General features: G+C 61.2%; 54 protein-coding genes, 1 pseudogene and 1 riboswitch (2 of these 56 running past the window's edge). Of the genes and pseudogenes, 30 read left to right on the top strand and 25 right to left on the bottom strand.

Translation table 11 applies throughout. From position 1 onward, the window contains the following. Both msrA and PH551_RS07200 read left to right on the top strand, forming a co-directional pair. Window positions 1-421, top strand: the 3' portion of a protein-coding gene (gene msrA / locus PH551_RS07205) for a peptide-methionine (S)-S-oxide reductase MsrA (RefSeq protein WP_285192438.1). It extends 89 nt beyond the left edge of the window; only the last 421 of its 510 coding nucleotides appear in the window; its start codon lies beyond the left edge, outside the window; the stop codon is at window positions 419-421. A gap of 81 nt (window positions 422-502) precedes the next feature. Next, window positions 503-1,293 (top strand): annotated as a pseudogene (locus PH551_RS07200) (class I SAM-dependent methyltransferase). On the opposite strand, the gene PH551_RS07195 reads toward PH551_RS07200, so the two are convergent. From PH551_RS07195 to PH551_RS07170, 6 genes are read right to left on the bottom strand one after another with little or no spacing between them, the layout of a single operon-like run. After that, entirely contained in the window at window positions 1,287-2,576 is a 1,290-nt protein-coding gene (locus PH551_RS07195; protein WP_285192437.1) for an amidohydrolase family protein, read from the bottom strand. The pseudogene PH551_RS07200 and the gene PH551_RS07195 sit on opposite strands and share 7 nt — an antisense overlap. Window positions 2,577-2,601: 25 nt before the next feature. Beyond that, the gene (locus PH551_RS07190) at window positions 2,602-3,546 is read right to left on the bottom strand and encodes an ABC transporter permease (protein WP_285192436.1); all 945 of its coding nucleotides are present in this window, start codon (window positions 3,544-3,546) and stop codon (window positions 2,602-2,604) included. Beyond that, a complete protein-coding gene (locus tag PH551_RS07185) occupies window positions 3,543-4,592 on the bottom strand; it encodes an ABC transporter permease (RefSeq protein ID WP_285192435.1) in 1,050 nt (349 codons plus the stop codon). Before PH551_RS07185 ends, PH551_RS07190 begins: the two co-directional genes overlap by 4 nt. After that, a complete protein-coding gene (locus PH551_RS07180; RefSeq protein ID WP_285192434.1) occupies window positions 4,582-6,114 on the bottom strand; it encodes an ABC transporter ATP-binding protein in 1,533 nt (510 codons plus the stop codon). The genes PH551_RS07185 and PH551_RS07180 overlap by 11 nt, the downstream gene beginning before the upstream one ends. Continuing rightward, a complete protein-coding gene (locus PH551_RS07175; protein WP_285192466.1) occupies window positions 6,111-7,523 on the bottom strand; it encodes an amidase in 1,413 nt (470 codons plus the stop codon). The genes PH551_RS07180 and PH551_RS07175 overlap by 4 nt, the downstream gene beginning before the upstream one ends. 7 nt (window positions 7,524-7,530) lie before the next feature. Beyond that, window positions 7,531-8,517 (bottom strand): BMP family protein, encoded by a 987-nt coding sequence (locus tag PH551_RS07170; protein ID WP_285192433.1) that lies wholly within the window; start codon window positions 8,515-8,517, stop codon window positions 7,531-7,533. Between the two features lie 236 nt (window positions 8,518-8,753). On the opposite strand from PH551_RS07170, the gene PH551_RS07165 reads away from it, so the two are divergent. After that, window positions 8,754-9,431 (top strand): lysophospholipid acyltransferase family protein, encoded by a 678-nt coding sequence (locus tag PH551_RS07165; RefSeq protein ID WP_245362255.1) that lies wholly within the window; start codon window positions 8,754-8,756, stop codon window positions 9,429-9,431. Beyond that, on the top strand, window positions 9,428-10,357 hold the full coding sequence (locus PH551_RS07160; RefSeq protein ID WP_085781531.1) for a phosphatidate cytidylyltransferase: 930 nt from the start codon (window positions 9,428-9,430) through the stop codon (window positions 10,355-10,357). The genes PH551_RS07165 and PH551_RS07160 overlap by 4 nt, the downstream gene beginning before the upstream one ends. 18 nt (window positions 10,358-10,375) lie before the next feature. Here PH551_RS07160 and PH551_RS07155 read toward each other — a convergent pair whose 3' ends face one another. From PH551_RS07155 to PH551_RS07135, 5 genes are all read right to left on the bottom strand, one after another. Further along, window positions 10,376-10,699, bottom strand: a complete 324-nt coding sequence (locus PH551_RS07155) for a chaperone modulator CbpM (protein ID WP_085781530.1) — start codon at window positions 10,697-10,699, stop codon at window positions 10,376-10,378. 2 nt (window positions 10,700-10,701) lie between these two features. Then, entirely contained in the window at window positions 10,702-11,616 is a 915-nt protein-coding gene (locus PH551_RS07150) for a DnaJ C-terminal domain-containing protein (RefSeq protein ID WP_085781529.1), read from the bottom strand. Between the two features lie 90 nt (window positions 11,617-11,706). Continuing rightward, on the bottom strand, window positions 11,707-12,153 hold the full coding sequence (locus PH551_RS07145; protein WP_285192432.1) for a universal stress protein: 447 nt from the start codon (window positions 12,151-12,153) through the stop codon (window positions 11,707-11,709). A 264-nt stretch (window positions 12,154-12,417) separates the two neighbouring features. Continuing rightward, window positions 12,418-13,242, bottom strand: coding sequence for a phosphoenolpyruvate hydrolase family protein (locus PH551_RS07140; RefSeq protein WP_285192431.1), 825 nt, complete (start codon window positions 13,240-13,242; stop codon window positions 12,418-12,420). 10 nt (window positions 13,243-13,252) lie between these two features. Further along, complete coding sequence (locus tag PH551_RS07135; RefSeq protein ID WP_285192430.1) at window positions 13,253-14,449, bottom strand: Tm-1-like ATP-binding domain-containing protein; 1,197 nt, start codon at window positions 14,447-14,449, stop codon at window positions 13,253-13,255. A gap of 132 nt (window positions 14,450-14,581) precedes the next feature. On the opposite strand from PH551_RS07135, the gene PH551_RS07130 reads away from it, so the two are divergent. The 7 genes from PH551_RS07130 (at window position 14,582) to yghU (ending at window position 20,915) form a co-directional block, all read left to right on the top strand. Beyond that, window positions 14,582-15,253: a GntR family transcriptional regulator gene (locus PH551_RS07130; protein ID WP_183698255.1), complete on the top strand. Its 672-nt coding sequence runs from the start codon at window positions 14,582-14,584 to the stop codon at window positions 15,251-15,253. 70 nt (window positions 15,254-15,323) lie between these two features. Then, window positions 15,324-16,577, top strand: a complete 1,254-nt coding sequence (locus tag PH551_RS07125) for an ABC transporter substrate-binding protein (protein ID WP_285192429.1) — start codon at window positions 15,324-15,326, stop codon at window positions 16,575-16,577. 59 nt (window positions 16,578-16,636) lie between these two features. Then, complete coding sequence (locus PH551_RS07120; RefSeq protein ID WP_285192465.1) at window positions 16,637-17,572, top strand: carbohydrate ABC transporter permease; 936 nt, start codon at window positions 16,637-16,639, stop codon at window positions 17,570-17,572. Continuing rightward, on the top strand, window positions 17,569-18,396 hold the full coding sequence (locus tag PH551_RS07115) for a carbohydrate ABC transporter permease (protein WP_285192428.1): 828 nt from the start codon (window positions 17,569-17,571) through the stop codon (window positions 18,394-18,396). The genes PH551_RS07120 and PH551_RS07115 overlap by 4 nt, the downstream gene beginning before the upstream one ends. A gap of 2 nt (window positions 18,397-18,398) precedes the next feature. Then, entirely contained in the window at window positions 18,399-19,490 is a 1,092-nt protein-coding gene (locus tag PH551_RS07110; protein WP_285192427.1) for a Gfo/Idh/MocA family protein, read from the top strand. A gap of 14 nt (window positions 19,491-19,504) precedes the next feature. Next, window positions 19,505-19,885 carry a cupin domain-containing protein gene (locus PH551_RS07105; protein WP_285192426.1) on the top strand — a complete coding sequence of 127 codons (381 nt, stop codon included), beginning with the start codon at window positions 19,505-19,507 and terminating at the stop codon, window positions 19,883-19,885. Window positions 19,886-20,039: 154 nt separating this feature from the next. After that, a complete protein-coding gene (gene yghU, locus PH551_RS07100; RefSeq protein WP_285192425.1) occupies window positions 20,040-20,915 on the top strand; it encodes a glutathione-dependent disulfide-bond oxidoreductase in 876 nt (291 codons plus the stop codon). Window positions 20,916-20,998: 83 nt separating this feature from the next. On the opposite strand, the gene PH551_RS07095 is transcribed toward yghU, so the two are convergent. From PH551_RS07095 to PH551_RS07075, 5 genes are read right to left on the bottom strand one after another with little or no spacing between them, the layout of a single operon-like run. Continuing rightward, complete coding sequence (locus PH551_RS07095) at window positions 20,999-22,513, bottom strand: ABC transporter substrate-binding protein (protein ID WP_285192424.1); 1,515 nt, start codon at window positions 22,511-22,513, stop codon at window positions 20,999-21,001. 19 nt (window positions 22,514-22,532) lie between these two features. Next, the gene (locus PH551_RS07090; protein ID WP_285192423.1) at window positions 22,533-24,233 is read right to left on the bottom strand and encodes a dipeptide ABC transporter ATP-binding protein; all 1,701 of its coding nucleotides are present in this window, start codon (window positions 24,231-24,233) and stop codon (window positions 22,533-22,535) included. Then, a complete protein-coding gene (locus PH551_RS07085) occupies window positions 24,230-25,081 on the bottom strand; it encodes an ABC transporter permease (protein WP_285192422.1) in 852 nt (283 codons plus the stop codon). Before PH551_RS07085 ends, PH551_RS07090 begins: the two co-directional genes overlap by 4 nt. Further along, on the bottom strand, window positions 25,078-26,016 hold the full coding sequence (locus tag PH551_RS07080) for an ABC transporter permease (protein ID WP_285192421.1): 939 nt from the start codon (window positions 26,014-26,016) through the stop codon (window positions 25,078-25,080). Before PH551_RS07080 ends, PH551_RS07085 begins: the two co-directional genes overlap by 4 nt. 51 nt (window positions 26,017-26,067) lie before the next feature. Beyond that, complete coding sequence (locus PH551_RS07075) at window positions 26,068-26,958, bottom strand: proline iminopeptidase-family hydrolase (RefSeq protein WP_285192420.1); 891 nt, start codon at window positions 26,956-26,958, stop codon at window positions 26,068-26,070. Between the two features lie 128 nt (window positions 26,959-27,086). Between PH551_RS07075 and PH551_RS07070 the strand changes: the two genes are divergently transcribed. Together PH551_RS07070 and PH551_RS07065 are read left to right on the top strand one after the other, a co-directional pair. Beyond that, window positions 27,087-27,881, top strand: a complete 795-nt coding sequence (locus PH551_RS07070) for a helix-turn-helix transcriptional regulator (RefSeq protein WP_285192419.1) — start codon at window positions 27,087-27,089, stop codon at window positions 27,879-27,881. A gap of 62 nt (window positions 27,882-27,943) precedes the next feature. Beyond that, window positions 27,944-28,846: a proline iminopeptidase-family hydrolase gene (locus PH551_RS07065; RefSeq protein WP_285192418.1), complete on the top strand. Its 903-nt coding sequence runs from the start codon at window positions 27,944-27,946 to the stop codon at window positions 28,844-28,846. A 16-nt stretch (window positions 28,847-28,862) separates the two neighbouring features. On the opposite strand, the gene PH551_RS07060 is transcribed toward PH551_RS07065, so the two are convergent. After that, the gene (locus PH551_RS07060; protein WP_285192464.1) at window positions 28,863-29,777 is read right to left on the bottom strand and encodes an acetamidase/formamidase family protein; all 915 of its coding nucleotides are present in this window, start codon (window positions 29,775-29,777) and stop codon (window positions 28,863-28,865) included. Between the two features lie 235 nt (window positions 29,778-30,012). Here PH551_RS07060 and PH551_RS07055 point away from each other — a divergent pair, with 235 nt between their 5' ends. Together PH551_RS07055 and PH551_RS07050 are read left to right on the top strand one after the other, a co-directional pair. Further along, the gene (locus PH551_RS07055; RefSeq protein WP_285192417.1) at window positions 30,013-30,267 is read left to right on the top strand and encodes a type II toxin-antitoxin system Phd/YefM family antitoxin; all 255 of its coding nucleotides are present in this window, start codon (window positions 30,013-30,015) and stop codon (window positions 30,265-30,267) included. Next, window positions 30,264-30,686 (top strand): type II toxin-antitoxin system VapC family toxin, encoded by a 423-nt coding sequence (locus PH551_RS07050; RefSeq protein WP_285192416.1) that lies wholly within the window; start codon window positions 30,264-30,266, stop codon window positions 30,684-30,686. The genes PH551_RS07055 and PH551_RS07050 overlap by 4 nt, the downstream gene beginning before the upstream one ends. Window positions 30,687-30,732: 46 nt before the next feature. Here the strand turns inward: PH551_RS07050 and PH551_RS07045 are convergent, their stop codons facing one another. Together PH551_RS07045 and PH551_RS07040 are read right to left on the bottom strand one after the other, a co-directional pair. Next, window positions 30,733-34,206 carry an ATP-binding protein gene (locus tag PH551_RS07045; protein ID WP_285192415.1) on the bottom strand — a complete coding sequence of 1,158 codons (3,474 nt, stop codon included), beginning with the start codon at window positions 34,204-34,206 and terminating at the stop codon, window positions 30,733-30,735. Further along, complete coding sequence (locus tag PH551_RS07040) at window positions 34,206-35,474, bottom strand: metallophosphoesterase family protein (protein WP_285192414.1); 1,269 nt, start codon at window positions 35,472-35,474, stop codon at window positions 34,206-34,208. The genes PH551_RS07045 and PH551_RS07040 overlap by 1 nt, the downstream gene beginning before the upstream one ends. Before the next feature lie 266 nt (window positions 35,475-35,740). Beyond that, window positions 35,741-35,872, top strand: a riboswitch (TPP riboswitch). Between the two features lie 94 nt (window positions 35,873-35,966). Between PH551_RS07040 and thiC the strand changes: the two genes are divergently transcribed. The 6 genes from thiC (at window position 35,967) to PH551_RS07010 (ending at window position 42,500) form a co-directional block, all read left to right on the top strand. Continuing rightward, a complete protein-coding gene (gene thiC / locus PH551_RS07035) occupies window positions 35,967-37,799 on the top strand; it encodes a phosphomethylpyrimidine synthase ThiC (protein ID WP_285192413.1) in 1,833 nt (610 codons plus the stop codon). Between the two features lie 2 nt (window positions 37,800-37,801). Next, window positions 37,802-38,788, top strand: a complete 987-nt coding sequence (gene thiO / locus PH551_RS07030; protein ID WP_285192412.1) for a glycine oxidase ThiO — start codon at window positions 37,802-37,804, stop codon at window positions 38,786-38,788. Then, entirely contained in the window at window positions 38,785-38,982 is a 198-nt protein-coding gene (gene thiS / locus PH551_RS07025) for a sulfur carrier protein ThiS (protein WP_210633790.1), read from the top strand. The genes thiO and thiS overlap by 4 nt, the downstream gene beginning before the upstream one ends. 1 nt (window position 38,983) lies before the next feature. After that, entirely contained in the window at window positions 38,984-39,757 is a 774-nt protein-coding gene (locus PH551_RS07020; protein WP_285192411.1) for a thiazole synthase, read from the top strand. Further along, window positions 39,754-40,389, top strand: coding sequence for a thiamine phosphate synthase (locus tag PH551_RS07015; RefSeq protein ID WP_285192410.1), 636 nt, complete (start codon window positions 39,754-39,756; stop codon window positions 40,387-40,389). Before PH551_RS07020 ends, PH551_RS07015 begins: the two co-directional genes overlap by 4 nt. Window positions 40,390-40,664: 275 nt before the next feature. Beyond that, the gene (locus PH551_RS07010) at window positions 40,665-42,500 is read left to right on the top strand and encodes a HAMP domain-containing methyl-accepting chemotaxis protein (protein WP_285192409.1); all 1,836 of its coding nucleotides are present in this window, start codon (window positions 40,665-40,667) and stop codon (window positions 42,498-42,500) included. A 264-nt stretch (window positions 42,501-42,764) separates the two neighbouring features. On the opposite strand, the gene PH551_RS07005 is transcribed toward PH551_RS07010, so the two are convergent. The 4 genes from PH551_RS07005 to PH551_RS06990 are packed head-to-tail and all read right to left on the bottom strand — an operon-like array spanning window position 42,765 to window position 45,736. Next, a complete protein-coding gene (locus PH551_RS07005; protein WP_285192408.1) occupies window positions 42,765-43,571 on the bottom strand; it encodes an ABC transporter ATP-binding protein in 807 nt (268 codons plus the stop codon). A gap of 12 nt (window positions 43,572-43,583) precedes the next feature. After that, window positions 43,584-44,285: an ABC transporter permease gene (locus PH551_RS07000; protein ID WP_285192407.1), complete on the bottom strand. Its 702-nt coding sequence runs from the start codon at window positions 44,283-44,285 to the stop codon at window positions 43,584-43,586. Next, window positions 44,282-45,007, bottom strand: a complete 726-nt coding sequence (locus PH551_RS06995; RefSeq protein ID WP_285192406.1) for an ABC transporter permease — start codon at window positions 45,005-45,007, stop codon at window positions 44,282-44,284. The genes PH551_RS07000 and PH551_RS06995 overlap by 4 nt, the downstream gene beginning before the upstream one ends. A 33-nt stretch (window positions 45,008-45,040) precedes the next feature. Continuing rightward, on the bottom strand, window positions 45,041-45,736 hold the full coding sequence (locus tag PH551_RS06990; RefSeq protein WP_285192405.1) for a GntR family transcriptional regulator: 696 nt from the start codon (window positions 45,734-45,736) through the stop codon (window positions 45,041-45,043). A 176-nt stretch (window positions 45,737-45,912) separates the two neighbouring features. Here PH551_RS06990 and speB point away from each other — a divergent pair, with 176 nt between their 5' ends. The 7 genes from speB to PH551_RS06955 all read left to right on the top strand — a co-directional run bounded on the left by speB (window position 45,913) and on the right by PH551_RS06955 (window position 54,928). Next, on the top strand, window positions 45,913-46,959 hold the full coding sequence (gene speB, locus PH551_RS06985; RefSeq protein WP_285192404.1) for an agmatinase: 1,047 nt from the start codon (window positions 45,913-45,915) through the stop codon (window positions 46,957-46,959). A 78-nt stretch (window positions 46,960-47,037) separates the two neighbouring features. Then, window positions 47,038-47,880, top strand: coding sequence for a transporter substrate-binding domain-containing protein (locus tag PH551_RS06980; RefSeq protein ID WP_285192403.1), 843 nt, complete (start codon window positions 47,038-47,040; stop codon window positions 47,878-47,880). A 112-nt stretch (window positions 47,881-47,992) separates the two neighbouring features. Continuing rightward, entirely contained in the window at window positions 47,993-49,375 is a 1,383-nt protein-coding gene (locus tag PH551_RS06975; protein ID WP_285192402.1) for an aspartate aminotransferase family protein, read from the top strand. Between the two features lie 17 nt (window positions 49,376-49,392). Next, the gene (gene ggt / locus PH551_RS06970; protein WP_285192401.1) at window positions 49,393-50,985 is read left to right on the top strand and encodes a gamma-glutamyltransferase; all 1,593 of its coding nucleotides are present in this window, start codon (window positions 49,393-49,395) and stop codon (window positions 50,983-50,985) included. A 17-nt stretch (window positions 50,986-51,002) separates the two neighbouring features. After that, complete coding sequence (locus PH551_RS06965; protein ID WP_285192400.1) at window positions 51,003-52,436, top strand: NAD-dependent succinate-semialdehyde dehydrogenase; 1,434 nt, start codon at window positions 51,003-51,005, stop codon at window positions 52,434-52,436. Window positions 52,437-52,496: 60 nt separating this feature from the next. Beyond that, window positions 52,497-53,561 carry a phosphotransferase gene (locus PH551_RS06960; protein WP_285192399.1) on the top strand — a complete coding sequence of 355 codons (1,065 nt, stop codon included), beginning with the start codon at window positions 52,497-52,499 and terminating at the stop codon, window positions 53,559-53,561. A gap of 44 nt (window positions 53,562-53,605) precedes the next feature. Next, window positions 53,606-54,928, top strand: a complete 1,323-nt coding sequence (locus tag PH551_RS06955) for an aspartate aminotransferase family protein (RefSeq protein WP_285192463.1) — start codon at window positions 53,606-53,608, stop codon at window positions 54,926-54,928. A gap of 348 nt (window positions 54,929-55,276) precedes the next feature. On the opposite strand, the gene PH551_RS06950 is transcribed toward PH551_RS06955, so the two are convergent. Next, window positions 55,277-55,552, bottom strand: coding sequence for a PIN domain-containing protein (locus tag PH551_RS06950; protein WP_285192398.1), 276 nt, complete (start codon window positions 55,550-55,552; stop codon window positions 55,277-55,279). Beyond that, window positions 55,552-55,830 (bottom strand): antitoxin, encoded by a 279-nt coding sequence (locus tag PH551_RS06945; protein ID WP_285192397.1) that lies wholly within the window; start codon window positions 55,828-55,830, stop codon window positions 55,552-55,554. The genes PH551_RS06950 and PH551_RS06945 overlap by 1 nt, the downstream gene beginning before the upstream one ends. A 176-nt stretch (window positions 55,831-56,006) precedes the next feature. Here PH551_RS06945 and PH551_RS06940 point away from each other — a divergent pair, with 176 nt between their 5' ends. Next, complete coding sequence (locus PH551_RS06940; protein ID WP_285192396.1) at window positions 56,007-56,258, top strand: hypothetical protein; 252 nt, start codon at window positions 56,007-56,009, stop codon at window positions 56,256-56,258. Window positions 56,259-56,425: 167 nt separating this feature from the next. Then, window positions 56,426-56,912 carry the 5' end (the start) of an FdhF/YdeP family oxidoreductase gene (locus PH551_RS06935; RefSeq protein WP_285192395.1) on the top strand. It continues 1,916 nt past the right edge of the window, so the window shows 487 of its 2,403 coding nt (coding positions 1-487); the start codon lies at window positions 56,426-56,428; its stop codon lies off the right edge, out of view.

Here is a 56,912-nt window from a genome sequence, read left to right as displayed (position 1 = left end):
CGTCGGTTATACCGGCGGCGATGTGCCGAATGCCACTTACCGCAACCACGGGACCCATGCCGAGGCGATCGAGATCATCTTCGACCCCGCCCGGATCAACTACCGCGAAATCCTCGAATTCTTCTTCCAGATCCACGATCCGACCACACGCAACCGCCAGGGCAACGACGTCGGGACGAGCTATCGCTCGGCGATTTTCTACACCAGTCCTGAGCAGGAGCGTGTCGCCCGCGATACGATCGCCGACGTCGATGCTTCGGGCCTGTGGCCCGGCAAGGTCGTCACCGAAATTGTGCCGGCCGGCGATTTCTGGGAGGCCGAACCCGAGCACCAGGATTATCTGGAGCGGATCCCGAACGGCTATACCTGCCACTTCGTCCGGCCCGGCTGGAAACTGCCGACCCGCCAGAAGATCGCCTGATACCGCTCATGGATGCCGGGAGGAACTCCGGCATTCTCATCAAACCGATGATCGAAGCTCACGCGAAGCAGAGTCAGTGTCATGGCGTTCGATCGTGCCGATTTTTACGATGCAGAATTGGCGCGCCATAACCGGCACCTTCGGGATGCTGCCGATGTCGGCGCGGATGACCGGGTGCTCGATATCGGCTGCGGTGCGGGCAGACGACGCGTGAAGCCGCCCGCGCCGCGTCTCAAGGAGAAGCGGTCGGTGTGGATATTTCCGTAGAAATGCTCCAGATCGCAAGGCGACGGAGCGCTGCGGAGGGTTTGCGAAATGTGATGTTCGAGCAGGCAGACGCGCAATTCCACGCCTTTCCGGCTGCCAGTTTCGACCTCTGCATCAGCCGGTTCGGCGTGATGTTTTTTGCCGATCCGGCAGCCGCCTTTGCCAACATCGGTCGGGCGATGCGTCCGGGCGCGCGCCTTGTGTGGATGGTGTGGCAAAGCGCGGAGCGCAACGAGTGGTCCGGCGCCATCCGCCGAGCCTTGGCGGCCCCGATTGCGGTTTCTACGGATACTCCGGATCCCTTTTCGCTCAGTGATCCCGCTGTTGCTACCGACCTTATGCGCGCAGCAGGCTTTGCCTCGATTGACTTTATCGACGTGCGAGAGCCGGTCTTCTATGGACCAGATGTCAATGCGGCGTCTGATGCGCTCGCCGGCCTTTATCTTGTGAAGGACGCGCTTGCGCATACCGGTGAACCGCCTGGCAAAGCGCTGCAGCGACTGCGCGATTTGCTCGAGGCGCATATGACGCCGGAGGGGGTGTTCTTCGACTCCCGCGCCTGGATCATCACAGCTCGCCGAGCAGGCGTCGATACGTCTCAATAGCGCGGTGCGTAATCCAGGCCGCCGTCGATCCGGGCCGGGCGCCCATCCAGGAAAAGCTCGCCGATGCGCGGCGCCGAGCGGGCGACGACCTTGCCGCGGCGGATCACCGTCAGCCGGTTCGGCTTCAGTCGCAGCGCTTCCAGCGGGTCGCTCGCCTGCAGGATGACGAGGTCGGCGTTGCATCCCGTCTCCAGACCGTAACCTTCCAAGCCCATCGTCTTCGCCGAGTTGACGGTCAACGCGTCGAAGATCTTCCTCTTGTCGTCGATGCCGGCCATCTGCGCGACATGGATCGCCATGTGGCCAACCTCGAGCATGTCGCCCGATCCCATCGAATACCACGGGTCCATAACGCAATCGTGCCCGAAGGAGACGTTGAGCCCGGCATCCATCAACTCACGCACGCGGGTCATGCCGCGGCGTTTCGGATAAGTATCGTGCCGGCCCTGCAGCATGATGTTGATCAGTGGATTGGGGATGACGTTGATTTCAGCCTCCGCCATCAGCGGGATAAGCTTGGAGACATAGTAATTGTCCATCGAATGCATCGAGGTCAGATGCGAGCCGGCGACACGTCCCTGCAGGCCGAAGCGGATGGTTTCAGCCGCCAGCGTTTCGATATGGCGCGACAGCGGATCGTCGGTTTCGTCGCAATGCATGTCGACGGGCAGGCCGCGATCGGCGGCGATGCGGCAGAGCGCCTCGACCGAGGTCGTCCCTTCGCCCATCGTCCGTTCGAAGTGCGGTATGCCGCCGACGATGTCGACGCCCATGTCGAGGGCGCGGTTGAGTGCGTCGATTGCACCCGGCGAGCGGTAATAGCCGTCCTGCGGAAAGGCGACCAGTTGCAGGTCGATATAGGGCGCGACCCTTTCGCGGACCTCGATCATCGCCTCGACGGTCACCAGCCTGGGATCGCTGGTATCGACATGGCTGCGGATGAAGAGCAGGCCTTGCGTCACGGCCAGATCGCAATAGCGCAGGGCACGATCGACCAGCTCTTCCCTCGTCACGATCGGACGCAGCTCGCCCCACAGCGCGATGCCTTCGAGCAGGGTACCGGAGACGTTCATGCGCGGCAGGCCGAGCGACAGGGTAGCGTCCATATGAAAATGAGGATCGACGAAAGGCGGGCTGACCAGCCTGCCGGTGGCGTCGATTTCTTCGCCCGCCTGAGCTTTGAGATTACGCTCGACGGCAGCGATCCTGCCGCCCTGAATGCCGATGTCGATGCCGCTGCGGCCATCGGGAAGATTTGCGTTTCGGACGATCAGATCGAACATCGGAGCCTCGTTGGATGTGGTGGTTTTAGCGCTCGCCGCGGCGATAGGGCTGCATCAGCGCCTGCGGAACGCGGGCGCGGCGGGCCATCACGGCAAGCGCGGCAATGGAGAGGATATAGGGCGTCATCAGGAAGAGCTGATAAGGCACGAGCCCGCTCAGCACGGTTTGCAGCCGAAGCTGAAAGGCATCGAAGAAGGCGAAGAGCAGGGCGCCGAAAAGCGCGCGGCCCGGGCGCCAGGAGGCGAACACGACGAGCGCGATGCAGATCCATCCGCGCCCCTGCACCATGGTCGGGAAGAAACTGTTGAACGCCGACAAGGTCAGGAAGGCGCCGCCCATTCCCATCAGCGCGCTGCCGGCGATGACCGCGCCGTAACGCACCTTCATCGGATTGACGCCCTGGGCTTCCGCCGCATGCGGGTTCTCACCGGTCATGCGGATCGCAAGCCCCACGGGCGTGCGGAAGATGATATAGCCCATCAAGAGCGCGATCACGATCGCAAGATAGGTCGGCGCGGTTTGGGTGAAGAAGGCGGGGCCGATGAAGGGTAGCGTCGAGAGGCCGGGAATGGCGATCGGCTGGAACGGCGCGATGGTCGGCGGAGTGTTGGCAAGCGGCACGATCAACCGGAAGACATAATAGCTGAAACTTGACGCAAAGAGCGTGACGCCGAGGCCGGAGACATGCTGCGAGAGGCCGAGCGTCACCGTCAGCCCCGCATGCAGCAGGCCGAAGACGCCGCCGGCTATCGCGGCAATCAGCAGGCCGGTCCAGAGATCGGCGCCATGATAGACGGATAGCCAGCCGATCATCGCCCCAAAGGTCATGATGCCTTCGATGCCGAGATTGAGCACGCCGGCCCGTTCGCACAGCAAGGCGCCGAGCGTGCCGAAGATCAGCGGCGTGGCGATCCGCAGGATCGCCGCCCAGATGCCGGCGGAGGCGATAATGTCGAACAATTGCGTCATCGCCGGATCCTGTACTGGGTGAAGAACAACGCGATCAGCATCGTCAACAGCGACAGCGCCACCGTCACATCGGCGATATAGGTCGGAATGCCGAGGCCGCGGCTCATGCCGTCGGCGCCCACGAACATGGTGGCGGTGAAAATAGCTGCGAAGACGACGCCGAGCGGATTGAGGTTGGCGAGCATGGCGACGACGATGCCGGCATAGCCGAAACCGGGCGACAGATCGGTCGTCACGTAACCCTTGACGCCCATCACCTCGATCGCGCCGGCGAGCCCCGCCAGCCCGCCGGAGAGACAGGCGACCTTCACCAGCGTTCTGCCGAGCGGCACGCCTGCGAAGACCGCGCCGGCAGGATTGAGGCCCGCAGCGCGGGACTGCATGCCGAAGACGGTGCGGGACTGGACGAAATGGACGACGACGGCAAGAGCGATCGCGATCGCAAAGCCGATATGCAGGCGCGATCGGGCGAGCAGTTTCGGCAGCATGGCGTGATCGCTGACGGATTGCGATTGCGGCCATCCGAAGGCGAGCGGATCCTTGAGAACGCCGTCGATCAACATCGAGACGAAAAGCACGGCGATGAAGTTCAGGAGCAGGCTGGTGACGACCTCATCGACGGAAAAGCGCAGCCTGAGCCACAGCGGAACCAGGATCAGCACCATGCCGGCGGTGGCGCCGATCAGCAGCAGGAGCGGGATGAGGATGGGCGCGGGGAGATTGCCAAGCAGCTTCGAACTCGCCGCAGCGACGGCGATGGCGCCGAGGTAGAACTGGCCCTCGGCGCCGATATTCCATAGCCGCGCCCGAAAGGCGACGGCGGCCGCAAGCCCGGTCAACATCAGCGGCGTTGCCCGCGTCAGTGTTTCGGTCGCCGAAAGCCGCGAGCCGAAGGCGCCGGTCAGGATGCGCCAATAGGCATCGAGAACGGGCGCGCCGGCAATCGCGATCAGGATGCCCGCCAGAGCCAGCGCTGCGATGACCGCAACGACAGGCGTGAATATCAGCAGGGAAAGCGGGCGGTGCTCGCGGCGCTCAAATCGCATGGCCGGCCCCTGGAGTTTCCTGCCATTCACCGGCCATCATCAGCCCCAGCCCGCGGGCGTCGGCGTCTTCAGCCTCGACCGGCGGCGACAGGCGGCCGCCGACGATCGCCTGTATGCGGTCTGCAAGTGCGATCACCTCGTCGAGATCCTCCGAGATCAGCAGCACGGCGGTTCCCTGCCGGCGGGCTTCGAGCAGGCGTGCGTGCACGGCGGCGACTGCACCTTCGTCGAGGCCGCGGGCAGGCTGCGCGGCAATCAGGATACGCGGCCGTCGATACAGGCTGCGCCCGAGAATGAGCTTTTGCATATTGCCGCCGGAAAGCAGCCGGGTGCGGATGGCCGGGCCGCCGCCGCGAACGTCGAATCCGTCAATGATCTCCCTGGCGAAGGCCATGCCGGCCTTGCGGTTGACGAGACCACGGCGCGAAAAGGCCGGCGAGGTGATCCGCTCCAGCACGGCGTTTTCCCAGATCGCCATTTCGCCGATCACACCCTCGTGGTTGCGATCCTCGGGAATGCGGCCGATGCCGGCTTCGACGATATCGGCGACACCGAGATTGCCGATGGTTTCCCCGAACAGCTTGAGCTCGCCGGCGCTGCGCGCCAGCGTACCCGACAGAACATGCGCCAACGCCGCTTGGCCATTGCCGGAAACGCCGATAATGCCGAGGACCTCTCCCTGATGCAGCCGAAAGCTGATCGATTTCAGCCGGTCGACCCCGCCCGTGCGCACCGTTACACCGTCCGCTTCGAGGACAACGGCGCCGGGTGTCGATGGTTCGCGCACGGGCCGTGTCACGCGGCGTCCGACCATCAATTCGGCAAGCTCCACCTTGCTGGTGTCCGATGCCCTGCGTTCGGCGACCATCTTGCCTCCGCGCAAGACGACGATGCGATCGGCCGCCGCGATGACCTCATCGAGCTTGTGCGAAATGAAGATCAACGACAGGCCCTGGCGGGCCATCTCCTTCAGCGTCGTGAACAGTCGCTCGGCCTCGATGTTGGTCAGCACCGCCGTCGGCTCGTCGAGGATCAGGATGCGGGCGTCGTTGTAGAGTGCCTTGAGGATTTCCACCCGCTGCTGCTCGCCGACCGACAGATCGCCAAGGCGGGCTTCGGGATCGACGGTGAGGCCGAAGCGTTCGGAAATCGCCAGGAGCTTCTTGCGCGCCGCCGATGTTGCCGACCGCCAGGACCACAGTTTTTCAGTGCCGGTCATGACATTTTCGATGACCGTCAGATTGGGGGCGAGCGAAAAATGCTGGTGCACCATGCCGACACCGGCGCGGATCGCCGCGCGTGGCTTTCCCTGCGGCACCTCCGCGCCCTCGATCAGAATTCGCCCGGTCTCCGGCATGTAATGGCCGAAAAGGATGCTCATCAGCGTCGTCTTGCCGGCACCATTCTCGCCGAGCAGGGCCACGATCTCGCCCCTCGCGAGCGTCATGGAAATATCGTCATTGGCGAGATTGTCGCCGAAGCGTTTGCTGACACTGATAATTTCCAGAACAGGCCCGGTCATGTCGCCAATCCTGCGACCGGAAAACGGTGCTGCCATCGCGCCTCGGCCTCCAGGCGTGCCGCCAGCGACAGGAGGCGTGGCTCCTGGCCCATCGACGCTATGAGTTGCACCGGCAGCGGCATGGCGTGCTCATCCTGTCCGAAAGGGAGCGTCAAAGCAGGGAAACCTGAGATATTGGCCAGACAGGCAAGCGGCGCAAATGCCGCCATGCGTTCGAGATGCAGATCAGTGTCGGCATGATCGGACGGAAAGGAGCCGATCGCAAGGGGCGCTGAGGCAAGCATCGGCATCAGGATGCAATCGATCCCGTCGAACAATGACCAGAGACGATGGCTGACCAGGACGGCATCGCTCAGCGTATTCCAGAGCATGGTGGCCGACACCGCCCGCCCGCGGGCCGCGAAGGCCTGCGTAAGAGGCTCGGCTCTGCTTTCCTCAAGACCCGCTGCCTCGATGAGTGCGGAAAGGTTGACGGAAACGATATCGGCAAAGGCGCGGCCGCTGGCGGCGACGCTCCATTCGAAATCGGCCCACGCCAAAGGAACGATGACGTGTCCGTCGCTCTCCAGCATGCGCGCCGCGTCTTCGACGGCGGCAAGCCGGCTAGCCTCGGTCGAATAGGTCGGCCCGGTATCGGTCAGCAGGCCGATCCGCAGACGGCCGTTGTCGATATCGGTGGGGGCGGGATCCGGAACGGGTCCGCGGGAATTGCCGCTCAACCGGTCGAAAATCAGCGCCGTATCCCGCACCGAGCGACAGACCGCCAGTTCGCTGGCAATACCGCCGAGGTGGTTGCCGAAGGATGGACCGCCGGGAATGGCGCCGCGGGTCGGCTTCAGTCCGACGAGGCCGCAGCAGGCGGCGGGCACACGGATCGAGCCGCCGGCGTCGGTGGCATGGGCAATTGCGACGATCCCGGCCGCAACCGCTGCCGCCGCACCGCCGGAGGAGCCGCCGGCGGTGCGGGCCGGATCGAGCGGATTGCGGCAGATAGGCCCGATCGCCGGTTCGCTGGCGAGCGAAAGACCGAATTCCGGGCTCGTCGTCAGGCCGAACAGGCAGAAACCGGCATCGCGGAACCGGGAAGCGATATCGGAATCGGCTTCGCCGCCCTTTCTTTCGAAGAGGCGGGAACCGGCCGTGACCGGCAGCCCGGCAAAGGGACCGCCAAGATCCTTCGCCAGGGTCGGCACGCCGGCAAAGGGCCGCGCAGAGAAATGATCGGGCGCGCTCCGCCGCTCCCGGTCGCACGCATGCGCTGCGGCGAGGCCCATGGCGGCATCGAGATAGGCGATCGCGCCAAGCGGCTCATGCCGCCCAGCCATAACGATGGAGGCCTGCATCGCTTCCGCAGCGCTCAGGCTGCCGCGCCTGATCGCTGCCGCCAGTTCCGTCGCGTCGCCTTGCATGGACGAACTACTTCGGCTCATCCATCATCTTCGGAACTTCGAAGGTGCCGGCCTTGATCTCCGCGCGCTTGGCTTCCATCGCGGCTTCCGCCTCGGCGGGCGCCACACCCTTGACGAAGACGATATCGCTGCCGCCTTCCTTCATCAGGCCGTAGGATGTGTAGTTCCGGCCCACCGGCTTGCCGGCGGCGACATCGGCGATCGCGGCATTCAGGATCGGACGGAAGTACCACATGGCGTTGGCGAAGACCGTATCCGGATAACGCGGCGTATAATCGATCAGCGAGCCGACCGACCTGATGCCGCGTTCCTTGGCGGCGTCGGCCGTGCCGATGCGTTCGCCGAACAGGATGTCGGCGCCGGCGTCGATCTGGGCAAGGCCAGCTTCACGGGCCTTCGGCGGATCGAAGAAAGTGCCGATGAATGCGACGAGGTGTTTTGCATCAGGGTTGACCGCCTTGACGCCGGCGGCGAAGGCGTTGATCAGCATGTTGACCTCGGGAATCGGAATGGCGCCGACTGAACCGACGATGTTCGACTTGGTCATCTTGCCCGCAAGCATGCCTGCAAGATAGGCGCCGTCGTGATTCCAGGTGCCGAAAACACCGAAATTATCGCCGGCCTGCTCGCCGCTCGAACCCAGCACGAAAGCCGTATCCGGATAATCGGCCGCCACCTGGCGGGCCTCCTTCTCCACGGCATAGGCCTCGCCGATAATCAGCTTGTTGCCCTGTTCGGCATATTCGCGCATGGCGCGGGGATAATCGGTGCCGGAGACGCCTTCGGAGAAGACATATTCGATGACGCCGTCCTTGGCCGCGTCCTGAAGGGCCTTGTGGAGACAGGAGTTCCAGGCATTTTCAACCGGCGACGCATGAATGCCGGCAACTTTCAGCGGCGCGGCAGCCTTTGCGAGCGGGGCGAAGCTGCTCACTCCGAGCGCAATGCCCGATGCGATCACTGCCCGGCGTGAAATCAACATGTCTTTGGTCATTGATTGTTCCCCTTTTTTTACCAGCTGGTTCAAAAATCATAGTAGCGCCTAAAAACGTGTCAAGCAGTGAACCGGCTCAAAAATCAGGCTAATCGGCCGCAGCAGCCTGGCTGAATGAACGAGACGTCCTAGGTCTGCATGCCCGGTGCCGCCGTGCTTCTCGAGCCGGGTCTGCAGGGCTTGGCGCGACGACTCCGGCAGGCTATGCATAGAACTATTGGGTTGGGGAAATTGAAATGGGTGAAGAAGAAGACGCCTCGCGGCGGCCGATCGCGAGCCGGTCGTCGTCCTGGGCGATCGCCCTCGTCCGTCGCCTTCTCGTGCTGTTCGTGCGGATCATGGTCGGCGCCCGAAGCGAGTGGCGGGGCTGTACGCCCGACCTTCGCCGCCGCATCTATTTCGCCAATCACAACAGCCATGTCGATACTGTTGCCGTCATGGCTGCCCTGCCGTGGCCGGTGCGACGGCTGACCCACCCGGTCGCGGCGCGCGATTACTGGGGAACGAGCGCCTTTCGGCGTTTCATTGCCGAGAAAGGACTGCGCGCCGTCCTGATAGACCGCAAGCCTCTGCCCGACAGCAACCCGCTGGAGCCGGTCGAGCGCCTGCTGGAGGAGGGGTGCTCGGTCCTGATCTTCCCGGAAGGAACGAGAAGCTCCAGCGAGGAGATCGCCCCGTTCCGCAGCGGCATCTATCGTCTTGCCTGTCGTTTCCCCGATGTCGATCTCGTGCCGATCCATCTCGACAATCTTCAGCGCATCCTGCCGAAGGGAAGCTGGCTCATCGTGCCGATCACCTGCACGGCCCGCTTCGGCAAGCCGCTGCGCGTCGAACCGGGCGAAGGGAAGGACGCATTCCTGGCCCGCGCCCGTGCAGCAGTCATCGAGTTAGCGGACGGAAAGCACATCGCATGAGCAGCTTTTTCTCCATCGTGCTTGCCGCAATCCTCGGCCTGCTTGCCGTCGCCTCCGCTACTGGTTTCATCCTTCAGCGGCGCGCGACCGAGCCCGGATCCGTCGCCACCGTGCATAACCTCAATGCCCGCATCCGCTCATGGTGGATCATGGTCGCGATATTCGGCGGTGCGATCCTGCTCGGCGACACCGCTGTGGTCGTCCTGTTCGCATTCCTGTCCTTCATGGCACTGCGCGAATTCTGGACGCTGACGCCATCGCGGCGCGGCGATCACCTGGCGCTGTTCCTGTCCTTCTTCGTTGTCCTGCCGGTGCAATATGTGCTGCTCGGGACTCTATGGTACGGCCTCTTTTCGATCTTCATCCCGGTCTATGCATTCCTAATCCTGCCGGCAGTGGCGACCCTGACGGGCGACGTAAACGAATTCCTGGCGCGCACCGCCAGGGTGCAATGGGGATTGATGCTGACGGTCTATTCGATCAGCCATGCTCCCGCGCTCCTGATGCTGGAGACCGGCACGCCGCCCGCCCTGCTGCTCGTCTATCTCGTCATCGTGGTGCAGCTCAGCGACGTCTTCCAGTATGTCTGGGGAAAGCTCCTGGGGAAACACCGCTTCTCGCCGAACATCAGCCCATCGAAGACGCTTGAAGGCCTCTTCGGTGGCGGCGCATCGGCCATACTGGTGGGAACGCTGCTCTATCGCCTGACGCCGTTCTCGCCTCTGCAGGCCGCAGCCGTCAGCACCGTCATCGTCGTCGCCGGCTTCTTCGGCGGCTTCGTGCTCTCCGCCATCAAGCGCGATCTCAACGCCAAGGACTGGGGTTATGTGATCGAGGGCCATGGCGGGGTGCTCGATCGTCTCGACTCCATCACCTTTGCCGCGCCGCTGTTCTTCCACATCGTCCGCTACTGGTTCACGACATAGACACGAGCTGCGGCCTAGTCAAAACTGTTCGAGATCCTCAAGACATTCTAACAACCGCCGCTGGACATCGCGTTCCTGCCGGGAGATGGCGGTCATCAGCTGACTCATTGTTCCCCTGATTCCATGAAGCTGATCGACCAGATCCATGACGACGTCGACGCCGGCTTCGTTGACGCCCATATTGCCCATGAGATCCAGAATTAACCGGGCGCGGGCGACATCGGCATCGCGAAACTGTCGCTTTTCGCCTGAGGTCTCAGGGATCAGCCAACCCTGTTCGACCCAGAAATCGAGCTGGACCACATCGATTTTCAAGTAAAGACGGAACTCATGATCATCCATGATCAGGCCTCCATGTTCTTCCTCGGATCGTATGGATGCGCCGCCGCCCACTCCTTCACCAGGGACGGCAGCCGTTCGTCAGGTTGGTCGGGCAACACGATCTTCAAGGTGACGTAGATGTCACCATGCCCGCCGCCGCGTTTCGGAACGCCCTTGCCCTTCAGGCGCAGGACTTTCCCCGTGTTCGAATGAGGCGGCAGCGTCAGATTGACTGGGCCGGAAGGCGTGGGGACGCGAAGCTTGCCGCCGAGCACCGCTTCGCTGAGCGAAATGGGCAGCTCGAGGCGGATGTCGTCGCCGTCGCGCGTGAAGAAACGGTGCGGGCGCACATGAATTTCGATGAGCGCATCGCCCGCCGGCCCGCCGCCGATGCCCGGTTCACCCTTGCCGCGCAACCGCAAAGTCTGGCCGTCGCGCGTTCCCGGCGGGATCCCGACCTCGAGCGCGGGGCCATCGGGGAGCTTGACCTCGGTTCTGGTGCCGTTGATGGCCTCGAGAAAATCGACCTCCATGGAGAAGCGCCGGTCCTGGCCCTGGCTGCGCGCCCGGCCGCCGCCGGTACGGCGCGAAAAGAAGCTCGCAAAAATGTCATCGGCATCGCCGAAGTCGGCAAAGCCGGCGCTGTTGCGATAGGGATTATCGGCGCCGCCGGCCGAGGCATAGTCGCGATAATAGTTGCGCTGCGCCCGCTCGGCGCCTGTCATATCGATCTCGCCGCGGTCAAAGCGTCCGCGCTTTTCTTCGTCGCTCAGAATCTCGTAGGCGGTCGAAATTTCCTTGAAACGTTCCTCGGCCTTCCTGTCGCCTGGGTTCAGGTCGGGGTGCAATTTTTTGGCAAGTTTACGGAACGCGCTTTGAATATCCTTTTGCGACGCATCCCGTTTCACGCCCAGAAGCTCATAGGGATCCTGGCTCATGCATGTCTCCGCTCAGGCAGCCAATTCTGCCGTTGATTTGGCTGTGATATAGGTTGTCAAGGCGCCGGCGGGGAGGGGAGGCCCTGAGACTCAGAAAACGGCTTCGTCTTCCTGCGGCTGATCGGGACGCCGATCGATGAGGACCGAGCATCCCGCGCGACGCAGGACCTTTTCGACGATCGAAGAAAAGACGTAGTCGGTGATATCGGTGACATGCGATGACAGCAGGATGAGATCGGCCGATTTTTCAGCGGCGGCCGATACGAGTATGGAGGCCGCAACGCCAATGCGAACCTCGATCGTTGCCGGAACACCCAGTTCCCTGCAGAGCGATACGAGCTTCTTTTCAGCCTCGGCCATCGCCGTCGTTTCGAACTCCTCCGGAAGATCCATGAGGTGGCGGTGCGGAATGTTCTCGATGACATGCAAGACGACAATGTTGCCGCCGTGGTCCAACAGCGCCGCCGCCCGACGCAGGAGGCGGATTGCCGTTTCCCGGGAACCCATGCCGATGCCGCAGATGATCGTTCGATACATTGAAACCGATATCCCGAATGCGAATAGCCGCACCGATCATACCGGCACCGGCGACCTCCGTTTTGACCGATATCAAACACAGATGCCGCAGCATCGCAACGCATGAACGGCGGTCGTCTTCGGAATGGGCTCGCGGCTGATCGTTCAGTTGGCGGCATGGCCGTCGGCAATAGTTTTACCGCGATGTCGTCAACCATCGAGATTCACATGCCGGCGCCCCACAACGAGGCGCCGGCGGCTGGCATGCGGCCGGTCCAACCGCGCTTATATCCTGGCGAAGTCCTCGACCTGCGCGCGGATGGCGACCTCGGTCGGCAGCCGCTCCATCGAACTTGCGCCGTAGAAACCGTTGCATCCCTTGCAACGGGCCAGCACGTAGGCCGCATCCGCCGGCATTGCGATCGGGCCGCCATGGCAGAGCACGATGACGTCGTCGCGCACCGATCTTGCAGCGTCCGACCATGCATTGATCTTCTCCACGCATCCGTCGAGCGTCAGCGCCGTTTCCGCGCCGATCGCGCCTCCCGTGGTCAGGCCGAGGTGGCAGACGACGATATCGGCGCCGGCCTTGGTCATGGCGGCGGCGTCATCGCTGCTGAAGACATAGGGTGTCGTCAGCATATCCTTAGCGTGCGCACGGGCGACGATGTCGATTTCCAGCTCAAAGCCCATGCCGGTCTCTTCGAGATTGGCGCGGAACGTTCCGTCGATCAGCCCGACCGTCGGAAAATTCTGGATGCCGGCAAAGCCCATAGCCTTCAATTCGTCGAGGAAGTGATCGGGCAGCATGAAGGGATCGGTGCCATTGACGCCGGCAAGCACCGGCGTGTCGGGCACGACCGGCAGCACCTCGCGGCCCATTTCTTTGACGATTTCGTTGGCATTGCCGTAGGCCAACAAGCCGGCCAGCGAGCCACGCCCGGCCATGCGATAACGGCCGGAATTATAGATCACGATCAGGTCGATGCCGCCGGCCTCCTCGCTCTTGGCCGAAAGGCCCGTGCCGGCGCCGCCGCCGATGATCGGCCGGCCCTCGGCGATCTTGCGGCGAAGCTTGTTCAGAATGTCGTTTCTATCGATACGGGACAAAACTCTCTCCTCAGGCAGGGATGTCGTGGAAGCTGGCGACGAGTGCCGCGGCAAATTCTGGACTGTTGATATGGGTATCTATCTCCACGAGACGTCTGTTTGGCGCGTCGCGCCAGCCGGTCCGGATGGCGGAAAACAGCGCGGCGTCGGCTTCCGGATCGTGGAACGGCTGACCGACGGCATCGATTGCCGAAACGCCCTGAAGCGGCAGCAGGAAGCGGACCGGGCCCTGCATGAGGTTGAGCCGTTCGACGATGAAAGCGCCGATCCTGCCGTTTTCCTCCGGCGTGGTGCGCATTAGGGTCACCTGCGCATTATGGACGTGAAGCCTGCGGTCGCAGAAAGCCGCCGGCACCGTTTCCCGCGCGCCGAAATTCACCATGTCGACGGCGCCGACCGAGCCGACATAGGGCAGGCCGGTGCGGATGATTGCGCCGAAGCGATCCTCGGTCGCGGGAAAGACGCCGCCGACAAGGAGATCGGGAACCTCGGTCGTCGTCACGTCGATCACGCCCTGCAGCAGACCTGATTCGGCGAGCTTCTCCATCGATTGGCCACCGACGCCGGTCGCATGGAAGACGTAGACTTCATGGGTCTTGCCGAGCATCTCGCGGACCTGGGTCACGCAAGGCGTGGTGACGCCGAACATGGTCATGCCGATGCCCGGCCGATCATCCGTGGAGGCGGGAACGGGGTTGCGGGCCATGCCGGCCGCGGCATTGGCCGCATTCCCGATCACTCTGCGTGAAATCGCATTCAGACCGGCGATGTCGACGACCGAATACATCATGGTCAGATCATTCGGGCCGACATAGGGCGCCACATTGCCTGAGGCCACCGTCGAGACCATCAGTTTCGGCAGGCCGATCGGAAGCGCCCGCATCGCCTCGGTCACCAGCGCAGTATTGCCGGTACCGCCGAGGCCGAGCACAGCGCCGATATCGTTGCGTGATTTCAGGAAACCCGTCAGCGCCTTGGCCATGGCCGAAACCGCCGTTCCCCGGTCAGTCTGCCCGAGCACGGCCGCAGCACCATCCGGATGAAATGCCGCGACGTCGCGCGCTGGAATATCGGCGCCCGCACCCTCACCAAGCGTGCCGACATCAATCAGAACGGCCTCGGTTCCGGCTGAAAGAACCACCTCCCTGGCGTAGTTCAGTTCAGCGCCCTTGGTGTCTGAGGTGCCGACGATATAGACCTTTCCCATTGGTTTTCCTCCCCTTTTTGGTCCAGCTCCCGCTGATTTTCCAACAAAATTCCCGGTTTTGTATTTTCCATATTGTATATTCTTCCGTATATTGCATACTTAAATCGCGAATGCCAGACGGAAGTGGAGACCATGAACGCACCGCGCCACCTGACCCTTCGAGAGCGGATCTACGAGGAAATCGTTCGGCTGATCGTTTCCGGCGAACTGCCGAGCGGCGTCTCGATCGACGAAAAGGAACTGACGGAACGCCTGCAGGTCAGCCGCACGCCATTCCGCGAAGCGATCGGCACGCTTGCCAAGGAAGGGCTGATCGAGATCAAGCCTTATCGCGGCTTCTTCGTACGCAGCTTCACGCCCAAGGAGATCGACGACCTCTACGAGCTGCGCAAGACGCTCGAGTGTTTCGCCGTCGAGCTCGCCGTTCCGCAGATGAGCGACCGGCATATCGCCGGTTTCGAACGTATTCTGGATGAGGCAGTGGCGGCGCTGCGCCGCGGCGACATGGCGACCTACGGCATCCGCGACAAGGAATTCCACGAGACGATTGCCGAGCTTTCGGGAAGCGCCCCGTTGGTCGAAACGTTGGCACGGCTCGCGCTGCAAATCCAGATCTGCCGCTCGATCGCCAATGAGAGCCGCGATCTCGCCGAGCGGGCAGCCGAGGAGCGCGATCAGATCCTGCAGGCTTTCCGGTCGCGCGATATAACCCGCGCCAAGGCACTGATGCACGCGCATATCAGCGACGTCCAGCAGGCCGTCATGGCACGCTTTCAGAAGGAAAAACGGCGATTTGACGGATGAATGAAGGAGAGGGAGGTCTCCTCTCAACAAGCGAAAAACGTGGCCGAGGAGCGGCCCGGAGGAGGGAACAATGCTGAAATTTCTTGCCCGCGGAACGGCACTGGCAGCGATGATCGCCGCAAGTTCGCCGGCGCATTCCGAGACCCTGAAGATGTGGGGTCCGGAACAGATCACCGAACCACTGGTCGCCCAGTTGTGGAACGGCATCAAGGCCGATTTCGAAAAGGCCAATCCCGGTGTAACCGTCGAATTCATGCCGCCGACCGGCACGATCAGCAACGGCGCGGTGCAGGCGGCGATCCAGTCGGATGCCGGCCCCGACGTCATCCTCACCAATTCGGGCATCGGCCGCATCAGCGTCGTCAAGAACGCCAAGCAGGTCATGCCGCTCACCGAACAATATGAAAAGCGCGGCTGGAAGGACGAGATCTATCCGTGGCTGTACACCGAACTGAAGGGCCAGTTCGGCGGCGAAATCTACGAAGTTCCCGATGGGCTCGACGCTCTCGGCATCTGGTACCACAAGGATCTTTTCGAGCAGGCGGGCTGGAAGATCCCGGCGACCTGGGCCGAGTTCGAAACGCTAATGAAGTCGATCGAGCAAAGCGGCCTGCAGCCGATCGCCATCGGTCCGCGCACGCCGGGCAGCGCCGGCCATCTCTTCGGCAATCTGCTGCAATCGGCGAGCGGCAAGGACGTGATCGGCAAGGCGCTGCGCCGCGAGATCGCCTTCGATGATCCTTCGGTCGCCGCCGGCGCCGTCCGGCTGCAGAAGCTGGTCGAGGCGGGCTACATCAAAAAGGAAATGGCGGGTCTCGACCTCGACGGCGCCTCGCGCCTCTGGTTCAACAAGCGCGCCGCCATGTTCGTTGCCGGCCCCTGGTTCACCGCCAATGCCCGTAAGGCCGGCTATGACCTCGCCAACGCCGGTTATGCGCCCATGCCTTCCGACATCAAGGGGGCGGCGATACCGACCGGCGGCGTCGGCTGGAGCTGGCTGGTGCCTGTTAACTCAAAACAGCCGGAGCTTGCGATGAAGTGGATCGACTTCATGCTGTCGGATGCGGTGATGAAGAAACGGGCGCAGGATCCGGCAAGCACGATGATCTATCCGCGCGAAATCCCAGGCGTAGAACCACCGACCCCTGTTCTCAAAGACATCTTCGCGGCTGCCGCCGGTGGTGTCGGCTACAATCCGAGCGTCTATCTGCCCGGCCCCGTACTCGACACCTACTTCCAGGTCATCCAGGGTCTCATCTCAGGCCAGATCGGCGGTGCGGACGGCATGAAGCAGATCCAGACGAAGATGACAGAGGCGAAATAGTGGCCATTCCAGAAACGCCGGGAAGCAAGGCCGTGGCTCCTCTCAGCACTGCACCTGCCATGGCGGGGCATACGGGCGGCAATCCCGCCCCTATGTCCATACGCCGGACGGCAGGCTCGGCTTGGCCCGATGGCGATACCGGCACCGCATTCTGGCTGATGGCGCCGGCGCTCGCTCTCTATGCCGTCTTCACGCTGCTGCCGATCGCTGCCACCTTCTGGCTGAGCTTCAACAGCTCCGCCGGCTTCAACACGTCCGCGAGCTTCGTCGGTGTCGACAACTACGCCAAGGCGGCGCAGGATCCGATCGTCTGGAAGAGCCTCGGCCATACCTTCATCTGGCTGGCCTACCACGTGGTGATGGCAGGCGGGCTCGGCCTTCTGCTGGCGCTTGCGGTCAGCAGGCTCAAGGTCACGCAGGTCTTCTTCCGCACCGCTTTCTTCCTGCCGCATCTGGTCTCGCTTGCCGTCGTCGGCGTCATCTGGGCGAATATCTACGATCCGTTTTTCGGCCTGCTGAATACGGCGCTGACGCGGATCGGGCTCGGCGCCTTCACGCAGGGCTGGCTTTCCGATCCCGCGCTCGTGCTGTTCTCCGTCAATGTCGCAAGCTCGTGGCAGGGTTTTGGCCTTTACATGCTGCTCTTCATCGCCGGCCTGCAGAATATCGACCACTCGCTTTACGACGCGGCCGAAGTGGACGGCGCCAACGCGTTCCAGAAGCTGATCTATGTGACGCTGCCGGGGCTTCGCGAGGTGACGACCTTCGTGGTCTCGCTGGCAATGATCAACGGCCTGAAGGGCTTCGCCACGGTCTTCGTCATGACCAATGGCGGGCCATTCTATCAGAGCGAGCTGATCACGACCTATATCTACCGGCTTGCCTTCCAGTCCCAGGATCACGGGCTTGCGGCAGTGCTTTGCATCCTGCTCAGCCTGCTTGCGATTGCCATTACCATCGTCTTCAACCGCTGGCGCGCGAGGCTTTCCCAATGAGTGTGCGCAATCGCGAATGGCCGGTGGCGCTGGCGCTCACCCCGGTCTTGATCCTGATCCTCGCCCCCTTCGTCTGGCTGCTGATATCGAGCTTCAAGACCGAGGCCGAGATCGGCCAGGCCGATCCCTTTGCCTGGCCCGCCGACCTGATGTGGCGGAATTATCTCGACGCCTGGCAGATTGGCGGCTTCGGCGAGCTCGTCGGCAACAGCCTTATCAACGTCGTCGGCGTCGTCCTTCTGTCGCTCGTCACCTGCGCGCCGGCCGGCTATGCGCTTGCCAAGATCCGATTCCCCGGCCGGGAATGGCTGTTCTACGCCTTCATCCTCGGGCTGACCGTGCCGGTCCAGGCGATCGTCATCCCGCTGTACCAGGTGCTCTTCGGGCTGAACCTCGTCAACACGCTTGCTGGTATCGTACTGGTGCAGGTCAGCAACGGCATTCCCTTCGGCATTTTCCTGATGCGCAGCTTCTTCATCGGCGTGCCGGACGATCTGATCGAAGCCGCCAAGATCGATGGCGCCTCGCATTTTCAGATCCTCACCAAGGTCTTTCTGCCGATCTCGACGCCGGCGGTCCAAGCGCTCGTCATCATCAGCGCTCTCTCCACCTGGAACGATTTCTTCCTCCCGCTGATCGTGCTGATCAGCCGCGAAGTGCAGACGCTGCCGCTCGGGCTGGTGCGTTTCGCCAGCACCTATGCTTCCGACTACCGCCTGGTCTTTTCGGGAACGGTCATTTCGTTCCTGCCGATCATTCTTCTCTACATCCTGATGCAGCGCCGTTTCACCGAGGGGCTGACGCAGGGAGCAATCAAGGGCTGACTATGTCGCACCACGTCCAGCGGGAAATCCGCTACAATTTCGAATTCGATCACCGCATCAAGGCCTGCTTCATCGGCGCCGGCGGCCATGCCTACCGCAATGTCTATCCGGCGTTGCGCTATGCGCCCGTGGACCTCGCCGGCATCTGCGATCTCGATATCGGCCGCGCCGAGAAATTCGCTAAACTCTTCGGCGCCGGCAAAGCCTATACCGACCATCGCGAGATGCTCATGCGGGAAAAGCCGGACCTGGTCTTCCTCGTCACCGCCTATCATCCCGACGGCCGGGTGCAGGCGACCGACCTTGCGCTCGACGCACTTGCGTCGGGCGCCCACGTCTGGATGGAAAAGCCGACAGCGGCGAGTCTCGAGGATATCGAAAGGCTGCAGGCGGCAAGTGCGGCGGCCGGGCGCATGGTGATGACCGGTCTCAAGAAGACCTTTTTCCCCACGATCGAGAAGCTCAAGGACCTGATCGGCTCGCCCGGTTTCGGCAGGCTAACCTCGATCAACGTCCGTTATCCCCAGAGCCTGCCGAGACCGGAAGACCGCGCCGATCTCGTCGAGATGCAGAGTTTCCTCGACCATATCTACCATCCGGGCGCGATCCTCAATTTCCTCGGCGGCGAGATCGAGCGCGCGGGCTATGAATGGGAGCCGCTGACGGGCGCGAGCGTCACCAGCCTGCGCTTCCGCTCCGGCGCGATCGGCACGCTGCATTTTGCCGCCGGCCAATCGGGCGGCAGCATTTTTGAACGGGTCGAGATCGTCGGGGAAGGCGCCAACGCCATTGTCGAGAACGGCAGCCGATTGACTTATTTCCGCAAGGCGGACCTGCCGTCCTATGGCCGCGCCGCAAGCTTCATCCAGCCGGACGAGAATGCGGCGCTGTTCTATGAGCCCGAACATTCGCTCGGCCAGCTCTATAACAACAACCTCTTCTATCTCGGCTATGTGCCCGAAATCCTGCACCTGACCGACGCGATCCTTGCCGGCGCGCAGATAACAAGGGGCACGCTCGAAATCGCTCGCGAGATCATGAAGCTCTTCGAATTCTACAGACGCACGGATGCCGGCGTCACTTCCTATCTTTGACCGGAGGCGCAGTCTTGAACGAGACCGACATCATTTTCAGGAAAGCCGGCGGCGAATTCATGCCGACCTCCTGGGGCGAACTCAACTGGAAGATCACCGGCGACGGCACACCCGGCGCCGAGATGACCTTCGGCACCTGCCGCATTAATCCCGGCGAGCGCAACCAGTTGCACTCGCATCCCGATTGCGAGGAAATTCTCTACGTCGTCTCCGGCAGCTGCGAACATAAGCTCGGCGACGCCCTTTATCGGCTCGAAGCCGGCGATGCGATCCGCATTCCCCGCAATGTCAGGCACTGGGCGCGCGCGCTCGGCAGCGAACCGCTCTACGCCCTGATCATGTTTTCCTCCGGCACCAGGACGGCGGTCAACCATGAAGGCGAGGGGGCGGCCTGAACCGGTCGTTTTCCGCAACTTTGCCAAGCTCTGACGTTTGCGTGAAACCATTCCGATAGCTGTGACAAACCCTCATCACCTCTGCTATGTCAGGAAAAATGCGGCGACCCAACAGGCGTCGCGCTCTGTCCGATCAATGCCAGGAGTTTGAAAGATGAGCGGTACCTCCGACTATATCCCCCCGAAAGTCTGGACCTGGAACAAGGCGAATGGCGGCCAATTCGCCAATATCAATCGCCCGATAGCGGGACCGACACATGAGAAGGAGCTTCCGATCGGCCGCCACCCGCTGCAGCTCTATTCGCTCGGCACGCCGAACGGCCAGAAGGTCACGATCATGCTCGAGGAGCTGTTGGCGCTCGGCCATAGCGGCGCGGAGTATGACGCCTGGCTGATCAAGATCGGCGAGGGAGACCAGTTCGGCAGCGGCTTTGTCGCCGTCAATCCCAACTCCAAGATTCCGGCTTTGATGGACCGCAGTGGTCCGAAGCCGATCCGCGTCTTCGAATCCGGCGCCATCCTCACCTATCTCGCCGAGAAATTCGGCGCTTTCCTGCCGACCGAGCCGGGTGAGCGCGCCGAATGCCTGTCATGGCTGTTCTGGCAGATGGGAAGCGCGCCCTATCTCGGCGGCGGCTTTGGCCATTTCTACGCCTATGCGCCTGTCAAGATCGAATATGCGATCGATCGCTTCGCCATGGAAGTGAAGCGTCAGCTCGACGTGCTCGATCGCCGCCTTGCCGAAAGCGAATATGTGGCAGGCAGCCAATACACGATCGCCGATATTGCCATTTGGCCATGGTACGGCGGCCTGGTGAAGGGCTGGAGCTACGGGGCGGCCGAATTCCTGCAGGTCGAGGACTACAAGAACGTGTTGCGCTGGGCCGACACTATCTACAGCCGGCCCGCCGTGCAGCGTGGCCGCATGGTCAACCGCCTCTCCGGCGACCCGTCGAGCCAGTTGCACGAGCGTCACGACGCCAGCGACTTCGAAACCAAAACGCAGGACAAGCTCGCGGCAGCCGAATAAGCAAGCCGATCATTCACTTGTCGCGGCAATGAACGAGGCTCCGCGGCCCTAAAGGCGGCGGAGCCTTTGCATGCTGCACGAACTCAGTTCTTGACCGTGTCTTCCAGAAAGAAGCGGCCGAGCGGGTTCTGGTGGAAGTTCTCGATATTCTTGCGCGAGACGTTGATGTAAGGGCTATAATAGAGGTCAATCCAGTTGACGTCGTCCTTGGCCATCTTCTGCAGATTTACATACATCACTTCGCGCTTCTTCGGATCGAGCTCGAGACGCGCCTTGGCGACCAGTTCCTTCACTGCCTCGTTCTTATAATTGGTCAAATAGTTGTTGTTGGAATCGTGGCCGAGGACGAAGGTGGTCTTCTGGTCCGGGTCGAGAATATCGTTGGTCCAGTAGTTGACCGAGATGTCATAGTCGCCGGCAACGAGCATATCCCATTCCTGGCTCGGGTCGACCTTCTGTAGATTGGCGGTGATGCCGGCCTTCTGTAGCTGCTGCTGGACCAAGACGGCCGTCTGTTCGTCGACTTCGTCGCCGGCACGCACCACGTAATTCAGCGTCAGGTCGGAGGCTCCGGCAGCAGCCAGCAGCTCCTTCGCCTTTGCGGGATCATAGGGCCGCTGCAGGTTGTCGGCGTAGTAATAAAGCGCACCCTTCGGAATGTAGGAATTGGCGACGGTGCCCTGGCCGAAGGTGACGGTGTCGACGATCGCCTTCTTGTCGATCGCAAGGTCCAAGGCCTGGCGAACTTCCTTCTTGCCGAGCGCGCCATGCGCGTGATTGATCAGCAGATGGTCCTCGCGTGTCGATGCGTCGATGGCGACATTCAGATTCGGATCCTTCTTCAGCTCTTCCACGCGGGAGAAGGGCACGAAAATCGCAGCGTCGAGCTCGCCGGCCTGAACGTTCAGCATGCGGGTGTTGTCATCGGGCACCGAAATCCACTCGACGCCGTCGAGCTTGACGCGGTCGGCTTCCCAGAAATTCGGGTTTTTCTTGAGGATGACGCGGTCGCCGCGCCGCCATTCGTCGACCACGAAGGCACCGGATGCGATCGGCTTCTCGCCATAAGCATCTGGTCCCAGCGATTCCATTCCCTTCTTGGAAATGACCGAGGCATTGGGGAGCGCGAGCGTCGAGAGGAAAGGCGCGGACGGGTTCTTGAGCTTGATCGTCAGCGTATGCGCGTCGGTCGCGACCGCCGTGTCGATCACTTTGTAGGAATCGCTCCAGAGCGAGGCAGGGTCGTCGCGGATGCGCAGCAGGCTGTAGGCCGCGTCTTCCGCCGTCAGCGGCGAACCGTCGGAGAATTTCGTGTCGCGGATCTTGAGCGTATAGGTCAGCCCGTCATCCGAGGCGGTCCAGCTTTCGGCCAGCCCCGGCTCCAGCTTCGTGCCTGTCTTGTCGACGCGGATCAGCACATCGTAGACATTCGAGAACACCCAATTGTCGATGTTCTGCGCGGTCTTGATCGGATCGAATGTCGTCGAATCCTCGCGGCGGCCGATGGTGAGCACACCGGCGGCCTCGGCATAGCTCGCACTCAGCGTCAGGCCAGTGAGCATGGCGGCGAGCCCGATTGATTTCCACCTGTTTGTCATCAGTTCGTTCCCTTCTTTGTTATGGCATGCGTTTGACGGATATGGATTGCGGCTCTTCCCTGCCGCCGGTGCCTTGCAGCAGCGGCTTGTCGGGATCGATGTCGGGAATGGCAGCCATCAGCGCCGCGGTGTAGGCATGCTTCGGCCGCGCGAAGACCTCATCGGAGCGGCCCTCCTCGACGATCTCGCCGCGATACATCACGACGACGCGTTGGCAGAGATTGCGCACGATCGCCAGATCATGGGCGATGAAGACCAGCGTGAGGTTCATCTTGGCGGTGAGCTGGCGGAAAAGCTCGATGATCTGCGCCTGGATGGTGACGTCGAGGGCCGCCACGCATTCGTCGGCGATAATCAGCTTCGGCTCGACGGCAAGGGCTCGGGCGATGCCGGCGCGCTGGCACTGACCGCCGCTCATGCTGCGCGGCTTGCGCTCGGCGAATTCGCGCTCGAGGCCGACGAGATCGAGCAGCTCGCCGATGCGCGCTGGGATATCGACGGCGGCGACCTTCCCTTGGACCTTCAATACCTCGGCGAGCATCTGTCCGATCGTCAGCCGCGGGTTCAGAGCATTGTAGGGGTCCTGGAACACCATCGCTGTTTCGCGCCTGAGCTTTGCAAGGCCCGCGCTCCTCTGCTGCGCGAGATCGACGCCGTCGAAGGTCACGTGACCCGAGGAAAGCGGTGTGAGGCCGAGTATTGCGCGGGCAAGCGTACTCTTGCCGCTGCCGGATTCGCCGACAATGCCGACCGTCTCGCCAGGCATGATCTGCAGACTGACGCCGGCAACGGCACTGATCGTCTTGGCACTTCCCTTGAACAGGCTGCCGCCGCCCCTGAAGCGCACATGCAGGTCGTCGATCTCGAGCAAAGCTGTGGCCCGCCGGCTTGCCTCGGCGACCCCGAGCGACGGCGCCGGCATCTCGCTTGATATCGAGGGGTGGCTGTCGATCAGGTTGATCGTATAGGGGTGCTGCGGCCGCGCGAGGATTGCCCGCTTCGGCCCCTGTTCAATGAGCTTGCCGCCGCGCATCACGGCGATGCGGTCGCAGGTCTGGGCGACGATGCCGAGATCGTGGGTGATGAGAATGATCGACAGGCCGCGCCGGTCGCGAATGTCGATGAGCAGCCGCAGGATCTGCGCCTGGATAGTGACGTCGAGCGCCGTCGTCGGTTCGTCGGCGATCAGGATCTTCGGGTTGCAGGACAGGGCGACACCGATCATCGCCCGCTGGCGCATGCCGCCGGAAAATTCATGCGGATAGCAGTCGTACTGGCGGCCGGGGTCGGGAAAGCCGACCTGCGCGAGAATTTCCACCGCCGCGGCGCGAGCCTCGCGGGCGCCGAGACCCTGATGATAGCGGATGCCCTCGGCGATCTGGTCGCCGACGCGCATCACCGGATCGAGATGGCTTGTCGGGTTCTGAAAGATCATGCCGATCTCACCGCCGCGCACCTTCAGCATCTCGCCATCGTCGACCCGCATGAGATCGCGCCCTTCGAGCAGCACGCTACCGCTTTCGATCTTCAGCAGCGAGGAGGGCAGCAGGCGCACCAGCGAGCGGCAGAACAGGCTCTTTCCCGAGCCGCTTTCGCCGACGAGACCAAGAATCTCGCCCTTGCGGAGATCGAGCGAGACCGCATCGATGAGCGTGCGCGGACCGGAATCGAGATGCGCCCTGACGGTGAGATCGCGGACTGACAGTACGGAGCCGCTCATTCATGTACTCCCAGCAATTCGCCGAGCGCGTCGCCAAGCATGCTGAAGCCAAAGGCGAGGCAGACGATGGAGAGGCCGGGAAACAGGGTGATCCACCAAGCCGTGGTGATGAAGCTCTGCCCTTCGGCGACCATGACACCCCATTCGGCGATCGGCGGCTGGACGCCGAGGCCGAGATAGCTGACGGCCGCACCGCTCAGCAGCACCAATGTCGCATCGGACATGGAAAAGACGATCGAGCCGGCGATCGCGTTCGGCAGCAAATGGCGGAACATGATACGCGGGCGGCTGAAGCCGAGGCTGACGGCAGCAACGGCATAGTCGCTGCTTTTCAGCACCAGCATCTGCGCCCGGATGAGCCGCGCATAGGAAACCCAGCCGACCAGCGCCATGGCGATATAGAAGCTGCCGAGGCCCGGGCCGAGGATCGCGATGATCGACAGCATCAGCACGAGAAAGGGAAAGGCAAGAATGATATCGACCAGACGCATGAACAGCGCGTCGACGACGCCGCCGAAAAAACCGGCGATCGTGCCGACCGTCGTGCCGATCAGAAAGGGGAAGAGGACGCCGATCAGCGCCATCTGCAGATCGATGCGCGCACCCCAGATGACGCGGGAAAGGATGTCACGGCCGAAATTGTCGGTGCCGAAGGGGTGAAGCAGCGAAGGCGCCTGCAGGCGCACCTCGGCATTCTGCATGATCGGGTCATAGGGCGCGATAAGAGGCGCGCCAAGCGCCAGCAGGATGAAGAACAGCAGCACGCCGGCGCTAACGGCAAACATCGGCCGCCGGCCGAGAAGGCGGCGCCAGCCAGGGGACGCGGGTGCTGTCGCCTCGATGCTCATAGCTTCACCCTCGGATCGACGGCAACGGTGACGATGTCGGCGATGAAGTTGATCAGCACGGTGGCGCAGGCAAAGACCATGGCGACGCCCTGCACCACCATATAGTCACGCGAAAAGATCGCCCTGACGAGGAGCTGCCCCATGCCGGGCAGCGCAAAGACGCTCTCGACCACAACCGTGCCGCCGATCAGCCAGCCAATGTTGACGGCGAGCAGGTTGATCGTCGGCACCAGCGAATTCGGCAGCACGTGCCGCCAGAAGACGATGCCTTCGGGCATGCCGCGGGCGCGCGCCGCCGTCGCGACATCCGATTTCAGTGCGTCGATCATTGCCGCCCGCAGGCTGCGCGTCAGGACGGTCGACAGCGCCAGCGCCACCGTCAGGCTCGGCAGCACCAGATGCGAAAGCTTGTCACCGATGGTTGCGCCATAGCCTGAAACCGGCAGCAGGCCGAACTCCACGCTGAATAGGATGATCAGCATCAGTCCCAGCCAGAAAGGCGGAAAACCGATACCGAAGGTCGAGACGATGCGCACCGCATGGTCGGCCGCACCGCCCGCATTGCGCGCGGCGATCGCCGCCATCGGTACCGCGATCAGCACCGAAAGGACGACGCTTGCGGCAACGAGCGCCAGCGTCGGCTCGATGCGTGTCCCGATCAGTTTCAGCACGTCGATCTTGTAGAGGATCGATTTGCCCATCTCGCCATTGGCAAGGTTCTTGAGAAAATAGACATATTGCAGCCACATCGGCTGGTCGAGGCCGTATTGGGCACGGATATTGGCAAGTGCCTCCGGCGTCGCCCGCGTGCCGAGGATATTGCGTGCGGGATCGCCAGGGATCAGCCGAACCAGAATGAAGGTGATGACGCTGATGCCGAAAATGACCGGCAGGAACTGCAGCGGTCGGGTCAGAACGAATTTATAGCGATGCATGACGGCGCTCGCCCCTCTGTCTTCGTCCGGTTTGAGCCGCTTTCATTTGCATCAGGCTGCCTTGTGCCGGTCGAGGAAATCGAGAAGCGCCGGATAATAGTCCGCTGGGTTCTCGTAGAAGGGCATGTGGCTGGCATTGGCGAACACCCGTAGCTCGGCATTCGGCAGCGCCAGCTTCATCCTGAGCGCGCAGGCCGGCGTCAGCTCATCATGCTCTCCCGTGGTGATCAGCACGGGCAGCGTCAGCCGCGGCAGATCCGGGATGCGGTTCCAGTTCTTGAGGTTGCCGATGTAAAGAAACTCGTTCGGGCCCTGCATCGTCGCATAAGGCGCCATGTTCCAGTCGTCGAGCGATCGGCGTATCGGCGCCGGCCATTCGGCCAGGCGGCAGACATGGCGGTAGTTGAGGATAGTGATGGCGGCGAGATATTCGGGATGATCGTACGTGCCCTGCGCCTCGTGCTTCTGCATCATCGACACTGTTTCGGGTCCGAGCGCTGCGCGCAATCGTTCCAATTCCGAGATTAGATGCGGCATGTCGGCGACGGTATCCTCGAGGATCAGCGTCTTGAGGTTTTCGGGATAGGTCAGCGCATAGTCGATCGCCAGCCACCCGCCCCAGGAATGGCCGAGCATGTGGACCTTTCCGAGCCCGAGCGCCTTGCGCACCGTTTCGGTCTCCTCGACATAGCGGCCGATCGTCCAGAGCGACAGATCGTCCGGCCGGTCGGAGGCGCCGGTGCCGAGCTGGTCGAAGGCGACGACGCGGTAGCCTTTGTCGATCAGGCAGGAATGCGCCTCGCGCAGGTAATCACAGGGTAGACCCGGACCGCCGTTCAGGCAGAACACCGTCTCGTCCCCGGTCCCGAAGCTGTAGGCAACCACGCGATAGCCACCGACATCGATCTCAAATCGCGCGTCCGGCTGTATTTCACGCCACATTGATTGCTCCAGCAGAAAATACCCCTTGCTCAATATTTGGGCGTGGTTAATTTTTAGCGTAAATCGCGTTCGGTGCCAGCTATAAGAAGTGATAGGGTAGGGCGCCACGCCGAAACCGGGAGCAGCCCATGCTTGACGACATCGGAACGATCAGACGGCAGTTTACAGCGCATGAAACGCTGGACGGCCGGATCGACCAGGCCTTCGAGGCGATGAAGCAGCTGGGCTTCGAGGCTCTGATCTACGACTATACGCCGGTGCCCTACGACCTCGACGGCGCGATCATGATCCCGTCGCTGCTGAAGCTCCGGAACATCGCCGACGACATGCACGACTACTGGTTCGATCGCGGTTATTTCCGCATCGACCCGGTCCAGCAGGTGGCGCTGCGCAGCAGCGCGCCGTTCTTCTGGAATTACGACACGAATGCCGACACGCTGATCAACCGCTTCATGAGCGATGACACCGCACCGGTGACGCGCTATCTGCGCGAACGCGACATGTCGACCGGTGTCACCGTGCCGGTCCATATGCCGGGAGGCGATTATGCGACGGTCACCGGCATCCGTTTCCGCGGCGACCGCGATTTCGAACGGCATGCGTTGCGCGCTATCGCTGACTTCAACCTGCTGGCCCACGTCTTCCATGAGACCGCCTATTCGCTTTTCGACAGGAAGGCTCGCAGCGTCGGCACCATCCGCCTGACCGAGCGGGAGCGCGAATGCCTGCGCCATTCGGCGGAAGGCTATTCCGCCAAGGAAATCTCGCGCATCATCGGCCGTTCCGTCCCCACCGTGGTCATGCATCTCAACGCCGCCGCCAAGAAACTCGGCGCCCGCAACCGTACGCAGGCCGTCGTCCGCGCCACCCATTACCGCCTGCTCGATGAGCATGGCCGATCATTGTCATCCTATAACTTATGATAGCTGCCTTCGCCGCTGCCGCCGCGTTATGGTTTCCAAACTTCCGAGGAATGGAGATGTCGGTGGCCGAAGTCGCAACAAGTGAAGCCTATCTGCCCTTTCGCGATTATCGCACCTGGTACCGCGTCACCGGTTCGCTGGAAAGCGACAAGCTGCCTCTCGTCGTTGCTCATGGGGGCCCCGGCTGCACGCATGACTACGTCGATTCCTTCAAGGAAATCAGCGCCCTTGACGGCCGCCCGGTCATCCACTACGACCAGCTCGGCAACGGCAATTCCACCCGCCTTCCGGACAAAGGCCCGGATTTCTGGACGGTCGGCCTCTTTCTCGAAGAGCTCGACGCGCTGCTTGCCCATCTCGGCATCCAGCATCGTTACGCCTTCCTCGGCCAATCCTGGGGCGGCATGCTCGGCGCCGAACATGCGGTGCGCCGGCCGCAGGGCCTGAAGGCGCTTGTCATCGCCAACTCGCCGGCCAACATGCACACTTGGGTTGCCGAAGCCAATCGGCTGCGCCAGGAATTGCCGAACGAAGTGCAGGACACGCTGCTGAAGCACGAACGGGCGGGAAGCCTCACCGATCCGGACTATATCGCCGCCTCCCGCGTCTTCTATGATCGCCATGTCTGCCGCGTCGTTCCATGGCCGCCCGAAGTGGCGCGCACCTTTGCCATCATGGACGAAGACAATACCGTCTATCGCAACATGAACGGCCCGACGGAATTCCACGTCATCGGGACGATGAAGGATTGGACGATTGAAGACAGGCTCGACCGCATCGACGCACCGACGCTGCTGATCTCGGGCAAATATGACGAGGCGACGCCCCTGGTCGTCAGGCCCTATCTCGAACGCGTCCCCGGCTGCGAATGGGTGCTCTTCGAAAACTCCAGCCACATGCCGCATGTCGAGGAAAAGCAGCTTTGCCTGGCGACCGTTTCCCGTTTCCTCTCGCGGTACGACTGACGCATACGCCGGTCCGTCACGATTGGCGGACCAGCCATTTCTTGGCGACCCGGCAGGCCATCGTATAGGCCGGATCGAAGACGTTGCCGACATCGTAACGCACCACCTGACCCAGCAGATGGCTGGCCGCCGTCCGGTCAAGGCCGTAATCCGAGGCCAGCCAATTCAACATTTCGCTCGTCGCGTGCTGAAGTGCCTGATCGAGGGGCCGGGCATTACCGATGGTGAAGATGTCTTCAGCGGTTTCTCCGCGTGGCCAGACCAGCCCGGCCTTCTTTTCCACCGTCAGCCGCACCCTGACTTCGAAAGTGGTCTCGACGCCGGTGCCGACGATCTCGCCATCTCCCTGCACGGCATGGCAGTCACCCAAAAAGAAAAGGGCGCCCGGCGCCGATACGGGCAATCGAACGGTCGTGCCCGGACCGAACAGGCGATAATCCATGTTGCCGCCATATTCGCCGCTGGTCGCTGTCGAGATCGCCTGGCCGAGGCTGGGCGCAACGCCGAAACAGCCGATCATCGGCGAAAGAGGCAGAACGAAATTATCGAGGCCGGAGACCGGCTCGGACAATCGGACCGTCAGTGCTTCGCGGTCGATCGCCCAGATCGCCATATCGCGCGGCGGCAGGTCGCGAACCGTCTCGGGATCGATGACATTGGCCGCGACGATGCTGCGCGTAAAACCAGTGTCCCTTGTCGGGATCATGCTGATGATCTCGACCTTCAGCGCATCTCCGGGCTCCGCGCCTTCCACGAAGATCGGGCCGTTCATCGGGTTGGGACCGGATGTTCGCCGGATGCCGTCCTTGTCATAGCCGATGGCGTCGACCGTCTCCGTGACCACGGTATCGCCGTCAGCGACACGCAAGGCGGGCGGAAGAGAGCCGATGACATTGTAAAAAGTCGTCGGAATGAAGCGGTGAGTGGTCATGAGAATACGGCTCTCGCTTGTTTCGAATACCATCAGCTCGCGGCTGGGCCGCCCGGCTGAGTAGCGAGACTAGATCAGAGATGATGTGGGAAGCCAATATCCCGAAATCGCTCGAGTAACCCCGCATCGATTTGGCGATCGTGACCCGACGTCTCCTGCCGCGAAACGGTCGGCTGATCTTCCTTTCATTCTCCGAATGCTATATGTAGGTAAGTGCCTACATCGGAGGTGGATTATGAGCGTGACACGTCTTTCCAGCCGCGAACTAAATCACGACGTGAGCAGGGCAAAGAAGGCGGCGCAAAATGGTCCGGTCATCATCACGGATCGCGGGAAGCCATCCCACGTGTTGATGACCTATGACGAATTCGAGCGGCTAACCGGCAAGCCTCGCAGTCTCGTCGATGCTCTCTCCATGCCAGGCCTCTCGAATATCGATTTCGACCTGCCTCGTGTTGAGATCGCCCCCCGAGGAATCGATCTATCTTGAAATATCTGCTGGACACCAATGTTGTTTCCGAACTTCGCAAGGTCGGAGACGGCAAGGCCGATGCCAATGTGGCCGCATGGGCTGGAGCGCAAGATGCAACAGGCCTATGCATCTCCGCCATGACGATCCTGGAATTGGAACGTGGAATACTCGGCGTACAGCGCCGCGATGCGGCGCAAGGCGCTCGTCTGCGTGCGTGGCTGGAAAATCTGGTTCGACCAGCATTCGCCGACCGTATCCTATCGATCGACGATGCGGTCGCGACCCGCTGCGCGCATCTGCATGTTCCAGACCGGCGCAATGAAGCCGATGCCTTGGTTGCCGCGACCGCCCTGGTTCACGGCCTGACCGTCGTTACCCGCAATGTCCGGGATTTCGAAGGCATGGGCATTATCGTGCTGGATCCGTGGCAAGATTGATCTCCCTGCCGAAACGCAGAAGTGGCGCCCGTTTCTTTGCGCCGTGTCACGGCAGTTGATGTATGGTCACGTTCGGAACGACGTCTCGCGCGATTTCGCAGAGATGCCAATGGTGGGTAAGGTAGATAACCTGTCCGACCTTTGCCATTTCGCCGAGCAGGCGGAAAACCTCTTCGGAGCGGGGATTGTCGAAGCTCTCCATGATGTCGTCAGCGACGAAGGGTACCGGCCGGCGAAACGCTGCGAATTCCTCGTAACCTGCCAGCCGCAGCGCGAGGTAGAGCTGGAACTGAGTGCCGGTCGACATCGCGTCCGCAAGCTTCGAACCACCGTCGCGCGACACGCCGATCAATATCTCCTTATCCCGATCGGGCTGGGTCGTCAGGCCGGAATAATTGCCGCCGGTGATCAGGCGAAAGGCCTCCGATGCGCGGTTCATCATCGAGCTGCGATGTTTTTCGCGATAGATATGCAGTGCCTGTTCGGCCGCGAGCATGCCGGCGCGCAGCGCCAGATGCCGCACGGCCAGTTCCTCAATTTCAAGGAAAATGGTTCGGCGCTTGGCCTCGATCCGGGCCACGGCGTCGTCTCCGCCGACGGCCTCGAGCTTCTGCCGCGCCAGCGACACGTCGGAATAGAGAAGCTTCGCACGCTCGGTGAGATCCTCGATCCGGGCGCCAAGCTCCATGGCGTCGCGCTCGACCGCAGCGGCGTCGACACCGTCAAGGCGCCGTTCGGCTTCGGAAAAACTCGCAGCGCGCAATGCCTCGGTGATCTGGCGGCGTAAGGTGGCGACCCGCTCTTCCAGCCGGTCCCGCTCTCGGGACTGGTTCAGCAATACTTCCACCGAAGCAAGCGAGTCTGCGGCGAAATAGCCGGTCAATTCGTCCTTGCGGGCATTGTGAACGGCCAGTTCCTCCTCCAGCGCACGCCGTTTTTCCAATTGTCTTTCGAGATCCGCCTGCCGGTCTGCCCGAAGCTGAGCCGCATGCCGTGCCGCCTCATGACGTTCCACAAGCGCGTTTGCGGATGCGAGCGTATCCACGGCCGGCTGGCTGAGACCGCAGTCTCTGAGAAGACCGGCGATATGCTCGCGAAATTGCTGCTGGTCGCGCTCCATCGCGGCAACACGAGTTGCGAGGTCATCTCTTTCCTTGAGGATGGAGGGCAGTGCAGCGAGCGCATTCAGCATTGCTCGGACGGCCGCCATCGAACCGGCTTTGTCGGCAAACCAGGTTCGCGACAGCGCCTCCGCCCATTCCCGCTCCCAGGCCGCCATGGCGGCTTCCGCCTCCTGCTGGTCGCGCTGTCGTTCCCTGAGATCGTGGCTGAGGTCACCGACCGCCTTTTCGTGCGCCTGCCGCGCCGCCCGCTCGGCTCTGCTGGCGGCGAGTATATCATTTGCAGCCTGCATCAGCTCGGCGACCGGTCGCTGGTCTGCGTCATCAAGACCGGCTTCTGCAAGGCTCTCCGCAAGCGTTGCGGCATGCCTATCCAGTTCGATGCGAAGCGCGTGCACCGTGTCTTCTGCGTGCTGCAGATCGTCCCAGGCGGCCAGCGCCGCGGCTCGCTTGGTGCTCCAAGTGTCGAGTGCAGCCACGCGCGCCGCGGCTTCGGCGTCATATTCGATGTTTTCAGGCAGCAGATCACCGATGCGCTCGGCAAGCGCATCATGTTCGGCGCGCGCTTCGCCAAGCAGTTCCCTTTGCCGCTCGATCATTGCTGCCGTTGCCGCTTCCGCTTGGCGGAGTTGGCGCAGCTCGGCCAATTCCTGCGCCCGCGACAGCCGGCCGGCGGATACCGCGTCGTCCTGCCGCATCCGCTCCTCGAAAATCCGAGCCGTGGCGGCATTCAGACTGGTGAGATGCGCCTGCCAGGCGGCATCGCGTTCATCGCGCAGCCGCGCGGCCTCGGTATCGTCGATCGAACCGCCGGCGACGAAGGCCGCGATCCGGGCTTTGGTCAGCGCCTGTTCGGTGCCGAGATCGCGCAGCCTTCCCTCGTGATCGCCAATCCGCTTGTCGATAGCAGTCGCTTGGCCACGCCAGGCTTCGATCTGTCGAGGCTCTGCCGCGGCCGTCCGCTGCAGAGCGACGGCGTTGCCGCTCCAGGGTGCGAGCTGTTCAAACTGGTTCTCCTGCGTTCGCTTCGCCTGGACAAGTGTCCGTTCTTCCATGGTAAGCCGCAAGGGGAGATCAGATCCCGCCAGCCGGCTCAGGGCGATCTCGATGCGGCCGAAACGCGCAGGATCAAGGAGCCCAGATCCATGCCGCGAGCCGCCTTCCCTGTTCAGCCTTTCGAGATTCTCCCGCGCTCGCAACAGTTCCCGATCAGCGGCTGCCAGTTTCGCCTCGACGCCGGAACGCCGTTCGATAAGATCGCGGATGATGCCGATCAGCGAAGCGGGAAGCAGCAGCGCCTCGGGTTTCGCATGGCCCGGCTGTTCGAGATCGGCCAGCAGTCGGACCAACTCACCCTCCTGTTCGGCCAGCGCCAGCCGGCGCTTCGGCAGATCGCTCTCTGCCGCAAGATAGCGCGCCCGACCCTGATCCAGCAGGTCCATATGCGCGGTGACTGCCAGCGCCTTGTCGTCGATCGCGATCGCCTCGATCTCATCCGCAAGCTGGCGCAGCGTGCGGTCGGCGGTCTCGACAAGCGCCTGCAGCCGCGTCTCGTCGCGCGAAAGCTGCGGCAGGAGCGCGAACCATTCGGACGGCGGCCGCGGCAGATCGCTCATGGCGGCTACATCTGCATCCAGCCGCCGGAGCTCTAGGGCCGCGGGTAGGGCGCCGAGAAGGCGCGTCAGCTCCTGATGCCGGGTCTTGGCCTCGGCCAGTTCCCGCGTGGTTTTGCCATAGGCAGCGTCGGCCTGCTCATAAGTCGATTTCAGGGCCGAATAGGTGGAGGCAAGCGTGTCGATGGCATTGCGCTCGGCCTTGAGCGCTTCGAGCGAACGCTTGAGTTCCGCGAGCCTGGTGCTCGACGACCGCTTCTTGTAGATCGCGTTGGCTTCGTCGGCTGCGGTCACCAGCGAACGGCTCAGGCCTGCCAGGCCTGAGCTGGCCGAGAACAGCAATTCGCCGAGTTCGCCCTTGCTTTGTATGATGGCGTTGCCGCCTTCCTTGAGCGACTGATCGTCGAGCGAGAACATGGTGCGATAGGCCTCGCGACCGACGCCGCCAAGCGCGCCGGCCAGGAGCGCCTCGTTCACAGCTTGTCCCCGATCATCGACGAGGCTGCCGGTCCGCAGCTTGAGCCGCGCCAGCTCGTATTCCCAGCCACCAAATTCCAGCCGCGCACCGACCTTCATCGTATTGTAGGGATGCAGGAAATTATAGGTGCTGCGCTCACCAATGCCGTAGAGCAGATCAAGATAGGCGGCGAAGGTGGTCGACTTGCCCGCTTCGTTCAGGCCATAAACGATGTGCAAGTCCGGCGAACCTTGACGGGCCGCCCCGAAATCGATGGAGTGATCGGTGAACTTGCCATAGCGGGTGAGGTCGAGGCGGCGCAGACGCATCAGCTGTCTCCCCGATCCACCGCCTTCATCCGGGCGGCGATGTCCTCGGCGCCATCGGCGAGAAGGCTGTCGATGAAGCGTTCAAAACCCGCCTCGTTCTGGCCGGCAAATGCCCGGCTCTCGGGCGGCAGGTCGGCAAGCAGGTCCCGGACCATCTCCCTGACCTCGTCGCGAAATCCGCTGCGGGTGATGACCTCGTCCCGCATCAGCGCCCCGAGTTCGATGACGGGATCGGCGGCGGACGCGTCTGCGGGGATCGAGGGCGCTTCGAAGGCGAGTTCCAGCTTCTCGATCCAGGTGCGGCCGATCGCGTCGCTGCGCCGCTCGGCTTCGGCCTGCATGAGGTCGACATCGCGCCGCAGCTGCCAGGAGAGCGGCGTGCGGCCGGAAAGCCTGAGGCGTGCGACAAGATGCGGCGAAGCCGTGCGGTCGCGCTGCGCCATCAGGGCCGTCTCGACCATCATGGCTGCCTCACGCCAATCATCGACACCCGTGAGGTCGACATTGACGCGCTCGAACTGCGCGATGCTGGTACGCCGCTCCTCGACCGTCACGGTCCGGTCGTCGGCCACGGTCACCAGCGACACGGTCTTGATGCCCGCTTCATTGATGTCGCGGCCCTGCGGCATGCCGGGCATGATGACCGTCGCCGTGCCGGGATAATGGCTGCGCTGGTGGAGATGCCCGAGCGCCCAGTAGTCGAAACCCGAGGCATGCAGGTCGAGCACGTTGCAGGGCGCATAGACATCATGTCCGGCCGATCCGGCCAGACTCGTATGCATGATGCCGATATTGACGGCATCCGCTACCGGCGGCTTGAATTTCGGCAGCAGCGGGTCCGGGGCTTGCGGCTTGGCGAAGCTCAGACCGTGGATTGCGACCGACAAGCTGCCCTTGGTGGTCTCGACGGTCTCGGCATGGCCGCCGAAGATCTTCACCGTATCAGGCATCACCAGTTCCCGAGCGATCTTCGACATGGCATCGTGATTGCCGCGGATCTTGAAGACGACAATGCCCGCCCGGTGCAGCCGCTCCAGCTGACTCGCTAGGAAGCGCGCCGTCTTCATCGACGTCTGCTCCCCGTCATAGAGATCGCCGGCGATGACAAGCGCGTCGACCTGCTCCTCAAGGCAAAGATCGACGATCGCGACCAGCGTCTGTCGGCTGGCGTCACTGACAAGCTCGGCCAGCTCTGCATTGCGAAGTGCGAGAGAGCGCAAGGGAGAGTCGAGATGGAGATCGGCAGTGTGGACGAAACGATAGGCCATGAATGCAAGAATGGTGTTGCGATAGAGTGATCCAGCAGGCGCCGTCTGACAAATAAACGGACGTTATCGCCCGTTAGCTAAAACATGAGACCATGCCACGAATATTCAGAGCATGGCGGCAGCGTCCTGGCGAGTGAAATGGGCCGGCGGAGCTGGCCCATCCACAATCAATGCTGCTCTATCGGACTGGCCGCCGACTCAAAAGGTACGGATGGGAACGCGTGAGGGTCGGCTTGACATCAGGGCCGCAGCGGTCTTTGATGCAGGGCATTCACCAGGGGTGTCCCGGCAAGGGGCTGAGATTCTGCTGAACAATACGGCTTTGCCTGTTGTGGCGCAGTGACCCGTTGAACCTGATCCAGTTCATACTGGCGTAGGGACGGTGCAGACGCTGCGGCTATCGGGCGGATTTCGCTTTGTCGCATGAGGCGTCTTTCCATCATTCCAACACTGGAACTGGGTCTCCAAACGTCAAACCTTGGAGCCTCACCCATGAATATTGTCGCACCCAAGCTTACTCCGGTCGTCACCACCGGCCCGCTTCCGGCCTCGACCAAGATCGCCAAGCCCGGAACGCTCTATCCTGATCTGCGCGTGCCGATGCGCGAAATCAGCCTTCACCCGACCTCCGGTGAACCGCCGGTAACGGTCTATGATTCCTCCGGTCCCTATACCGACCCGGCACATACGGTCTCGATCGACGCCGGGCTGCCGCGTCTGCGCGAGAACTGGATCAGAGCGCGCGGCGATGTCGAAGCCTATGTAGGCCGGGTGGTGAAGCCTGAAGATAATGGTTTTGTCACCGGCGAGCGGCTGACGCCGGAATTCCCTATTCGCAACACGCCGCTGAAGGCAAAAGCGGGCCGCGCCGTAACCCAGCTCGCCTATGCGCGTGCCGGCATCATCACGCCGGAAATGGAGTTCATCGCCATCCGCGAAAACCTCGGCCGGCAGGCCGCGAAGGAGGCGCTCGGGCGCGACGGCGAGAGCTTTGGCGCTGATATTCCCGATTTCGTGACGGCCGAATTCGTGCGGCGGGAGGTCGCGGCGGGCCGCGCGATCATTCCGGCCAACATCAACCACCCGGAAACCGAACCGATGATCATCGGCCGGAATTTCCTGGTGAAGATCAACGCCAATATCGGCAACTCGGCCGTCACCTCGTCGATGGCGGAAGAAGTGGAAAAGATGGTCTGGGCGATCCGCTGGGGCGCCGACACGGTGATGGACCTCTCCACCGGCCGCAACATTCACAACATCCGCGAATGGATCATTCGCAATTCGCCGGTTCCGATCGGAACGGTGCCTCTCTACCAGGCGCTTGAAAAGGTGAACGGCATTGCAGAGGATCTCACCTGGGAAGTCTATCGCGATACGCTGATCGAACAGGCCGAGCAGGGCGTCGATTATTTCACCATCCATGCGGGCGTGCGGCTTGCCTATATCCCGCTCACCGTCAATCGTGTCACCGGGATCGTCTCACGCGGCGGCTCGATCATGGCCAAGTGGTGTCTGCATCACCACAAGGAGAGCTTCCTCTACGAGCATTTCGAGGAAATCTGCGACATCTGCCGTGCCTATGACGTCTCCTTCTCGCTTGGAGACGGCCTTCGCCCCGGCTCGATCGCCGATGCCAATGACGCTGCGCAATTTGCCGAGCTCGAAACCCTCGGCGAACTGACCAAGATTGCCTGGGCCAGGGATTGCCAGGTGATGATCGAAGGTCCTGGCCACGTGCCGATGCACAAGATCAAGGAGAATATGGACAAGCAGCTCAGGGTCTGCGGCGAGGCTCCCTTCTATACGCTCGGACCGCTGACCACCGACATTGCGCCGGGCTATGATCACATCACCTCCGGCATCGGAGCCGCGATGATCGGCTGGTTCGGCACGGCCATGCTCTGCTACGTCACGCCGAAGGAGCATCTGGGCCTGCCCGACCGCACCGACGTCAAGACCGGTGTCATCACCTACAAGATTGCCGCGCATGCCGCCGACCTCGCCAAGGGCCATCCGGCCGCCCGCATCCGTGACGATGCGCTGTCGCGGGCGCGGTTCGAATTCCGCTGGGAAGACCAGTTCAACCTCTCCCTCGACCCGGATACGGCGCGTTCCTTCCATGACGAGACCCTGCCGAAGGAGGCCCACAAGGTGGCGCATTTCTGTTCGATGTGCGGCCCGAAATTCTGTTCCATGCGCATTTCCCACGATATTCGCGCCGAGGCGCAGAAAGAAGGACTGGAAGCCATGGCCGCCAGGTATCGCGATGGCGGCGACCTCTACATGCCGGTCGCCGACGCTGCGAAAACGCTTGCCGGAGAATGACGATGCATGTTCTCGTCAAGGGGGCCGGCGTTGCCGGCCTCACCGTTGCCTGGCAGCTCCATCGGCACGGATTCCGGGTCAGCGTCGCTGAGCAAGCCGACCAGGTCGGCGCCGGTGCTTCCGGCTTTGCCGGCGGCATGCTGGCTCCATGGTGCGAAAGGGAAAGCGCAGACGAGCCGGTCCTGGCGCTCGGCCGTCTTGCCGCCGATTGGTGGGAGGCAGCGCTGCCCGGCCATGTCAATCGCCGGGGGACGCTTGTGGTGGCGGCCGGGCGAGATGCCGGCGAACTCGACCGCTTTTGCCGCCGGACAAGCGGATGGGAATGGCTGGACGAGCCGGCGATCGCGACGCTTGAACCGGATCTCGCCGGCCGCTTCCGCAGGGCATTGTTCTTCCGGCAGGAAGCGCATCTCGATCCGCGGCAGGCGCTCTCCGGTCTCGCCGCCGGACTTGAGGAAGCCCGCATGCGCCTCACATTCGGCGTCAGGGGCGATGCCGACCTTGCCCCCTACGATCGCGTGATCGACTGCACCGGGGCTGCCCAGATCGGCCGTCTGCCCGGATTGCGCGGCGTTCGCGGAGAGATGCTTTGCGTCGAAACGAACGAGGTCACTCTCTCCCGTCCCGTTCGCCTGCTGCATCCGCGCCACCCGATCTATATCGTGCCACGCCAGCGAAATCGTTTCATGATCGGGGCGACGATGATCGAAAGCAACGACATCGGCCCGATTACCGCGCGTTCGCTGATGGAGTTGCTGAATGCCGCCTATGCCGTCAATCCTGCCTTCGGCGAGGCACGGGTTACCGAGACCGGCGCGGGCGTGCGGCCGGCCTATCCCGACAATCTGCCGCGGGTGACGCAGGAGGGGCGCATCTTCCATGTCAATGGCCTCTACCGTCACGGCTTTCTGCTGGCGCCGGCCATGGCAGGGGAGGTGGCGCGGCTTCTTCTTGGAAAAGACAAGCACTCGGAAAGGAGGGCATCATGACCTTCATCATCAACGGCGAGGAACAGGAGGTCGCAGCCGCGACGCTCGCGGATCTTCTTCTCGCTCTCGACTACGAAGGCGAATGGCTGGCAACCGCAGTGAACGGCGAGCTGGTGCACCGCGAGGACCGCGCCGATTTCAGGCTCGGCGAACGCGACCGCATCGAAATTCTCTCACCCATGCAAGGAGGCTGAGATGCTGAAACTTTATGATGTTGAAGTCCGCTCCCGACTGCTGCTCGGCACCGCCCGTTATCCGTCTCCAGCTATCCTTGCCGAGGCGGTCAAGCGCTCGAAGACCGAGATCGTCACCGTTTCGCTTCGCCGCGAAGCCATCGGCGGCAAAGCGGGCGGCGCCTTCTTCGACCTGATCCGCGAGCTTGGCGTGCATGTGCTGCCGAATACGGCCGGATGTCACAGCGTGCAGGAGGCCGTGCTGACGGCGAAGATGGCGCGCGACGTCTTCCGCACCGACTGGATCAAGCTCGAAGTTATCGGACATCACGATACGCTGCAGCCTGACGTCTTCGGCCTTGTCGAGGCGGCCCGCATCCTGACCGGCGAGGGCTTTCAGGTCTTCCCCTATACCACCGATGACCTTGTCGTCGCCGAAAGGCTGCTGGAAGCCGGCTGCCGCGTCCTGATGCCCTGGTGCGCGCCGATCGGTTCCGCTCAGGGGCCGCTGAACCCGATGGCGCTGCGAGCGTTCCGGGCGCACTTTCCGGATGTGCCGCTGATCATCGATGCCGGCATCGGCCGCCCGTCTCACGCCGCCACCGTCATGGAGTACGGTTATGATGCCGTCCTTCTCAACACCGCCGTTGCCGGCGCCGGAGATCCCGCCAGCATTGCCGAGGCGTTCGCGCTTGCGATCGATGCCGGCCGCCTGGCGTATGCCGCCGTACCGCTGGAGCCACGCGATATCGCCGTCCCATCCACTCCCGTCATCGGCAAGGCAGTCTTCTCATGAACTTAGACCCCTTCTATCTCATCGTCGACAGCGCCGAATGGGTCGAGCGTCTCGTGCCACTCGGCGTCAAACTCGTCCAGCTGCGCATCAAGGATTGCCCGGACTCCGTGCTTCGCGAGCAGATCCGGCGATCGAAGGCTGCCTGCGCGGCAGCGGCTTGCCAATTGGTCGTCAACGACTACTGGAAACTTGCCATCGATGAAGGATGCGATTTCGTTCATCTCGGCCAGGAAGACCTGATGGCCGCCGACAGGAATGCCATTCGCCGCGCCGGCCTGAGGCTCGGCCTATCCACCCACGACATATCGGAGCTGGAGACGGCGCTGGCGGCCGAGCCGGATTATGTTGCGCTCGGGCCGGTCTGGCCCACGATCCTCAAACAGATGAAATGGGCGCCGCAAGGCGTGGAACGTCTTTCCGACTGGCGCCAGCGTGTCGGCGCGATACCGCTCGTCGCCATCGGCGGGATCACCGCCGAACGCGCGCCGCTGGTATTGGAAAAAGGCGCCGACAGTGCTGCCGTGGTCACCGATATCACCCGCAACGCGGATCCCGAGGCCCGCACGCGACAGTGGCTGGCCGCGACCGCGCCGTGGCGGCGCGCGAATGAGGTATCACCGGTGGCCTCTTGATACTGAAGCCGCAGAAGCGCGTGGAGACGGAAGCGGGTCGACGGCACAGTCAGGCACAGGCCGTTGCCGGCCGAGCCTTTCGATCACACCTGAGTCGCCACTAACATACCCTTGATAGCAGCGAAGAGCACTTTGCTACGCCTCGTTTGTAAGCGACATAAATTATTCAGGGAGCGACGGCCGAACTATTTAAAGTTAATCCTAAATTAGCGACTCGCGCGAATTCTTCGGGTTATCTGAGCTGTATAGCCCGCCCTAGAGTACTGGAGAATTGTATGAAACGCCCCACCGTCAAACAGACCCTTATTGCCGTTTTGTCTGTTATCTGTGCCTTCCTGATTGCCCTATCGTATAATTCCCTCAGTACAATCTCGACACTGAATGACAGCGCTCAGCAGATTGGCGGCTTCTGGATGAAGCGGATGATCACTGCCAGAGATATCAAAGGCAACTTCTCTGATCTGAAGCTCGCCTATGCGCGCTACCTGTTGGAGGCGTCGCCGGAGAAGCGGGCCGCCGAGGCGAAGCTGATCGACGAGACGAAAGCCGCAGTCGAGCGGGCAATCCAAGAGTATGTGGCGGGCGTCCGAACGGAGAAAGGTCGCGAGCTGATCAATGACGTCAAGTCAGGGCTCAAGAAATATAGTGAGCTCGCCGCGCAAATGGTCCAACTGCAGGACAACGGCAAGACCGCCGAGGCGGGCAGTCTCTTTCGGCAGAACATGGAGGCACAATCTGATCTGGTGAGCCAGGAGATTGCGGACTTGGTGGCCTTCATTCTCGGACAGACCGAAACATATGTGACCACAAGCAATGCAACCGCGGGCAACGCGTTCACGACCACGGCATTGATTGCCACCCTTTCTATTCTGGTCACCTCTGCCGGAGCGCTCTTTGCCGTCTTCGGCATCGCCAATCCGATCCGCCGAATTGCCTCTGCCATGACGATCCTCTCCGACGGAGATCTGCAAAGCGAAATTCCCTACGCTGGGCGTGGCGACGAGATCGGGGCAATGGCGGGAGCAGTGGAGGTGTTTCGACAGAACGCCATCAATGTTCTTCGACTGGAGCAGGAAGCAACGGCATCGCGAAGCCAGTCGGAGGCGACGCGCGCTGCCGCACAGGAGCGCGCCGAACGGGAAGCGCAGCAGTTGCGCTTTGCGACAACGACGCTTGGCGATGGATTGAGACGCCTTGCGGGCGGTGACGTTTCTTTCCAGTTGGCGGAGCCGTTCGCTCCGGAATACGAGGCGCTGCGTGGGGATTTCAATGCTTCGCTTCGACAACTCGGCACAACCATTGGTGCTGTACTGCAGACGGTGCACAGCATCGACAACGGAACATGCGAAATCGCGTCCGGTGCGCAAGATCTCTCCAAGCGGACCGAACAGCAGGCAGCTTCCCTGGAGGAAACTGCGGCAGCCCTCGATGAGATTACCGCCAATGTGACGACTGCCTCGAAGAGAACCGAGGAGGCTCGCACTGTCGCCCAGGTGGCTAATGTCAGTGCAGAACGTTCTGCTGCCGTTGTGTCTCACGCCGAACAGGCGATGCGGCGGATAGAGGAAAGCTCGGAGCGGATATCAAGCATCATCGGCGTCATTGACGACATTGCTTTCCAAACCAACCTCCTGGCGCTGAATGCTGGCGTCGAGGCAGCACGGGCCGGCGAAGCCGGCAAAGGTTTTGCGGTTGTTGCCCAGGAGGTTCGCGAGCTTGCCCAGCGCGCAGCGACGGCGGCGAAGGAAATCAAGGGCCTTATCCAAAAGTCCTCCGCCGAAGTCGGCACCGGCGTAAGACTGGTTCTCGAGACTGGCCAGTCGTTGAACGAAATCAGCGAGCAAGTGTCTCAAATCAATCAGTTGATGGACGCAATTGCTACGTCTGCGCGTGAACAGTCCACCGGACTTGCCGAAATCAATACGGCCGTCAATCAGATGGACCAGTCCACTCAGCAGAATGCCGCGATGGTCGAGCAATCCACCGCAGCGGCCGCTTCCTTGTCGGCAGAGGCGAGCAGACTGCGCGAACTGGTCAATCAGTTCACTCTCGACCGTCAACCCGCTCGGGCCGTTGAGCCTAGACACAACGTCCGCACCATGGCGGCGTGATCACGATCAGGTGCTTGACCTGATGTAACCGGGTACGAGAACCAACAGCGCCTTGTTCTCTCCGCAGGCAACTCTTTAAGGGGTGGATCAAGAAGGGCGCAAGCTGTTTTCGGCGCGCGATTTCACGACCCTTCTTTCAAAGCATGCTTGACGTGGAGGATGGTGATCGCAACGGTTCCCACACCATCGGAACAGCAACAAGCATGATCGCTGGATCGACATGGAACCCAGGTCGCATTGTCAAACGAGTTGCAGTCTCCTACGTCACTTTCGCTCATTGGCAAGAAACTGCCGAAACCGCTCGGATCGCGGACGGTTGAAGAGTTCAGCAGGCGTGCCCGTTTCTTCCACAACACCTTTGTGAAGAAACACCACTTTGCTGGACACGTCGCGCGCGAAAGCCATTTCGTGCGTCACGACAAGCATCGTCCTACCTTCCTCGGCAAGGGAGCGCATAACCTTGAGCACTTCGCCGACGAGTTCGGGATCGAGTGCGGAAGTCGGCTCGTCAAATAGCATTACCTTTGGGCGCTGGGCCAGTGCGCGAGCGATTGCCGCGCGTTGTTGCTGCCCGCCGGAGAGGTGCGCTGGATAGAAGTTTCGCTTGTCGGCGATACCAACCCGTTCGAGTAGAGCTTCGGCTTCGGCAACGCATTCCGCGCGGTTTCGCTTCTGTACGTGCACCGGCGCTTCTATCACATTCTCCAGGATGGTCATATGCGACCACAGATTGAAGCTTTGAAATACCATGCCGATGTGTTCGCGCATGCGATCGACTTGCCTGCGATCAACAGGCTCCGTTCGATGTCCGACTTTCTTCAGAGAATATATCTCGCCGCCGATGCTGATTTCTCCGCTGTCGGGGACTTCAAGCATATTAAGACATCTGAGCATCGTCGACTTTCCGGAGCCGGATGAGCCGAGAATGGAAATCACATCTCCCTCGTGCGCTTCCAGCGAAACCCCCTTCAGGACTTCCAATGGGCCGAAGCATTTGCGAAGGTCCTTGACCGAAACGGCAGCGCTCTTGTTTTTGTTGTCGCTTGCCAGAACTGTTCCCGTGTCAGACATAGTCACTCCCGTCTAAGATTGCAGCCGTATGCGCATGTGCGGCGAAAGCCAAAAGTCGATCACCATGAGCATTCGGGTGACGATGAAGTTGATCGCGAGATAGATCGCGCCTGCGACAATGAAGATCTCGAAAGCGCGGAAGCTGTCGGCGATTAGTTTTCCAGCAAGGCCGGTGACTTCCATGATCGTAATGACAGACGCGAGTGCTGTTGCCTTGATCATCAGGATGATCTCGTTGCCATAGGCGGGCAGCGCATGCCTGATGGCGATTGGCATGATTATTCGTCTGAACAGGAGAACGCTCGACATGCCGCAAGCGCGTGCCGCCTCGATCTCCTGGCTGGAGACGGCCCTGAGGCCACCGCGGAAAATTTCGCTGCAGTAGGCGGCCGTGTTCAGAGTAAGCGCCAGCACCGCACACCAATAGGGCTCGCGAAAGAACCACCAGAGCCCGAGGTCTTGCAATCCGTGCCGAAACTGGCCGAGACCATAATAGATCAGGAACATTTGGACGAGCAGAGGCGAACCTCTGAAGACGAAGACGTAGGCACCGGCTATGTTTTGTCCGATTGCACCGCCGGTCACCGCCAGCAGCGAGATCGCAAGCGCCAGGATGCTGCCTGCCAGAATGGAAGTGACCGCAAGCTCGAGGGTTAGCGGCACACCGGTCAGAAGCGTGAGAAACGTATCCCACATGAAGCCGATATCCGTCATAGCGCTCTCCTCACGCCTTGGGTCGTTCGAGCTTCCATTCGTTTGAACACAATCGAGGAGAACCAGGTTACGACGAGGTAGAGAATGACCGCCGACAGGTAGAACTCGAATGGCCGGCGAGTGGAGCCTGCGGCGATCTGCGACTGGCGCAGCAGTTCGACGAGGCCCGTGACGGAGATCAATGCCGATTCCTTCAACACGAGTTGCCAGGTGTTTCCAAGGCCGGGAATGGCGTAACGAAGGACGAGCGGCGCGACGATACGCCTGAATTTGGGCCACGGCCGCATGCCGACGGCGGTGGCGGCTTCGATTTCGCCGCGTGCAACCGATCTGTAGGCTCCGCGAAATACTTCGGCCTGATAGGCCGCCGAAACGACGCCAAGCGCCAGCGTCCCGGTCAAAAATGCCGGCATTCCGATAAAACCTTGATACCCGAAAAGGCCGCCGACAGTCCCTAGGAATGCGCTGCCGCCGAAATAGAAGAGATAGATGACCAGAAGGTCAGGCACGCCGCGAAGGATCGTGGTGTAGCAGTCGGCAAGCCAGCGGAGTCCGATGTGGCGGGACAGCTGCATGAAGGTGACGACCGAGCCGATCACCGTTCCAGCCAGAAAGCCGCAGACGGATACACCGATCGTCATGGCCGCCGCGGTCAGAAGCAGCCATCCCCAACCGGTCGGTCCGAAACCGATGAGAGTCAGGTAACTACCGATAAATGCCATGCGTGGACCTCTTGATGACAGATCAGGGTTGCTTCACTCGGCAGCGCGCCGGTGCGCCCAAATGCGCTGAAGCTTCGACATGTTCTTGAGCGAGCTTTGCACATGCGCCCGAGCTGCGATCGCGGCAGCCTCCTTGTCGCGTGCACAGATGGCGTCCGCGATTGCCCGATGCTCGTCGAGATCGGTGTGCTCCAGGTCAACCCAGAGCACTTCGAGCCAAAGCGCTAGGCGAGGCTGCTGGTAAATTTGATCCGTCGCCCTCACGAGGGCCTCGTTTCGGGTCGATTCGACGATCACGCGATGGATGTGCAATCCGAGATCGAGGTTGCGCGCGGCATCCGATGGCGCCTCGTTGGTCGTTTCCTTGAGGTCCACCATCTGGATGATGACGTCGCGAAGCCGATCGAGGTCTTCCTCGGTCGCCATCTCGCAGGCGAGTTGTGCCGCGCAAACATCGAGCGCTTCGCGAACGACTAGGAGATTGCAGAATTTGGTGACGTCGAGATCGGTCACCGTGTAACCGAAATTCCGCTGCCCGACGACAAGCCCTTCCTCTTCGAGCTTCATCAGCGCTTCGCGCAGCGGCGTTCGGCTGACGCCGAAGCGTTTGGCAAGCGTAACTTCAGAAAGGCGCTCCGAGGGGCGAAGTTGGCCGCTGAGGATCAAGTCCTTCAATTGCGCATAGGTGCTTTCGCGCAACGATCCCCGCTGTTCCGTTTTCGGTGCCAATCAATTCCCCTTCCATCTCTGGTGCATTTACCGGGTCCCGGCGATTTCACCATAACGTTTTTCCTCTTGCCCGATCAAGAAGAATACGATTATGTATACAATGTTGGCGACAACAAGCAATGGCCCTGGTTTGCTTCTTGATCGCAGCCTGATGGGGCGGAACATATGGAGGTCCGATGTCGGAGATTCTCAGCCTGGACGAATTGCGGAAGCGCTACTTGAATTCTTCGGGCGGTGAAATGTTCGATGAGGAGTTTCGAAAAGTCGCCGAACTGGTCTTTGCTGACGGCGATAGCCGTCAGGCGCCCTATTGTGGCCTTCCGACATTATTGAAGGCCCCGTATCGTCCCGATGCCGCACCCAATTTCACGGATATGGACATCGCGCTTTTCGGAATTCCCATGGATCTCGGGGTGACGAACCGATCGGGTGCGCGGTTCGGACCGAGAGCCGTACGCAACGTCGATCGCGTTGGGCCCTACAATCATGTTCTGCGAGCCGTCCCGACTGCAAATGCACGCGTTGCCGACGTGGGCGATGTCCCGTTCAAAAGCCGTTTTGATCTTGCTGCGTCCCACCAGGATATTGAGCAATTTGTCCACCGCCTGATAAGGGCTGGAGTCGTGCCCCTAGGGGTCGGCGGCGACCATTCGGTCAGCCTTCCCATTCTAAGGGCCATCGGCAGGCATCGGCCGGTGGGGATGATCCACATCGATGCGCATTGCGATACGGGCGGGTCATTTGAGGGCTGCAAATTCCATCATGGCGGGCCATTCCGCCAGGCGGTTCTCGACGGTGTTCTTGACCCCCGACGGACGATCCAGATCGGAATTCGAGGAAATTCCGAGTATCTGTGGGAGTTCTCCTATGCATCGGGCATGACCATCATCCATGCGGAGGAAGTCGCCGATCTCGGCGTCAGCGGCGTGATCGCAAAGGCGAGAGAAATCGCCGGATCAGCCCCGACCTACGTCAGCTTCGATGTCGATTCTCTTGATCCGGCCTTTGCGCCCGGCACAGGAACGCCGGAGGTCGGTGGGCTGACATCCGCCCAGGCGCTTGGAATTCTGCGCGGTCTTTCAGGTTTGAACATCGTCGGCGGCGACGTCGTGGAGATCGCTCCGCAATACGACCCAACCTCGAACACGGCGCAAATTGCCGCTCAGGTCTTATTCGAGCTCCTCTGCCTTGCGGCCGAGGCAATCAAGGTTCGCGCGTCCTAGCAAATCGCCGGACGCGCGGAGTCTGCAACAGCCTTGCCTTGGGAAAAGGGCAGGGTGCAACAAAAGGGGAATGCCAATATGCAATTATCAAAACTTTTGCTGACGTCCGCTCTGCTTGGCGTGCTGTCGGCTGGCGTCGCCGCCGCGGAGACAAAACCGACGGAGATCACCATTGCAACCGAGGGCGCATACGAGCCCTGGAATTTTACCGGCCCCGACGGCAAGCTCGCAGGATTCGAGATCGATCTTGCCAACGACCTCTGCGCTCGCATGAAGATCAAGTGCACCATCGTCGCCCAGGATTGGGACGGGCTGATTCCATCGCTCACTGCGAAGAAGTTCGACGCCATCATGGCGTCGATGATCGTTACCGAGAAGCGTCTTGCCGTCATATCGTTCAGCAAGCCCTATGCTTCGACGGCGGCCGCCTTCATGGTCGATAAAACCGGCCCTCTCGCAAATCTGCCGGGAACGGGAACGACGGTCGACCTCGCTGGCGACAAAGCGAAGGTCGAGCAGGAATTGCAGCCGCTTCGAGACGCCCTGAAGGGCAAGGCCGTAGGCGCCCAGGTGTCGACGGCCAACGCAGCCTTTCTCGATGCCTATTTCAAGGGTGTTGTCGATCCCAGGGAATACAAGACCGTCGAACAGCATGATCTCGACCTTCAGGCCGGTCGTATCGACGCCGTCGTTGCGCAGAAGACGTCACTGAATGCAACGCTCGGCAAGGAAGACTTCAAAGACTACAAGATCGCCGGCCCCACCTTCAAAGGCGGGGTCTTCGGGCAGGGCATCGCGGCAGGCCTTCGCAAGGACGACACCGTACTGAAGTCGATGTTCGATGCGGCGATCGAATCTGCCGAAGCGGACGGCACGATCAACAAACTCGCCCAGAAGTGGATGAAGACGACGCTTGATTGATCAAGCGGCAGCGCTCCCATCCGGCAGCGATTGGCAGCCGGCGCACCGAGAGGTCGTGCCGGCTGACCGGCCAGCGTCGCCATCGAAACACACGATCATTTTGGAGACCACTGTGACCATCCTTCTCAACTCCCTCGAATCCCGCGACGCCGCCTTCGTTCTTCATCCCTACACCAACGCTTCGCAGCATTTGAAGGACGGCCCGCTGGTGATTGCCAAGGGGGAGGGGATCCACATCATCGACAGCGACGGCAATAAATACATAGAGGGGCTTGGTGGGCTGTTTTGTGCCTCGCTGGGTTTCAGCGAACAGCGGCTGGTAGACGCGGCAACCCGCCAGATGAAGGAATTGCCCTTCTATCACAGCTTCGGCGGCAAGACGCACGAGACCGCGGTCGAGCTTGCCGACCGGCTCATCCAGCTTTCACCGGTGCCGATGTCGAAGGTGTTCTTTGCCAATTCGGGTTCCGAGGCCAACGACACGGCCATGAAGCTTGTCTGGTATTATCACAATTCCATCGGCAAGCCGGAAAAGAAGAAAATCATCTCGCGGATGCGAGCCTACCACGGTGTGACGATCGCTTCGGCCAGCCTGACGGGACTTCCTAACAACCATCGCGATTTCGATCTGCCTATCGATCGGGTGCTGCATACTAATTGCCCGGAATTTTATCGTTACGGCCGCCCGGGCGAAACTGAAGAGGAGTTTGCGACGCGTTGTGCAGATTCGCTCGAACAGATGATCCTCGCCGAGGGACCTGAAACCATCGGTGCATTTTTCGCTGAGCCGTTGATGGCATCAGGCGGCTGCATCGTCCCGCCGCCGACCTATTACGAGAAGATCCAGGCAATCCTCAAGAAATACGACGTGCTGCTGATCGCAGATGAGGTCATCTGCGGCTTCGGCAGGCTCGGCACTATGTTCGGCTCCGAAAGCTTCGGGCTTCAGCCCGATATGATCGTCATGGCAAAGCAGCTTTCGGCCGCCTATCAGCCGATATCCGCACTGATGATCAATGAAAAGGTCCATTCCGCAGTCGTTGCCGAGAGCGAGAAAATCGGAACATTCGGACATGGTTTCACCTATAGCGGCCATCCCGTTGCAACCGCTGTCGCTTTGGAAACCTTGAAAATCTATGAGGAGCGCGACATTGTCGGTCATGTCAGGGATGTCGCCCCGGTATTCCAGAGGCGGTTGAAGGAGCTTGGCGACCATCCGCTCGTTGGGAACGCCCGCGGCCGCGGCCTCATCGGGACTCTCGAACTGGTTCGTAACAAGGAAACCAAAGAGCCGTTCAAGCCGACGGACGGCATTGCCATTCACGCAGGCAAGCAGGCCCAGGTCCACGGCGTCATCACGCGCGCACTTGGCGACAACTACTCGCTTTGCCCTCCGCTCATCATTACCGAAGCACAGATCAACGAATTGTTCGACCGCTCTGCCCGTGCGTTGGATGACACTTACACATGGGCCCGGGCGACCGGCCTCTACTGAGCAAGGGAATCGAAGATATGCGAAATTTCGAAATGCCGGGAAGATCGATAGCTGTCGGCCGCAATGGGATGGCAGCAACATCGCATCCTATGGCGACTTTGACCGCGATCGATATCCTCAAGGCCGGCGGCAAGGCGATCGACGCTGCGGTGGGTGCCTGTGCCGTGCAATGCGTGGTCGAGGCCGGATCCACCGGCATCGGCGGTGATTGTTTTGCGCTCCTCGCATCCAATGGCAATGATGATGTCATTGCCTATAACGGCTCCGGCCGCACGCCGGCCGCCGCGCATTTCGAGTGGTATCGGGACAATGGCATCACCTCGATCGAGCGATCGTCGCCGCATGCGGTGACGGTTCCCGGCGCGGTGGATGCATGGGCGCGTCTGGTCGCAGATCACGGAAGGATGCCGCTCTCCGAAATTCTCGCTCCCGCGATAGCGTTGGCGCGCGACGGCTACGGGATCACTCCGCGAGTTGCCGCCGACATCGTCAATCAACGCGAATTGTTGCTGCGCGATTCTTCGACGCGCCGCATTTTCCTGGCCGATGACCAAGTGCCGCCTGTGGGATCGGTTCAACGACAGTCGGAATTGGCGCAAACGCTGGAGACGATAGCAGCCCTGGGGCGTGACGGCTTCTATCGCGGCCCCGTGGCGGAAGACATGGTGGCGCGGCTGAATTCGCTTGGCGGGCTCCATACGCTTGAGGATTTTGCATCTGCCGCCGGCGAATATGTGAAGCCAATCAGCGCGACCTACCGAGGCTGGACGGTGCATGAATGCCCGCCGAACGGGCAGGGTATCATCGCTCTGATGATATTGAGGATCCTTGAGCGTTTTGAACGCACGGGCGATCCGCTTGACGCTGATAATCTGCACATCGAAATCGAAGCCACTCGACTGGCCTACGCAGCCCGCGATCGGTGGATAGCCGACACCTCGGTATCGGATGTTCCGGTCGATTTCCTGCTGTCCGATGAACTCGCCGATAGTCTTGCGGCCAAGATCAATATGAACGAGGTTGCCGACGCCACGGCGGCTCTCGACGGTGTCGCGCATGCCGACACAGTCTATATTTCGGTTGTCGACAAGGACCGAAATGTTGCGAGCTTCATCAACTCCATCTTCCATTCCTATGGAAGCGGTCTGATGGCGCCAAACTCCGGCGTGTTGTTCCACAATCGCGGGCAGAGCTTCAGCTTGAAACAGGGCCATCCAAACGCGATAGGACCGCGCAAGAGGCCTATGCACACGATCATCCCCGGATTGGTGACACGCCACGGCAAAACCGTTTTGTCGTTCGGCGTCATGGGCGGGCACTATCAGGCAATGGGCCACGCCCACTTCCTCTCCAAGCTGTTCGACTTCGGTCTGGATATCCAGACCGCGATCGATCTGCCTCGGCTCTTTCCGCTCCCCGGCACGGCGACGGTCGAGGCCGAAGCGCGTCTTCGAACCTCCATTGGTGAAAATCTCGAAGCGCGCGGTTTCAAGGTTGTCGCGCCGAATTGGGCGATCGGCGGCGCCCAAGCAATCTGGATCGACGATCAACACAATGTTCTGCTGGGCGGTTCCGATCATCGGAAAGATGGTTGCGCGCTCGGCTACTGACGGCAATGGAGCGCGAAATGGCAGCTTATCCGGATACCCAGCTTTACATTGATGGCTTCTGGAGGGACGGTTCGAACGCCCGCCTTTCCATCGTTAATCCCGCCACCGGTGAGGTCATCGGCCGCGTTTCAAATGCCGGCAGGAATGACCTCGACCAAGCGCTGTCCGCCGCCGCCGCAGGGTTCGAGCAATGGCGGCAAGTCAGTGCGTTCGAGAGGGCAAAGCTGATGCGGCGAGCGGCCGAGATCCTGCGCGGCCGTTCGGCGGAAATCTCGCGACTGATGACCTTGGAGCAGGGCAAGCCGCTGGCAGAGTCCAAGGCTGAAACGGCGGGCGCCGCCGACATTATCGATTGGTTTGCCGAAGAGGCTCGCCGTTGCTATGGCCGCCTGATCCCTCCGAGGGCGACCAATGTCAGGCAAATGGTGATCAGGGAGCCTGTCGGCCCGGTGGCGGCCTTCAGCCCCTGGAACTTCCCGCTGAATCAGGCCGTGCGGAAAGTCTCGGCGGCCCTTGCGGCCGGCTGCTCCATTATTTTGAAGGGGCCGGAGGAGACGCCGGCAAGCTGCGCCGAACTTGTTCACGCCTTCGCCGACGCCGGCCTGCCGGCGGGCGTCCTCAATCTGGTTTTCGGAATTCCGGCCGATATTTCAAATCACCTCATCCCGCATCCCGTCATCCGCAAAATCTCCTTTACCGGATCGACGCCGGTCGGAAAGCAGTTGGCTTCGCTCGCCGGCGCCCACATGAAGCGCGTCACGATGGAACTCGGCGGCCATGCGCCGGCTCTGGTTTTCGATGATGCGGATATCGATCTTGCGGTCAGGATCTTGGCCGGCGCGAAGTTCCGAAATGGCGGCCAGGTCTGCGTGGCTCCCACGCGCTTCCTCATCCAGGAACGGGTCTTTGAAAAATTCCTCGACGGCTTCGTCAAGGCGGCCGAGGCAGTCAATGTCGGCGATGGAATGCGCGACGGCGTAACCATGGGGCCACTTGCCAACGCGCGAAGGGTCGAAGCAATGGAAGCACTGACCGCCGACGCCGTCATGCGCGGCGCGCGGATTGCAACCGGCGGCAAAAGGATCGGCAATCTCGGAAATTTCTTCCAGCCGACGGTTCTGACGGATGTTCCACAAGACGCGTGCGTGATGAACGAAGAACCCTTCGGTCCGATGGCGATCGTCAGCGCATTCTCGGATTACGGTTCTGCCGTTGCGGAAGCCAACCGCTTGCCATACGGGCTGGCTGCATACGCCTACACGACTTCGGCCAAGACGAGCGCCGAGCTTGCGCGCGACATCGAAAGCGGCATGCTTTCTATCAACCACCACGGACTAGCGCTTCCCGAGCTGCCATTCGGCGGCATCAAAGATTCCGGTTATGGTTCAGAAGGCGGGGCCGAGGCAATGGAAAGCTACTTCCATACAAAGCTAGTGACCGAAGCGACATAATTCGATTTTTGACCTCAGGAGGCCCGAAAATTTCAAAAGACCTACCTAAAGGGGTGGAGAATGTCGGTGTTGCAAAAAAAATCCAAGACTGGTGTGCTCGGCGCCGAACTGGAAACTGCTTCTGTCCCGGTGTCATGTGACAAAGCGCAACAAATTGCGTGCGACCATTATGGCCTTGCTGGTCGCGCAACATGGCTGTGGGGCGAGAAGGACAGTAATTTTCACCTGATGCTCGAGGATGGTACGGCCTATCTTTTAAAAATCCTCAATCCTGCAGAGGATCCTCTCGTCACCTCCATGCACAGCTTAGCGCTCTTACATGTGGAGGAAGTGGATCCGGGAATTCCCACCCAGCGTGTCATTCGCACGCGTGACGGAGCTGCGGATTTTCGCTTTGTGACGGACGACGGCAGCGAACGCGGCGTACGCATGGTCACCTTCGCGCCGGGCGTTGCTCAACGGACCGCGCCACGGTCTCCTCTGCAGCGACGGCGGGTTGGCACAATGCTAGGACGTTTGCAAAAGGCCTTGAAGAGCTTTTCACATGAGGCCGCATCACATCGCATCAGCTGGGATTTGAAACATGCGGTAGGGATGCGCGAAGTCCTGCCGACATTTGCCGATCTACATCAGCGAACACGCCTCGAAAATGCGATCGACGAGTTCGAGACGGCGATTGTGCCGCTCATGAATACGTTGGATGCTCAGGTCATCCACAACGACTTCAACATGGAAAACATCCTTGTCGATACGACAATGCCGGATACGATCACTGGCATCATCGATTTTGGCGACATGGTGCACGCCCCGACGCTTTTCGACGTGGGGGTCGCTGCTGCCTATCAGATCGGGGATGAATCTGATCCGATAGGGGCGATGTGCGACCTTATCGGGGGATATCGTAGCGAATGCTCCCTGTCCGACGCCGAAATCCCCCTCATCTACAAGGCAGCGGTCATGCGATTGGTAATGCGGCTTTGTATTCCGAGATGGCGCGCACGGCTGTTCCCCGAGCACGCTCAGCGCTTGACCACCCAAAGTGCGGGCGTTTGGGCGCAATTGGCGCGCCTTGACGCAGTTCCAAGAACCGTCGCTATCGAAAGACTGCGCGAAGCCAATCGGTGATCACAAGCATGAAAAAAACCGTTTCCCCCAAACCGAGCGCACCAATGGTCAATGGTTTCGACTCGGCACGGCTCGGCAGCCTGCCGGAGCGAGAGCGAAAGATGATCGAGCGCCGACAGATGTTACTCGGACCGTCGTATCGGCTCTTTTATGAAAACCCGGTCCATGTCACGAAGGCCAAGGGCGTATGGCTGTATGGACCGGACGGAGAAGCCTATCTCGACGCCTATAATAACGTGCCGTCGGTCGGTCATTGCCACCCGCACGTTGTGGAGGCAATAAGTTACCAGGCGTCGCAACTCAATACGCATACACGTTATCTGAACGAGCAAATCCTCTCCTACTCAGAAAGGCTTTTGGCGACATTTCCGGCCGAACTCGACCGCGTCATGTACACCTGCACCGGAAGCGAGGCGGTCGATCTGGCCCTCCGGTTGGCACGCCATTACACAGGTGGCTCCGGCTTCATTACTACGGAGAACGCCTATCATGGCGTGACGGCCTCGGCGGCGGAAATCTCGCCGTTGCTTGGCGACAGCGTACCCCTTGGCCAGCATGTGCTGACAGTGCCGGCGCCCGACACTTATCGCGCCAATGGTCGCGGCGTCGGCGCGGCATTGGCGGACGACGTCGCCAAAGCGATCGGCCACATGCGCCGCCGGGGTATCACGCCAGCCGCCTTTATCGCCGACAGCATCTTTTCCTCGGACGGCGTTTTTGCCGATCCGCCCGGTTTCCTCAAACCCGTCGTCGATGTGCTGAAAAAAGCTGACGTGCTTTATATCGCTGACGAGGTGCAGCCCGGCTTCGGGCGAATTGGCACAAACATGTGGGGTTTCGCGCGTCACGAAGTCATCCCGGACATTGCAGTGACAGGCAAGCCGATGGGTAACGGAATGCCAATCGCAGCGGCCATTATGAAGTCGGACATCCAGGAGTGTTTCGGCCGGGATATACGTTACTTCAACACATTTGGGGCCAACAACGTTTCCTTGGCTGCTGCCTCGGCTGTACTTGACGTTATCGAGAGCGAAAATCTCATGCAAAATGCGCGCAAGACAGGGGACTACCTGCGCGCAGGAATGAAGAGCCTGAAAGAGACGTTCGGTTCGATTGGAGATGTCCGGGGCAGCGGTCTGTTTCTCGGATTGGAGTTTGTACGCAATCAGGACAGCCGCGAGCCAGATAGCGCCGTCGCGTTGAAAGTTGTGAGCGAGCTTCGTGAACGGCGTGTGTTGATAAGTGCTTCAGGACTGAATGGTAATGTTCTCAAAATTCGGCCGCCGCTCCCTTTCTCTCGCGAAAATGCCGATATGCTGCTCAACGCAATTGAGGGTGCCCTTGTCGAAATAGAACGCGAGGGCTGAGTACGGCGGCTCACCGCTTTGTGCCATAGAGCGCTCACCTCCAGCTTTGGAGGTCGCCACTTGTGCCGCTGTTCCATAATTCAGCTTATGCCAGATTCGCCTGTAGCCGGGTACATTCTATTTCCAATTGGCTGGCGCAGTCGCATTCCTAATTAACTTCGACATCGGAACCTGTGGGTCGCAGTGCTCTCCAAGAGCAACCCTCCCGTCATCCTTTTTGAACTCAGGGGAGCAGCCAGTTTTCGACGCGCAAGCCCCGGTAAACCGTAAAGTTCCGCATATTATCGTCACCAGGACAGCCTTGAGCGAAACCGCCTGCGCGGCTATCAGTTTGTCCAGGTGATCCTTTTACCGGTCACGTGTCGCGAACCTGACGTGTCCATGGGCCCTTGCCGCATCACTATCGAACGGGGCGCCAGGGATTGCCTCGATCAGATACTCCAGGTTCGACCGTTCCTTTTCTGCATCCTTCAAGGCAGAAACGCCGTATTCGAGTTCCGCGAACGTGATGGCAGACATGACGACATCGCCGACGCGGCATTGAGCAAAACGTTGTGCGACTTGCTGCGGTTGCTCCCTCATCAGATAGATGCACATGTTGGTGTCAAGCATGTAGAGCGGCATTACAGCCTATCCCGTTCGGCCTGCTCCTGATCACCGCGCCCCTCCGCCATGAACGAGTCGCCAAATCTTGCGAAACGCGCCAATACGCCCTCCAGGGAGGGTTTTAGCGAGCGGATGCGGAGCTCGTCACCAATGCGCTCGATTTGAAGCTCCATCTCGGTCTGGCTGTAAGCCAAATCGGCGGGAATTCTCACCGCTTGGGAATTGCCATTCCTGAATACTTTTGTCGTATGCATGACATTCTGCTTTCCGAAGTCGAACTGGTGAATGTACATCATCCGTGTGTACATCATAGATTTTTCGCGGCGATTCAAGTTGCCGGAAGGAAAGGGCCAGACCGCGAGTAGGCCTGCTCTGACGAGGTGCGCAGGGAACGAAATTCGGGCGATCAGGTTAGTCCAAGGAAAAGCGGTCTTTCGAGCCCTGGCGACGAGTTGAACCCGAGGAGCACGTTGTGAATGTTGTAAGTTTCCCGCGCCAGCTCCACGATGAACCCGATCGAGCTTTCGTCAACACAGACGCAGATGCGCGACCGCTCTATAAATTTGCCCTGCAGTACGACATGGACGGCAAGAGCTGGGCGACCGACGTGTGGGCCTATTCAGCCAAAGACGCCGAAGATCGCGTCGCAGCGATGCGGCGGTCGCTGACGATGTGCGGACAGCTCTATGCCGAGGTGAAGGCCGACGCTCCGACGCAGCTCTGAGCACAAGCGACACGGCTAAGGTGGCCAAGCGATTGCCACTCGTCTCCCCTAACCGACTGTCGACCGCCCGCTCATCAGTTTTGGCATGTCATCTGGAACAGTTTGTTTCTCGAAGAGTTCGGGTCGCAAAAATTCGGGATCCCCTACGCCGATATCGGGAGGTATCAATGTCAGCGCGATCGAAACATCCGCCAACTATTGGTGAGAGCACGCCTGCGGCCGGCGGATGGGCGGCGGCAAGATCTCTTGGAGAGATTCTTCTTCGCGAACATGTCCCCCGCTCGGGGCCGTCGCTGCTTTCCCATCACAACAAACCAGATGGCTACATGTGCGTCAGTTGCGCCTGGGCCAAGCCTGCAAAACCCCATGCCATGGAGTTTTGCGAGAACGGCGCAAAGGCGACCGCCTGGGAGGTCACTTCACGCCGCGCCGACCGCGCCTTCTTCGCAGCCCACACATTGCATGAGCTGGAGCAATGGAGCGATCACGATCTCGAAGAACAAGGTCGGCTGGCCCATCCGATGCGGTGGAACAGCTCGACCGACAAATATGAACCGGTGGACTGGAGCGATGCGTTCTCAGAAATCGGCGAGGAGCTGCGGGCAATTTCTCCGCGTGAGGTCGATTTCTACACCTCCGGACGCGCCTCCCTCG

Source organism: Rhizobium atlanticum (assembly GCF_030182485.1).
Classification (GTDB): Bacteria; Pseudomonadota; Alphaproteobacteria; order Rhizobiales; family Rhizobiaceae; genus Rhizobium.
Note: the sequence above shows the minus strand (reverse complement) of the source record. Positions and strands in the feature narration are given on the sequence as shown.

Bases quoted from the DNA above. Each gene is read 5' to 3' on its own strand.
- PH551_RS07195 (WP_285192437.1), bottom strand. From the start codon at position 2,576: ATGTTCGATCTGATCGTCCGAAACGCAAATCTTCCCGATGGCCGCAGC.
- PH551_RS07190 (WP_285192436.1), bottom strand. From the start codon at position 3,546: ATGACGCAATTGTTCGACATTATCGCCTCCGCCGGCATCTGGGCGGCG.
- PH551_RS07185 (WP_285192435.1), bottom strand. From the start codon at position 4,592: ATGCGATTTGAGCGCCGCGAGCACCGCCCGCTTTCCCTGCTGATATTC.
- PH551_RS07180 (WP_285192434.1), bottom strand. From the start codon at position 6,114: ATGACCGGGCCTGTTCTGGAAATTATCAGTGTCAGCAAACGCTTCGGC.
- PH551_RS07175 (WP_285192466.1), bottom strand. From the start codon at position 7,523: ATGCAAGGCGACGCGACGGAACTGGCGGCAGCGATCAGGCGCGGCAGC.
- PH551_RS07170 (WP_285192433.1), bottom strand. From the start codon at position 8,517: ATGACCAAAGACATGTTGATTTCACGCCGGGCAGTGATCGCATCGGGC.
- PH551_RS07165 (WP_245362255.1), top strand. From the start codon at position 8,754: ATGGGTGAAGAAGAAGACGCCTCGCGGCGGCCGATCGCGAGCCGGTCG.
- PH551_RS07160 (WP_085781531.1), top strand. From the start codon at position 9,428: ATGAGCAGCTTTTTCTCCATCGTGCTTGCCGCAATCCTCGGCCTGCTT.
- PH551_RS07155 (WP_085781530.1), bottom strand. From the start codon at position 10,699: ATGGATGATCATGAGTTCCGTCTTTACTTGAAAATCGATGTGGTCCAG.
- PH551_RS07150 (WP_085781529.1), bottom strand. From the start codon at position 11,616: ATGAGCCAGGATCCCTATGAGCTTCTGGGCGTGAAACGGGATGCGTCG.
- PH551_RS07145 (WP_285192432.1), bottom strand. From the start codon at position 12,153: ATGTATCGAACGATCATCTGCGGCATCGGCATGGGTTCCCGGGAAACG.
- PH551_RS07135 (WP_285192430.1), bottom strand. From the start codon at position 14,449: ATGGGAAAGGTCTATATCGTCGGCACCTCAGACACCAAGGGCGCTGAA.
- PH551_RS07130 (WP_183698255.1), top strand. From the start codon at position 14,582: ATGAACGCACCGCGCCACCTGACCCTTCGAGAGCGGATCTACGAGGAA.
- PH551_RS07125 (WP_285192429.1), top strand. From the start codon at position 15,324: ATGCTGAAATTTCTTGCCCGCGGAACGGCACTGGCAGCGATGATCGCC.
- PH551_RS07120 (WP_285192465.1), top strand. From the start codon at position 16,637: ATGGCGGGGCATACGGGCGGCAATCCCGCCCCTATGTCCATACGCCGG.
- PH551_RS07115 (WP_285192428.1), top strand. From the start codon at position 17,569: ATGAGTGTGCGCAATCGCGAATGGCCGGTGGCGCTGGCGCTCACCCCG.
- PH551_RS07110 (WP_285192427.1), top strand. From the start codon at position 18,399: ATGTCGCACCACGTCCAGCGGGAAATCCGCTACAATTTCGAATTCGAT.
- yghU (WP_285192425.1), top strand. From the start codon at position 20,040: ATGAGCGGTACCTCCGACTATATCCCCCCGAAAGTCTGGACCTGGAAC.
- PH551_RS07095 (WP_285192424.1), bottom strand. From the start codon at position 22,513: ATGACAAACAGGTGGAAATCAATCGGGCTCGCCGCCATGCTCACTGGC.
- PH551_RS07090 (WP_285192423.1), bottom strand. From the start codon at position 24,233: ATGAGCGGCTCCGTACTGTCAGTCCGCGATCTCACCGTCAGGGCGCAT.
- PH551_RS07085 (WP_285192422.1), bottom strand. From the start codon at position 25,081: ATGAGCATCGAGGCGACAGCACCCGCGTCCCCTGGCTGGCGCCGCCTT.
- PH551_RS07080 (WP_285192421.1), bottom strand. From the start codon at position 26,016: ATGCATCGCTATAAATTCGTTCTGACCCGACCGCTGCAGTTCCTGCCG.
- PH551_RS07075 (WP_285192420.1), bottom strand. From the start codon at position 26,958: ATGTGGCGTGAAATACAGCCGGACGCGCGATTTGAGATCGATGTCGGT.
- PH551_RS07070 (WP_285192419.1), top strand. From the start codon at position 27,087: ATGCTTGACGACATCGGAACGATCAGACGGCAGTTTACAGCGCATGAA.
- PH551_RS07060 (WP_285192464.1), bottom strand. From the start codon at position 29,777: ATGACCACTCACCGCTTCATTCCGACGACTTTTTACAATGTCATCGGC.
- PH551_RS07055 (WP_285192417.1), top strand. From the start codon at position 30,013: ATGAGCGTGACACGTCTTTCCAGCCGCGAACTAAATCACGACGTGAGC.
- PH551_RS07045 (WP_285192415.1), bottom strand. From the start codon at position 34,206: ATGCGTCTGCGCCGCCTCGACCTCACCCGCTATGGCAAGTTCACCGAT.
- PH551_RS07040 (WP_285192414.1), bottom strand. From the start codon at position 35,474: ATGGCCTATCGTTTCGTCCACACTGCCGATCTCCATCTCGACTCTCCC.
- thiC (WP_285192413.1), top strand. From the start codon at position 35,967: ATGAATATTGTCGCACCCAAGCTTACTCCGGTCGTCACCACCGGCCCG.
- thiO (WP_285192412.1), top strand. From the start codon at position 37,802: ATGCATGTTCTCGTCAAGGGGGCCGGCGTTGCCGGCCTCACCGTTGCC.
- thiS (WP_210633790.1), top strand. From the start codon at position 38,785: ATGACCTTCATCATCAACGGCGAGGAACAGGAGGTCGCAGCCGCGACG.
- PH551_RS07020 (WP_285192411.1), top strand. From the start codon at position 38,984: ATGCTGAAACTTTATGATGTTGAAGTCCGCTCCCGACTGCTGCTCGGC.
- PH551_RS07015 (WP_285192410.1), top strand. From the start codon at position 39,754: ATGAACTTAGACCCCTTCTATCTCATCGTCGACAGCGCCGAATGGGTC.
- PH551_RS07010 (WP_285192409.1), top strand. From the start codon at position 40,665: ATGAAACGCCCCACCGTCAAACAGACCCTTATTGCCGTTTTGTCTGTT.
- PH551_RS07005 (WP_285192408.1), bottom strand. From the start codon at position 43,571: ATGTCTGACACGGGAACAGTTCTGGCAAGCGACAACAAAAACAAGAGC.
- PH551_RS07000 (WP_285192407.1), bottom strand. From the start codon at position 44,285: ATGACGGATATCGGCTTCATGTGGGATACGTTTCTCACGCTTCTGACC.
- PH551_RS06995 (WP_285192406.1), bottom strand. From the start codon at position 45,007: ATGGCATTTATCGGTAGTTACCTGACTCTCATCGGTTTCGGACCGACC.
- speB (WP_285192404.1), top strand. From the start codon at position 45,913: ATGTCGGAGATTCTCAGCCTGGACGAATTGCGGAAGCGCTACTTGAAT.
- PH551_RS06980 (WP_285192403.1), top strand. From the start codon at position 47,038: ATGCAATTATCAAAACTTTTGCTGACGTCCGCTCTGCTTGGCGTGCTG.
- ggt (WP_285192401.1), top strand. From the start codon at position 49,393: ATGCGAAATTTCGAAATGCCGGGAAGATCGATAGCTGTCGGCCGCAAT.
- PH551_RS06965 (WP_285192400.1), top strand. From the start codon at position 51,003: ATGGCAGCTTATCCGGATACCCAGCTTTACATTGATGGCTTCTGGAGG.
- PH551_RS06960 (WP_285192399.1), top strand. From the start codon at position 52,497: ATGTCGGTGTTGCAAAAAAAATCCAAGACTGGTGTGCTCGGCGCCGAA.
- PH551_RS06955 (WP_285192463.1), top strand. From the start codon at position 53,606: ATGGTCAATGGTTTCGACTCGGCACGGCTCGGCAGCCTGCCGGAGCGA.
- PH551_RS06950 (WP_285192398.1), bottom strand. From the start codon at position 55,552: ATGCCGCTCTACATGCTTGACACCAACATGTGCATCTATCTGATGAGG.
- PH551_RS06945 (WP_285192397.1), bottom strand. From the start codon at position 55,830: ATGATGTACATTCACCAGTTCGACTTCGGAAAGCAGAATGTCATGCAT.